We start from the raw sequence: 41,356 nt of genomic DNA, 5'->3' as shown, positions 1-41,356 counted from the left end.
CGACCTGTTCTATTTTATAAGCATTCCTATCCATTCAATATTCTTTGGCATGCAGGATTTGTATCCCCTTAATCCTGCTAAACTAAACTCCAGCCCCTTCTTCCCATACCTACCTTTTTTTAAACAGTAATTTATAAAGATACGCCATCTGCAATAAGCAAAGCATTGTATCATTCATTTTTCAACCTGATTATCGTCACTTTTTTGCTGTGGTTTTAGCAATAGTTTTACAGCAAACAAATACCATTAACGATATGAAGAAGTTACTTTTAATTGCACTAACCCTCACCTTGGGAGCATTAAGTTTACAGGCACAAACAATCTCTAATCAACGTTGGCAAATGAGACTCAGAGGAGTAGCAGTCATGCCAACAGAATCGGCTAATATCAATACAATAGGCGGTGACATAGACATCAACACAAAATTTATCCCTGAACTGGACTTTACTTATTTTTTCACAAAGAACATCGCAGCGGAGCTAATCTTAGGGACGACCAAACATAAAGTCCATACAACGGGCTCAGATTTGACAGCGATCGGAGGTAGTTCGTCCACCAATGTCGATCTAGGCAGTGTATGGCTTCTTCCTCCCACACTTACAGCGCAATATCATTTCTTCCCCGAGGGAGCTATAAAGCCGTATGTGGGTGCGGGAATAAACTACACCATATTCTATAGCGTTAACGCAGGACCAACGGTGAAGAATGTGAAATACGATAATGCTTTCGGTTTTGCGACTCAGCTCGGGGTTGACTTTAAGCTATCTGATAAGTATTTCGTGAATTTAGATGCCAAGTATATTCTTTTAAAGACCGATGTTAATGTAGATGGATCAAACTTGGCGCCCAACTTAACTATACCGGCAAAAGTTGACATCAATCCTTTTCTCCTTGGCGTCGGAGTAGGTATGAAATTCTAATAAATTGGCTCATTTCCCTATCCTATATGTATCGAGGCCCCTTCCAAAATGTGAAAGGGGCCTCATCTGGTTTCTTTATCGAAAACTCCTTAATCGGATTTCTTTTGTTAAATTCACCTAAACAACAGTCCTTTTACAGGAAATTTGCCTACTCTATTCCATACCAGTTCTGGTATTGCTTTCTCAGGCCCTCGACGCGCGCCAGCCGCTTAGCATCTTTCGCATCCAATAAAATCTCGCGATAGCGGTCGACAGAGTCTAATCCAATCTGAATATCATTCCATTCAAAGCTTAGGTTTTTCTTTTCCGCTGCGAGATGATGCAGATATTCCATATTTTCAGCCACATAATTTAGATTGCGATCCAACATGTTATTGGCAAGCTGAGGTTGCCCCGTCCGGTAGAGACTGTCGATAATATCGGCATAGTTGATTGCATCAGACATAGCATACACCCGGTCCGGTAATTGATCGTATGCCTTTTTAGCGATTTCCCCGGCTTGTTTAACCTGGCCATTGGCCAGCAACAGACGAGCTGCTTTTCCAAAAATATCTCTTGCATACATGCTTGCAAAGCGGAATGAATCTGTATCCACATATTGCGCATTTTTTATATTACCCCAGGTATAGGTATGCATAATATTGTTATACAACGCCTCGATATTGACCAATCCCGTTAGCTCACTCGATTTTCCCTGCGATTTCTCTGCTGCAGCAACAGGCATCAGCCTCGAAGTAAAACCTTCGTTGACCAGATATTTATCCAGCCCCAATTTGATATCGCCAGGCAACATATTCGAAAAATATATCGGTCGGTCCCAATGGTTATTTTCGAGCACCGACAACAGGGTCAGGTCCGCTCTGGTCAGATGGTCATTCGGTATCTCCCATTCCATAGTCGATACAATGGCGTTCTGCAAATAAGATGGGACCGCATTCTTCTTGACGACTTCCGCTCTGTCAACGCTTAATTGAACCTTTTTGGAGGGAAAATAATTCTCCATACTTCCCGAATTCAGCTGAACCTTATAATCTGGATCATCCGAAGTCACAAATTGCAATAACTGACCGATGTCAACAGCTTGGTCAAGTTGCCTATCCACGAAAGGAATATAATCACGAACTCCTTTTTTTGTTTTCTCCGGGGAGACCGTTACCGGAAGTCCCGCAGCCTGATACGTAGGTTGTTTTGCCTGCTGCATGTACCAATCACCGGTGAGATAACTTAACACAACAACCCGTACATCGCGGCGGATGCCTTCCACTTCTTGTAAATACCATACCGGAAACGTATCATGATCGCCATAGGTAAATAGGATCGCATTTGGAGCACAGGACTCAAGATAATTACGTGCCATGTCCCTTGCCAACGATTTCTCCGATCTATTGTGATCGTCCCAGTTCTGATGAATCAAAATAATGGGTCCTCCCAGCAACGCAAAAGATAAACCTGTTGCTAAGGCATAGCGCGTTTGTACAAATCGTTTGAAAAAGCGAACAAGTGCGATCAGCCCCAATCCGATCCAGATTGCAAAAGCATAAAAGGATCCGACATAAGCATAATCCCGTTCGCGGGGCTGCATAGGAGTTTGGTTGAGGTAAACGACAATCGCAATACCTGTGAATACAAACAGTAAAGTGATGACAAGTGTATAGGGTTTATTGTTTTTATACAACCAGATCGCACCGGCGATCCCCAAAAGCAGCGGAAGAAAGAAATAGGTATTGCGGCTCGGGTCATGCTCTTGAGCTTGGGATAGTTTATCCTGTCCCCCAAGACGCCAATTGTCCAATGTTTTGATTCCTGAAAGCCAGTTCCCGTCACTATACGTTCCATACCCTTGCTTATCATTCTGTCTACCAACAAAATTCCATAAGAAATACCGGGTATACATATCGCCCAACTGAAAATTGAAAAAGAACTTAAAATTATCGGAAAACGTTGGCTGTTGCCCTTCTTTCAAATTGAGGTAACTTCTATAATAGGCTTGATGGCTTCCATCTTGGCTATAGATACGCGGGAAAAAGGTTTCCTTATCAAATTGATATTTGTCTACCTGTGTGAAGGGAACATACTCCGACTTATCTTTCCGATAGCTCGTCTTACTATCGACGCCAACCACTTGCGAGTCATAATATGGTCCTTTGATTAACGGTTCCCGGATATATTGTTCCCGGCTCAAATATCCCAAAAACGAAAATACATTATCCGGCGCATTATTGTTCAAGGATGGATTTGCTTTCCCCCGGATCATGACCATAGTGTAGGAACTGTATCCAAATAAAACAAAACAAAGAACCAGCAAGGCTGTATTGAGTGTATATTTCTGCTTTTTATAGGAATAATATAGACCATAAATTATCAATCCTCCCAATAATAAGCACGAGAAGAAAATTCCGGTACCAAATCCCATTCCTAGTGAGTTTACAAATAAAAGATCTACTTTAGCTGCCAGACCGACCAGCCATTGAATAATGCCCCACAACACCGCACCCAATATCAATATGCCTACGACAAAAGCTTTTAAGGTACCCTTCGCACTTATCTGGCTTGCCCTTCTGAAATAGACAACCATCGCGATAGCTGGGATAGCCAAAAGGTTTAGTAGATGAACTCCGATGGAAAGTCCCATAACAAAAGCAATAAAGACCAACCAACGATCGCTGCCTTCTTCATCTGCACGGGCTTCCCACTTTAAGATTGCCCAAAACACGACTGCTGTACACAAAGAAGACATCGCATACACTTCAGATTCTACTGCCGAATACCAAAATGAATCGCTGAAACTAAATGCCATCGCCCCGACAATTCCTGCGCCGAAGATCTGTAAGTAGTTTGATAAAGAAGCCTGTCTGTCTTTGTTGAGTATCTTTTTGGCAATCGCGGTTATCGTCCAAAATAAAAAGGTCACGGTAAGTCCGCTACAAACCGCTGAACCTATATTCATCCAATAGGCAATCTGCCCTGTATTCCCTAAAGCAAGATTAGAAAAAATATTCTGAATAAGAAGAAACAACGGTGCTCCCGGCTGATGTGCCACCTCCAACTTATAGGCACAGGCGATAAATTCACCACAATCCCACCAGCTTACCGTCTTTTCTACCGTAGCTATATATACACATGTGGCTATCATTCCGCAAGCAAAGCCGAGTAGAGAATTTATTCTGTTGTACGTCATAAGGTCAATTGGTCTATTGTTAAAATCCTTTTTTAGCACTTTAAGTTAAAAAGTTATCTTGACTCCATTAGGTTAATTAACACTATTTAACACAAATGGCTGACGATAAACATGCTTCTCAGGTTATATAGGCCGGTTTATTAAAAATACCTAAAGTCAGATCAAATGGCAGTTTCCCATAGGGGGATACGAACAAGAAAGGGAGCTTATTTGCTCCCTTTCTCGTATTTTGTATATTAAGCTAGTTTTTCAACAATCTTCTTTGTAGGGCCAGGGTTACTCATCGTATAGAAATGTAATACCGGAGCACCAAATTTAATCAGCTCCTGACATTGCTGTACCAGCCACTCCTCGCCTACCTGTCTGACGTCGGCATTCGTTTTACATGCCGCAACAGCATCACTCAGTTCTTCCGGGATATCTAAATGGAAGATGCGAGGCAAGGTCACCAATTGTTTTTTTGTTGTCAACGGTTTTAGCCCCGGAATAATAGGTACATGAATTCCGTTATCTCTACATTTTGTCACAAATTCCTTGTATTTGTCGACATTAAAGAACATCTGGGTCACAATAAATTCCGCTCCCATATCGACTTTTTGTTTAAGGTATTTAAAGTCCGTATTGAAATTTGGCGATTCAAAATGTTTTTCGGGATACCCCGCTACGCCGATGCAAAAATCAGTCTTCTCCGATGTTACAATATCTTCATGCAGATACTTCCCTTTATTCATATCCGTTACCTGCTCCAATAGGTCTGTTGCAAAAGCATGTCCTCCATCAGTTGGTATAAAATCGGCATCTCCCTTGCGCGCATCTCCCCGCAATACAAGGACATTATCTATTCCCAGGAAGTTCAAATCGATCAATGCATTTTCAGTTTCCTCTTTCGTAAAACCCCCGCATATCAAATGAGGGACTGCATCCACTTTATATTTATTCATGATTGCAGCACATATTGCCACTGTCCCCGGACGTTTACGATAGGATACACGTTCCAGTAAGCCACTCGCATGCTCCTTGTAGATATAATCTTCCCGATGGTAGGTTACGTCGATAAAAGGGGGCTTAAACTCCATCAGTTCATCCATAGTTTTAAAAATACTTTGGATGCCCTGTCCTTTTGCCGGCGGCAATAGCTCAAAAGAAAACAATGTCTTTCCTTTGGCATTCTGGATATGATCGATAATCTTCATTAAAAAAATGTTTTTAGTTTGGTTGGCTTACATCGAAACGCACAAGTCGAGGAATGTTTATCTACATGTAACTTATCTTTCCCACTTGGAGCAGGGTAGAATTTAGCACCTTGAACAATACAGGTTGCTAAGGCTTCACTGGGTCTAGTCCCTCGGCCTTTCTCTATAAGCGTTGCTAATATCGTTTTAAAAAATCAAAAGACAAAAATATTTTTTCGAAAAGGCAAAAATAGCGACAAAAAGACTGCACCAAATACGGCTTCAGGTTTATTCCCAGACAACAACAGGAATTTACGTTCCACCAAAAGTAAAAGACTTAAAGAAGTGGATAAAACTGAAGATTGAAGTTCATTAACCAGGAAGATATGACTGCTCGATTACAAGTGACTATGCGCCATAACAAGTGACTAAAGATTAGCCGCCAAGGAATTCCGTAGATTTTTGAGATAAAATGTGATCAATAAGAGTCCTGTAACATGGTACTCTTCTTTGGACCCATATTTAAAACCATCAAATAAATATTGATAAGCGAGCAATGCATTCTGTTCGTTGTAAAATAATTCCTTCCAAGAATCGGGAACATCTGCCCATGCCTTGAGCACAATACCATTCTCAGCATAGATAATTGGCGATTCAACACCATCCATTCGATAATCGTGATGTGTACCAGAACTCGATATATGCTGGAAATAAGCGATAGAATAATCTACAAAATTCAATGCTCTGGCTTTTATCTCCTTTTCATTTTCTGATTTTACAGGCGCGTTCCGCCAGAGATTCACTTGGCTATCAAATTTACTGGGCGTCTCCCGAACAAGGGTTTTATCTAACGCAAAATTGATATAAAGTCTTTCGGTAGTGGGGACACGTGCTGAGTTAAACTGTGAAAAATCACCTCTCAGCTGAACAAAACCATCTTTTACCTTAATAATATCCAATGCGACGCTGCCTTTTTTCTCATCAGTCAATTCTAATCGATCTCCATTGAATCTATACTTGCCGAAAAGTAAGATATCATCGATCGCCATGACAAACTCGTCTTTATCATGAAGTGAGAGAAAGGATCGGTATATAGTAGGATCATTACCATAGGTATCTGCCTCCACATTTTGGGGAGATTCGCTTTTTAATTTACGATACTCTTCATTTGAATAACCCAATATCATTTGGTAATTGCCTTCAGGAAACTCCTTTTTCTTTCCAAAGAAAACACAAGAAGACAACGAAAATGTGAATAGCAGCAGTAATAACGCTTTCAAAATCAATTAATAATTATGGCCAATAATAATACACGAACCAAGATAAGAAATTACTGCAATAGTTATAGTATATCGTTATTCATTTGAATAAGCTCGGGGATAGCTTATTCTTTATAGAGATCCACCAAACCCTCTGGCAGTTCGACTTCAATGATCTGCTCTTCACCATCGATTCCTAAGATTAAATCGTCCGATAAAGGGAACATCAGTTCTTTGCCATCCATATCGACTGTAGCGACAAATTGTTGCGGAAATTCCTGAACATCTGTTATTTCACCCAGTTCACCATGGCTTTCATCGATCACTAAAAAACCGATTAAATCAGTATACCTAAAATCATCTGGATCGCGCTCAGGCATTTTATCTTTAGAAAGATATAATTTTTTACGAACGAGCACCTGAGCCTTATCGATATGATCGACATCCTCAAATGTCACATAAGCTGTACTATTTTTTTGAAATTTAATCGTATCAACAAAATAGGGAACAAGCTTTTTGTTCACTTCTACGAAGACAACATCCATATCCAGGCTCTCGTATTCCTCGAATTCAAAAAACAATTGTACCTCTCCTTTAAGACCTCTTGTTTTACTGACATAACCGATGTAAAAGCTTTGATCAATAGTCATATTTTTCGTATTTAGCAATTAGATGTGAGACATGATTTGGCAAACCATTTGCCTATTGGCTGTTTCAAAAAAAGCCGGCTCAAGATTGAGTCGGCTTTCTCGAATACTTTATGAAAGAATTAACCTTCAGTTTCTTCTGATGCAGGAGCTTCAGTCTCTTCAGCAGCAGTTTCTTCCGCTACAGGAGCATTTTTAGCAGCTACAGCAGCAGCTTTTTCTTCTTTTTTCTTAGCTTCAGCTACTAAAGCAGCTTTTTTAGCTTCAGCTTTAGTTTGTGCTAAACCATCTTTTTTACCAGAGATTCTTGCATCATTAGCTTCAGTCCAAGCTGTAAATTTAGCTTCAGCAGCAGCTTCATCAAAAGCACCTTTTTTCACACCACCTTGCAAGTGTTTCTTGTAAAGAACACCTTTGTAAGAAAGGATAGCACGAGCTGTGTCAGTTGGTTGAGCACCTTTATTCATCCAATCCAAAGCTTTTTCAAAATCCAAAACGATAGTTGCTGGATTTGTGTTTGGGTTGTATGAACCAATACGTTCGATGAATTTACCGTCACGTGGAGCGCGAGAATCCGCTACGACTACGTGGTAAAAAGGACGTCCTTTTTTACCGTGTCTTTGCAATCTGATTTTAGTTGCCATTTTTTAATTTTATTTTATGTATTCAACATATCCCCCGAGCTTCATGCTAGAGGGGACGCAAAGATAGTTATTTTTTTTTAATCATCATTATTATTTAATAAAACTTCACTGAAAACGACAGAGTTAGCTTCTTTCTTTAGCCGTTTTTAGGCTACACACCGCCCCTGTTCTCCAATGTTTTGTTCTTGCTATTCGGCAGTTAAAATAAGTCTTTAAAAATCAGTGTACAAAATAGGCCTTCTCCTCAAAACCTTCATGACTTCGCAGACACCAACAGCAATGAAAGCAAAAGAAGGTTCTTTCTGGCCAATAAGATCAGACACTTTCAGAAAAAAAAAGGCTATTTTACGAAATGTAAACAGGATGAACCGCTTGTGTATTTTGCCAGCCAAATTGTCTTCGACATTTTTGCCAATTCACTTTTTACTTTATACCTTCATTCTATGAAATCTGTTGCGCCATTAAAAATACTTAAAGCTTCGGCCGGTTCGGGAAAAACCTTTAGCTTGACTTTACACTATCTCACTCTCCTGCTTTCCAACGAGAATAGCTATAAAGAGATTTTGGCTGTAACATTCACCAACAAGGCAACTGCGGAGATGAAGGAACGTATACTTTCGGTACTCCATGGTTTGGCAACAGGCAATGCCAGCGCTAAAATTGAAGATTTCAGAAAGCTTTTACTCGAGCAGCAGCCCGATTGGAATCCGCATCTCGTACAAGAGAAAGCTTATCGGGTCTATCGTCGTATTCTACATGACTACAGTCATTTTACGATCAGTACAATCGATGGTTTTTCTCAAAAAGTCATTCGTGCATTTACTTATGAACTCAATCTTGATGCAGCTTATAAGATTGAAATGAATGTCAATAAAGTGAAAAATGACCTCACAGTCATGCTGAATCAATTGCTGGATGAACGCCCCGATCTCCTGGATTGGATTATTGCCTATGCGGAAAAGAAAATAGCAAAAAATGAAAATTGGAACTACCGCCAACAATTAATGGGTCTGGCAAGCCTTATTTTTTCTGAAAATTTCCAAGAATTTGATGGTTACATCAACTCCGCCAATCCAAAGGAAGTCTTTAATCTCCTTAATCAGGAGGTTGAACAGAAGATAAACTCCTTCACCGAAGCGCTCTCTATGACGATTGAAGCATTTAGTGAAACCTTTAAGAAGTTCAATATCTCCGAAAGTGAACTGAAGGGTAAATCACGCAATAAAATAATATCCGCTAGCAAAACCAACAAAAGAACGGAAAAACTGAGTGCTTCCGAAATTGCCAAGATATTAGAAAAATACCTCCAGTTAATCGACAATGAAGATGCATTTACGGATAGTGACAAAAATATACGCCATGATCTTATCGCAGCACTTAGCCCCATCCTGGCATCTTTCCAAAAGCTACACGATAACCTGTCGGCTTATATTGCCTATCAAGCAGTACAGAACAATCTCTATTACTTACGCTTGCTCAAGGAAATGAGCGACTTACTGACACAGTGGCGGCGGGACAATGGGGCTCAATTAATTTCCGACTCGCAGATTCTATTAAATAAACTCGGACTGGATGAAAATAGTGATCCCACATTTATCTGGGAGAAAATCGGCAATCGCTTCAACTACTTTTTGTTCGACGAATTTCAGGATACCTCGCGGATCCAATGGAAAAACTACAGCCCGCTATTGATCAATGCATTAGCAGATGCCAAAGGCACAGTCAGCGAACACCTGATTGTAGGTGATGTCAAACAAAGTATCTACCGCTGGCGGAACGGCGATTGGCGTATCCTCCTGCAACAGGTCGAGCAACAGGTTGGCCAGGCCTTTCACCTGGATGAGCATGGCAAAACGACTTTTATCGAAAACGGAAGTCTCGACACCAATTTTAGAAGTCTTCCGAATATCATTCAATTAAACAATTATCTGTTTAGCAGTATTCCCCAACACCTGCAACAGGTACTGAATGAAAAAGTGTTCGAAAGCCTTGATGAAGAAGGTAAACAGTGGTGGGTTTCTTCTGGCAATGATCAGATGCTTGTCAAAGCTTATGAAAACAGCCAACAGGAAGTCCCTAAACATAAAAAAGGAAACCTTGACCAATTAGGATCCATTGAGATCTCCTACATCCCCGTTACTGATGGGCGTTACAGAAGAAACCAGGTTATTGAGGAATCGCTTGTACAACTATGTCAAAAAATAGGCGACTGGCTCCGTAGCGGGCGTTATCAAGCACAGCAGATCGGGATTCTGGTGCGGAGCAATGCGCAAGCCAAATCGGTCATCCAGAAACTCATGGACTTCAAAAAAGAACAGCAGCTTGCATTTGAAGTCATATCCGGTGATGCGCTGTCACTGGCGAGTAATGATGCCGTATTATTGTTGATCGAAACTTTGAAAGCGCTAGTCTATAATTCGGATAAACATACCATCCATAAAGCAAAAATGGTCTATCTCTATCAGCATATACAAAATAACACAATCGATCAGGATGCGTGGTTAAAATTTGCTGTCAATGATATCCATGCTCTTAAAGCCTATCTCCCTGAGGCGCTGATTGACTCCTGGGAAATGGCACAGAAACAGCCTTTGGTTCATTTGATTGAAAAGCTCATTGAAATCTACGGTTTCACAACCATGGACAACATTCATCTCCCCTACCTCCTCGCATTCAAAGATATGATCTCAACCTTCTCCACCAACGGCGAACGTGGAATTATACAGTTTCTGGAATTCTGGGAAGAAGATGGTAATCGGGCCGTGCTCCCTTCCAACGGAGAAATTAATGCGATCGAAGTAACCACAATCCACAAATCAAAAGGTCTAGCTTATGATGTGGTGATGATTCCTTTTTGTTCCTGGGATCTCGACGGCATGATCAATGGCGATTTTTGGATCGAGACGTCAGATACGCCCTTTGCTCAATTGGGAAAAATTCCAATTAAATATACTTCCACCGTCGGAAAATCTGTTTTTTTCAAACAATATTTTGAAGAGATGCTGTTCAACTACATGGATGCGCTCAATACATTCTATGTGGCAACAACCCGCGCAATTGAACACCTTTATATTACAGCTCCGTCCTTTAAAGAAACTGTTGATAAAAAGACAGGCGAGATTACAGGCTATGATATGAAAGACGAATATATCAGCGATGTGCTCTACCAGGTCTTGGATACACCGATAGCTCCGTTTGCACTGGAAGAAAAAGGTGTATACATCGACCAAACGATCGAACAAAAAAAACATCAGGCTCAAAAAGACAATATTATTTCGCTGAGCCATTATCCTATTTCCAAAGAACTGGAAATGGCCCTAGAAAAATCGAGCTCGCGCAGCATCAATGATATCATGATGCTAGAAAAAGCCGCACAGTACGGTATATTGGCCCATGATATTATGGCTCAGATTTCAAAGGAAGAAGATATCCATAAACTTGTCCGCCAACTGATCCAAGAAGGTATTCTCTCCAAAGAGGAAGAACCCTTTCTCATGCAAGAGATCAATCAGATCTGGAAACACCCCATGATCAATAAATGGCTTACCGGAAACTATAAGATCTGGAACGAGGCGAGTATCATTACCGCCAAAGGTGAGACCATCCGTCCCGATAAAGTCTTCACCTCAGAAGAAGAAACAATCGTTCTGGATTTCAAGTTTACACAAACAGACTATATCGGACATAAGTATCAAGTCGACAACTATAAAAAGAATTTAGAGAACCTAGGCTACAACAATGTTAAAGCCTTTCTCTATTACGCGAAATCAAATCAATTAACTGAAGTAAAATAATAGCACGATGCAGACAGCCTTTCTAAAATTAGTAGCAGCAGACATTCAAAAACGTTTTGGGAACGATCTGAGTGAGATTGCCATCGTGTTTAATAATAAACGGCCGATTACCTACCTCAAAAAACATCTTTCTGAAGTGTACGGGCAGGCCATTTGGTCACCTCAGTTTTTTACAATTCAGGAATTTTTCAGACTTTCGACCGACGATACTGAAGCAAGTCCTCTAGCACAATTTTTCCATCTTTTTAATATTCATAATGAGCTATTGATCGCAGAAGGCAAACAGCCGGAAACATTGGAAGAATTTTATCCAATTGCAGAAATTATATTGAGCGACTTCGGCCAGCTGGATTATGATCTCGTCCCCATCGAGCAGATCTATTTAGAACTTTATGACAATACCAAAATTGATATTGCTTTTCAACATCTCACGCAAGAACAGCAAGGATTTATCCGTCAGTTTTGGCAGTCCTTTTCTATTGCTGGGCATAGTGGGGTCCAAGAACGCTTTCTGCAGCTCTGGAAAAGATTGCCCTTTCTATACGATCGTTTCAAAGAAAAACTTAAAGCAGAAGGGCAAACCAATTATCCAACAATTTACCGCGACCTGGTTGAAGGCAAGGCTACAAATCAGCAATTTGCATCTTCTTTTCAGCACATCCTGTTTGTCGGGTTTAATGCATTGAATAAGGCCGAAGCGAAGTTATTCAGACAATGGCAGGATCAAGGCCGCGCATTATTCTACTTCGATGCAGACGCTTATTACCTAGAAGACAACATGCAGGAAGCAGGCCTCTTTATTCGTCGCAACATCTTTCAGACAGGCTTGGTCAATGCACTGGGTGATACCCCTAATATTATTGGAAATAGAAAATCCACCGTCAATCTATATGCGAGTACGGGGAGAATAAGCCAGACAAAATTGCTGTATGATATCCTCGAACAGCACAACAACACGGAACAGACTTCCGCTATCCTGTTGGCCGATGAAAACCTGCTGGTACCTTTGCTGCAAAGCCTGCCGGACGTAAAACCCAATATCACGACGGGTTATCCACTGACGCAATCTCCAATTTATGGCATACTGGACTTATGGATGGAGGTGCATTTGGAAATATCACAGTTCAAACGGCGAAAGATCTCCTATCAGGTTATCGAGACTTTCATCAATCATCCGCTGACAATGGTTCCATTGGCAGATAAGCTGCAGATTCAACGGGAAATCGCCGACAAACAGTTATTTGAGATCGCTTTGGAAGAACTTCATTTCGAGAGCGCTTTGCCCCAATTTTTTGTTCCCATAGACAGTTCGGCCCATCTGATACCATCACTTATTCAGCTCGTCGAAAATCTGCTCTACAGCATCTCTTCCCAGGAGCGAATCCGCCAAATTGACAACAACCTCCTGATCGAGACCAAGAAAACGCTAAACCAGCTACTTTTAGGTTTTGAAACCGTAGCTCCTTTAAGCATCAGCTTTCAGATCGGCTTGATCAAAAAAGCCATTGCTCCAATAAATTCGGCCATAGAAGGTGATCCGCTCGAAGGCATCCAAATAATGGGTCTCTTGGAAAGTCGTTGTTTAAATTTTGACAATGTCTATATCCTAGGAGCAAACGAAGGCATTCTTCCCAAGACTTCCAACTCACCTACCTTCATACCCAATAGCCTAAGAAGTGCTTATGGACTCCCTATATTGGAGAATCAAGATGCCCTTTCAGCCTATTTATTTTATCGCCATTTTCAATACAGTGAAGGAATACATATTTTCTACAATGGCTTGGTTGACGAGAGCTCAACGGGTGAAGAAAGTCGCTTTATCAAACAGTTGGAATTTGAAAGCAATTTTAAATTTGACAGAAGAATTCAGCAGCAGACCATCCAATTTGCAGATAAAGCTCAAGAAATTGTTATCGAGAAACGTGGCGAAGTCTGGGAAAAGATGTATCAGGACTTTATCATTAACCAGAAAAAGATATCGGCAACAGCACTTACGACATACCTACAATCTCCTTTGCAGTTTTTCCTGAAACATATCGCCAACATCAAAGAACCACCTTCGATCTCCCAGGAATTTGAGATGAATAAACTGGGAACAGTCATTCATAATGTAATGGAGAAGATATTCCTACCTTTCAAGGGGCAACAGGACTTTACAACGACGAGTATCCTGCAAGGGCAGATCGACAAGATAGAGGCACATGTCATTCGTGAAATCGGCATTCAATATCAGGTCGAATTAAAGACAACACATGATTTAAACAGCCTGCAGCGGATCATGCTGAAGATTGCCTGCGAGTATGTCAAGATGTATCTCGAATATGACATCAACAACTACAAAGCCTTTCGGATTATCGAACTCGAGAATGATAACGACTATATATTGCCTTTCCGCCTTCAAATCAATGGAGAAGAACAACAGGTCACACTTTACGGTATCATTGACCGTGTAGACGAGGTCATAACACACGACGACCGCATTATCAGTAGAATTGTCGATTACAAAACAGGAGGGGATTCGATCATATTTAAAGAAATCGATCAGGTATTTGCGCCAAATACCGAAAATAAAGCCATGGTGCAGACGCTATTCTATGCCTATGTATTCGAACAAAAGACAGGAAGAAAACAACTCGAACCTCATCTCTATGTCGCCCGTAAAATGCGGGAAGAAGGGACATTATTCAGTGGTAAAGAGGGAATATTGACTGATGAATTCCTTGCTTTCCAGAAAGAAAATTTTGTCAGATTCCTGCGAGATATTCTTCAGGAAATCTTCAACCCAGATATTCCATTTCGACATAATCCGGACACAGTAGTTTACCCAAGCGACCCTTATACCCTATTCTATCGGGAAGCTAGCAAATGGGCTGATGCAGAAGAATGAGTACAGCAAAGGTTTAAGGAGAAATCAAACTAAATCCTTTATTAAAATATACTTAAAAACAAAAGGGACATTTCAGTCCCTTTTTTCTATATTAACGTTTGTTTCTTTTAATTGCATTATTGGCTCGACGTTTTGCTGTGTTAATTTTATAGTGGAACCAATGGTCTTTAAAGATTTTTCGCATCGTATTATCAAAATGCCTTGTGATAAACAGATTACGCGCGCCTTTCAATTTCTCACTGATCGAATTTGCTAAAGCCCTAACAGAAATCGAGTAGCCCTCCGTTTCATATTGAATATAATGCCACCATCCTGCTGGCATGTATAAGGTCTCTCCAGGATGGATTACCGCTTCGTAGCCGTCCAGGTACTTAATACCAGGATACTCTTCTTCGCTGCTATATTTTGGATTGGCAATACTATGAAAGTTGTACGGCAATTTATACATCAAATCAGATTGATCATTCGGAAAAAGCCAGATACGTTTTAATCCTTGAAATTGAGAAATAAATACGTGTGACATATCAATATCGAAATGATTACGGGTACTTGACCCCTCTCCACCAAAGAACATAAATGGTAGCCATTGCAAGACCTTGCCTCCTGTCACATCGTTATAAATAACATCGTGTTTCAGTTCAGGACGTATTTTGAGCAGATTGAACAAAAACAACCGCAATTCAGTAGGTTCTTTTGTAATCAGATCCAAGTATTCTGCAAATGTCATATGGCCAACAGGGGCGCTGGCAGCACGGTCCATTGACTCCTCCTCTTTTCCGTAGACATCTATTTTTATATCTCCTGCAATTTCCTTAAAGTAATCATAACTCCATTTCTTCCACGCTGGACTTTCTGCACTGATAAAATCTGATATAATGACAGGAAAACCTGGTTTCAGATAATTTTTTAAGAAGTCCTCTGATCGAATGCCCGAAATTTTATCAACTTGCTTTAACTTCACGACTGACTAATTTTGCTTAATTACAAACATAAAAAATATTTCTATCAAATTTTAAAAATAAGGCCTAGACCTTATTTTTAATTGGAATAAATTACCCCAAGCAATTTAATAGAAATATACTTAAAATCTCAATGACCTACGTCACTTTTATTACTTTTTAACACGATTGATCCCATCCGAAGTCATTTTTATACCCTGACGAACACAAATAGGCCGTCTCTTTCCTAATCCTTTGTAGCCTATAAATAGAAGCATATCAGCGGGGTAAACCCTCAAATCTACCCAGAAAGCAACAATCTTGTCGATCCAATACGGAAAAGTAAAGCCTGCAACACAGCAACGGAAAACTGCTTAGCAACTTGTGGACTTCCCTATTGATTAAATAACAAAAAAAGGGTTTTAAAAAACCCTTTTTTTGTTATTTACCTTCTGCGAGGTTATTACTTATTTACTTTTTTGATATATTCTTCGACAGCCATTGTCATACTAGGCGCTTTTGGTGTCGGAGCCGGAATATCTAAAATCAATCCATGATCTAAAAGTGCCTGCTGGGTTGATGCACCAAATGCAGCAATCCTGGTATTGTTCTGTTTAAAGTCCGGGAAGTTATCATATAAAGACTGTACACTGGAAGGACTAAAGAACACGATAACATCGTAGAAAACATCCTTCAGATCAGTCAAATCACTTACAACGGTTCTAAAAAGAACAGCAGGAGTAAACTTATAGCCATTTTGCTGTAACCAATTGCTTGTTTCCTCATTGGCAACATCCGAGCATGGGAATAAAAAATTCTCTCCTTTGTGTTTTTTCAACACCTCCTCAAGATCTTTTGCAGTCTGTTTGCCAAAGAAAATTTTCCGTTTCCTATATTGAATATACTTTTGAAGATAGAGGGCAATCGTTTCTGAAATACAAAAATATTTCATTTCTGCAGAAACTTCAAATCGCATCTCTTCACAAATTCTAAAATAATGATCTACAGCATTTCTGCTCGTAAATATTACCGCAGAATAATCTGCTAAATTAACCTTATCCCTACGCACATCTTTGGCAGGAACTCCTTCTACGTGTATAAAACCTCGAAAGTCTAATTTTAACCCGTATTTCTTTGCTAAATCATAATAAGGGGACTTATCGTTTTCAGGCTTTGGTAAAGTCACCAGTACACTTTTTACCTTCTTTGCTCTTTCTACGTCTGAAGTTTGCATATTAACCAGTTTTAGCTCAATAATCTTAACAGTATTAATATTGGTGCTATTTCTAGGCAACAAAGGTACAAAATTAAATAGGAAATTGAAAATTTATACATAGACATAATATGAGCCGCTGTCTTAAGAAACCGATAGAAAAACAGCAAACCGGCTCCAACAATAGCCAAATGCAACACAACACCAACCGATGTCAAGGGAACAAGACTCAAAATTAATAACACAGGAAGCATTAAAAAAAGTGTGTTGAAATAGATCAGATACAACACCGTCACATATTCTTTTACTAACTTTCTAATTTCAAAAACAAAGGATAAGAATCTGATAAATCCGATTTTTAACGCGAACAAACCACCAACCATTCCTACAGTCTTCATATAATTAGGGAAAGTAATAAAATCGAATCTATTCAATTCATACGCATAAAATAGACTTACAAATAAGCCTATCGCTCCCGAAAATAATATAAATAGAAATATAAATGGCCAAGATGTCAGGATCGTATCCTCCTTGCTCACAGACAATAAAACCCGATCATCCCAATAGCCCTGAAAAACCAATTTGATATCTGAAGGAAAAAACACCCGAATCATTCCAACACCAAAAATTAATGCAAGAACCGTAAATAGGATCCAGTTTTCTCGATGAACTTTGAGCGTCCCATCTTGCCTATCCAAATTGCTACGCCTCATTTCCCCCTGAAAATACTGCTGTACATCAAAATTATTGATGTTATGAACCGCTAGTCCTTTCTCTTCCACGGTTACAATTCGATATTGATTTTGTAGTGCTGGGTTCAGGGATTCCAAAACTTTACGATTGGGTGAAATAACAGCATCTTTTACAGCATTTAGACTATCAGCCGCAACTATGCTGCGCTGAATAACAGCCCGCTGCGCCCGCCGCTGTGCTTTCAATCCCGATATTGAAAACAGCAGAAATAGTACAAATAGAATATGATATTTGAAGATTGTAACGCTCATTAAAATGAATTGTCTCTTAACGGCAATGAGATGCTCAATAACCATCTATATTCGAAACTCTTTAATTGTGGTCGTAAAGTTAGGATAAAAAGTTATATTGCATCCAAAAAATCTTTAGAGAACATGCACAAAGAAATTACACGTTGCCAATGGTGTGGATCTGACGAGCAATACGTTGACTATCACGATAAAGAATGGGGCCGGCAAGTCAAAGACGACAGAACCTTATTCGAATTTTTAGTACTGGAATCTGCTCAGGCGGGCTTAAGCTGGATCACGATTCTCCGTCGCAGAAGCGCTTACCAAGAAGCTTTCGCCAATTTTGATGCCGATCAGGTAGCGGCGTACAACAACGAAGCTGTCGAACAGTTGCTCAAGGAGTCCGGTATTATCAAACATCGCAATAAAATTGAATCCACCATTACCAATGCACAGCTTTTCAAAAAAGTCCAGGTTGAATATGGCAGTTTTTATAACTACCTTTATAGCTTCCTGCCTGAACAACAGCCCATTGTGAACCATTGGCCAAGTTTGCAGCATGTACCTGCTACAACGGAGATTTCAGACAAAATAGCAAAGGACATGAAGAAAAAAGGGTTCAAGTTTTTTGGATCTACCATTTGCTATGCCTATATGCAAGCCGTTGGAATGGTCAATGATCATATCGAAACCTGTTCATTTAAATACGACTAGCCACTTTAGACCACAAAGACCTTTCGCAAAGACCAATTTATACTCGTCAAAACTAACTATTCTGAAAAAATACGACATATGAATCAAATCGAGTTAAAACAAAACCAGCTGATATTAAAAGAAAAAAGGGGCGCTCTAATTGCTAGACTATTCATCTATTTACTGACCATATTTACAATAACGCTACCTTTAGGTGGCCTCATTGCCAATGTGCTCCATGGCGAGATGACAATTATAAGTATTGCTATCTATGCTATATTCGGATTAATAGCATTCTATATGCTTCGTGTTTCACTATGGAATACCTATGGCGCTGAGATTATTCATTTTCAAACAAAAAAAATAAATTATACTGCAGACTACCGATGGTTTAAGGACAATTTAAAAGAATTTGATTTCGATAAGATAGGTTTTATGATCGAAAAGATAGGCTATGAGGAAGATAACAAAGGAATCTTGGTCATTAAATTTGATGAGAAAGAGGTCCTTGAAACTGTCTCTAAGTTTCCATTAGCTGACTTGGAAACTTTGGTCATCACACTGAAAGAATTATACAGCCACCAAACACTTGAATAGATCAAAATTCTACAGTTAAAATCTATTTATCAATTGATGGCACATTAAATTGCTACGTTTTTATAGATATCAGGGAGATTGCGACAAAGACCGTTATAATCCATGCCATACCCAACCACAAATTCTTTACTTATTTCAAAACCGACATAGGTCAATTCCTCGAAATGGTACTGCAGCGCCTCGGGTTTCACCAAAAGTGCACAGGCTATAACACTAGCTGGATTTAATTTTTTTATAGCATCTAAGGTATGCTTAAGTGAATGCCCTGAGTCGACAATATCTTCTACAATAATCACATCGCGCCCCTCCAGATCGATACCGAGCCCTAAAAGCTCGTTTAGTTCAGATTGGCCCGTTCCGATATAAGAAGCCAGCTTAATAAATGACATTTCACAAGGGACCTCAATTTGCTTCAGCAAATCTGCCATAAACATAAAACATCCATTCAAAACACCTATAAAAACAGGCTGTTTGTGCTCATAACGCAGGCTTATATCAATCCCCATCAGGCGAACACGTTTCTGAATTTGTTCCCCTTCAAATAAAGGCTCGAAAAGCAATCCGTCAATTTCTATCTTTTTCATCCTAATAATATTCTTTCGTTACAGACACTATTTGTGTGCGTCGTTATCTTTTTCCTCTTTTTTACGTCCCAAGATCTTGTCAAACAGCGATCGCTTTGGTTTCTCCTGTTCAACAGCTTCCTCTTCTTTCTTTTCGGTAAGATCTATCTTTTTTAGTTTCTTCGGCACCGACACGCTTTCAAGATTATCGGCGGGAGAAGTACTCTCCAAATTATCGAACAACAATGGATCGTCTCCCATGTCGAACATATCCACAGAATCCACAACCGCTGGTCTCGCGGCACGCAGATGCGGCTGCAGAACAACTTCATAGAAACCATAATTTGAAGTTGTTGAATCTACGCTAATCTGTCCCGTTTTGGTCATAATATGACCATAGGTATTAAAATAGCGCAACATATTCCCTTTCAGGTGCCCTGTCCAGTCAAAAAAGTTCAGTCCTTTTTTAGGTCGCGGAACAATGCTGGACAAAAATATACTTTCACCAAGCCCTAGCTGTGCCGGAGTTTTTCCAAAATAATAGCGGGCCGCTTCGGTAATACCATAGACATTATTTCCCCATTCGATGACATTCAGATAGACTTCATACATGCGTTTTTTACTAACTTGCTGCGAACGTTCCATGAGCCATACCAGCAAAATTTCTTCCAGCTTCCGCACAACGGTTTTATTCCGGTTTAGAAATACATTTTTTACCAGTTGCATCGATATCGTACTCGCCCCGCGCTTAAATCCTTTCTCCTTGATATTTGTAGCAATGGAGAGCTTAAAAGCTTTTTCCTCAAAACCCTTGTGCTTAAAGAAAAATGGATCTTCTGTATTGATCAAACTAATCTGCATATAACGGGATATTTGATCGATCGGTGTAAAATTAGGATTCTGAGGACCTACCACAATCTCCCGCATCGGCTTACCATCCTCATAGGCCGTATACGTGAAAGGTGTATTTAGCATCGCAATGTCGGCCTCCCCCCATTTAACGACTCTTAAATCCTTATCATCCATTTTGGAGGAGAAAAGAAGCTTTTCGGGCCTTTTTAATTCAAGAGCAAAATTCAGATCGTACTGAATATGCCCCTCCACCTGAATACCATCTAAGCCCGGAAATAATCCAACTGGCATGGCATCAAAAAAGTGCTGCGCCTCGATCTTATCGGTATGAACAGCGAGGAAAAGCTCTTTCTCAGGTTTATGTACATATTTGAGATAAGGAGAAAACACAAAATCTTTGACCTGTACGGTACTTTCTTTGCTGACTTCAATTGACGAAGCTCCAATATTCAATGCCCCCTGCATGATGGCCTCCGGAAAGATAACATCTTTACTAGAAACGCGCCAGTGATTTACTTTCAGATTTTTAAAGCCCCATTGCCCGTGCAACTCCAATAATTCCTTATTCCTCCTGTGAGCCTTATCCAAACGGAATGATATTTCATCAAAACTTACTGCAAGACCAAATTTACGTTGCAACAAGGGAAGATTTACCTCCTTTTTATCAGAAAAAAGGCGAAGGTCACATTCTTGATTATCCGAATCTATAGTTCCAGTCAGATTCCAGGCCGCCTCATGATCATTTAACAGGAACTTGGTTTCCATATCTCCACCGTCGATCACAGCAGAAGGAATGACAATGCGCTGTGAGGTACTGTCATCGCGATAAGAAAGCTCAAGATTCTTGAGATCAAGATCATTCGGGACCTTAAAAAACACATTCTTCAACAATCGATCTGCCAGTGCGGCGAGATTCTGTTTTGGATTATCATTTTCCACAGTATCTTTTTTCTGTTTCTTGAACAAGAAATCATAGTTACTGATCGAATCTTTTTTAACAAGAGAAACTGTTCCATTATCCAAAATAACCTGACCCAATTTCACATCTCCAAATAGCAGAGGCCACAATTTTACAGATACCGTCAGATCGTTGATCTGTGCCAGTTGATCTCGATGTTTGGGCAACAATTGTATATTCTTAAACTGTACTGCATTAATTCCCTGGAAGGCATAATATTGGATCTTCAACTCCATATCATACTTTTCAAGCAACTTTGCTTTCGCTTTGTTGATTGCTCCCATGAGCATGGCATCTCTTTTCTGATAAGCATAGGTACCAACTGCAATAGCCAAAACCAGAATAGCAGCTAGAGCAATATAAAGCCATCGCCACTTGCGGGACTTAAAAGATGTTATAAATCGATTGGACATAATTATTACGTAATGCAAATTCGTGCATATCAACAGTCAAATATACATGAAGTTTTTCTAAGCACACATAGACGGATAAAAATGATAAGAACCACGCTGACCAATGGCTCCACAGTTTCGAATATGTTTAACTTCTAATAGGTATTTACAACTTATTTTATAGGAACTTAATAGGTACTTCGCAGAGGTTTATCCGAATGAGGACCTATCAAACCCCTGTGAAGTCGGTTTAAATGACAGGGATATCGACTTAAGGTTTTAAACTTGAACTATGTAAATTAACATACCCTCTCTTTTGAAGTAATACAGCTTTCTTAATCCCATTAAAAACAAAGAAATGACATGAAATTGATCTGCAATGAGTAGTTTTGTAATCCGTGATTACAAATGAATAATAGATGGTTACCAAAGAACAAATATTAAATGCATTATCCTATGTTGAAGAGCCTGATTTGAAAAAGGATCTTGTAACATTGAATATGATTCAAAATATCGAGATCGAAGAACAAAAAATTTCTTTCGATGTCATTTTAACGACTCCAGCTTGTCCGCTTAAGGATCATATTGAGCATGCTTGTCGGAATGCCATAGCGCATTTCATCGACAAAAATCTCGAAGTCGAGATCAAAATGACTTCCAATGTGATCGGAAAACAAGGGGCACAAGTATCGGGCATTAAAAACATCATTTTGGTTTCTTCAGGCAAAGGTGGAGTTGGTAAATCTACGGTTGCAGCCAATTTGGCTCTTGCTCTCCATGCTAAAGGTGCTAAAACAGGACTTTTAGATGCCGACATCTATGGACCATCTCTTCCGATTATGTTTGGATTGGAGGGTGCTAAACCAGGTTCGGTAGAAATGCCAGACGGACAGGTTAAAATCGAACCACTTGAAAAATTTGGACTGAAATTACTTTCTATAGGATTTTTTACCGATCCAAACCAACCTATTCCATGGCGTGGTCCAATGACGACCTCAGCAATCAAGCAGCTCTTTAACGATGCACATTGGGGTGAACTGGATTACTTGGTCGTTGATATGCCGCCAGGCACCGGAGATATCCATATCACCGTATCACAAACATTCCCTATTGCGGGAGCTGTGATTGTCACAACACCGCAGCACGTTGCCCTAGCTGATGCTGTTAAAGGAATTGGTATGTTCTTAATGGATAGTATCAATATTCCATTATTGGGCGTCGTGGAAAATATGGCCTATTTTACACCTGCAGAATTACCAGACAATAAATATTATATTTTTGGCAAGGATGGTGGAAAACGCCTGGCAGAAGAATATAAAGTTCCTTTCCTGGGTGAAATCCCTTTATTAAAAGGCATTTCTGATGCTGGAGATAATGGGTTCCCGGTCGCCATAGATACTGAAGATCCTGTAACAAGATCATTTTTAACGATTGCGGAGAAAGTTGCACAACAGCTTTCCATTATCCATAGCCAGGGGAAATAGTTCGTGAATAATGTGCTTTTGCGCTTCATCATAAAAAAGGCTTTCATTTGCATGAAAGCCTTTTTTTGGAATGCAATCTCGTTAGACAGCAAGTTCCAGCAATACTGGACAATGATCGGAATGGACAGCATCCGGCATTATACTGGAAGATTTGATTTGTTCTGTCAAAGGTTTTGAAACCATATTATAATCGATACGCCAACCCAGGTTTTTCGCACGTGCCCCAGCACGGTAACTCCACCAACTGTAATGATGCGGATCCGGATTTAAATGACGAAAAGAGTCGATATAACCCGAATTAATAAAATTCTCCATCCATTCACGCTCCTCCGGAAGAAATCCCGAAGAGTTTGCATTTGATTTTGGATTATGAATATCGATGGCGCGATGACAGATATTATAGTCACCACAAACAACCAAATTCGGTTTTTCGACCAAAAGCTTATCGCTATACAACTGAAAATCTGCCAGAAAACGGTATTTAAAATCCTGTCTTACATCTCCGGTTGTGCCCGAAGGAAAATAGGTACTCATGACTGAAACCTGATCAAAATCAGCACGTATAATACGTCCTTCAAAATCATAATCCTCATGACCACAGCCGTACTCAACATGTTTTGGTGTCATCCTGGTAAACAAAGCAACTCCACTATATCCTTTCTTTTGAGCTGGATACCAGTAATGCTCATAGCCCATCTGTTCCAACAAAGCAATTTCGGGTATCTGATCAGGTGTAGCTTTAATCTCCTGAAGACAGATGACATCTGCATTTACAGTTTTCAACCAGCCCAACCAATCCTTCTTTAAGGCTGCGCGTAAACCATTCACGTTATAGGTTACTATTTTCATTTTTTGAATATTGTGATGCTAGATAATAGAAAAGAAAACCTCTTCAATCTCGATTTTGCGAATTGTAACAACATTAATAATCCTTAGAAGAGAACAGATCACCGATTTTAGAAAAGAAACCCGTCTGAGGTTTTAGTCCTTTTAGTTCGCGCTCCAAGTTTAATGCTTCTCGTCTTGTCAGCACATGCATGGTCATCTTTTGGTCGACCTCCGGCCGATCATGTTTATCTGTTTTTACAGCGGCAATCTGATCGATGACATCTATTCCTTTTACTAACTCGCCAAATACGGTATAATTCCAATCCAGATGAGGCGCACCGCCGATAGTCGTGTAAGCCTGACGCTGTGCTTCAGAAAATTTCTTGCCATTCATTCGTGTTTCCTCCAAACGATTGAGGTCTTCAGGGGTGAATACTTTTCCCTGAACCAGATAAAATTGAGACCCCGAAGAAGCCTTTGCCGGATTATTATCTCTGGCCGCTCCGATAGTACCTTTTTTATGGAATAATCCATCCTGAATCTCTGCCGGAATCGTATACCCCGGTCCTCCATTACCTAATTGAGCCCCGCCAACAGCATTTCTTGAATCAGGATCACCACCCTGAATCATAAAATTCTGGATAACGCGATGGAACAAGGTTCCATCGTAGTATTTACTTTTTGCCAATTTCACAAAGTTATCTCGATGTTTTGGTGTCTCATTGGACAACCGCAGCACGCAGGTGCCCTTGTCAGTAACGATCTGTACATATTTGAACTCGGGTTTAGCGGCAAATGCCAAAACCTGCAGAAAACAAAATACTGCTATTAAACTAGTCTTTAAAAATTTCATCTGTTAATAATTATATATTGCATTGAATGCGCATGGTTCCCTAATTGTTTGATCCCCTAAATAACGTTTAATTCCTCAAAATAATCTATGATCAACGACTTCATGATTAATTCTTGTTCTAAGAGTGTATAGTTGGGAATAGGTTTCACCAATTCCCAATGTGGCCAGCCTTCCTCATCAAGGCCTTTAAGATTATAAAAACCCATCGCACTGAAAAGACGACATGTTGCAATGTGCATCAATTCTTCCTTCTCCCGTTTTGAGAATTTCTGGGCACCTTTGCCCAATTCCTGAACACCAATAAGGAATAAACAGACCTTGATGTCAGGCTTTTCCATATCGAATAGAGAAGCAATTTCTCCCTGTAGGATACTCCACTTCTTGTTTACTTCTGCTGCCTTCATTTTTTATTTTTAAACAAACTAAGATAAATAAATACACCTATGCTGTTTGATTCCCTCCTGTGGCTATAACCTCTGCACAACGTCGATCAATCATCTGAAAAACTGGATCAAACAAATTATCATCAAAATATGGATCAGGAACAACATCATCCCCTAAAAACAATTTCACTTTGTTCAGGTCTTCCTTATCAATCACCTGAGCGCATACATCCGCATAGTTTTGTCTATCCATCACAAAGATAAGATCGTATTCGGAAAAAAATTGCGGTTTGAAATGCCGGGCCCGCTGACCGGAAATATCGACACCGTATTTCTTTGCAATTGCTATAGCTCTACGATCAGGTGCTTCACCAATATGCCAGTCACCTGTACCAGCCGATTCAACAACCCAGTTTAATTGATTATCTGCTGCTTTTTGTTTCAATATACCATGTGCAAGGGGAGAACGACAGATATTTCCCAAACAAACCATTAAAATCTTCATCTCTATAATTTTTAAAAGCTATCAAAAGTAGCAATACCACACTGCAATCCAACTAACGGTGCAAAGCACGCGATTAGTCCACATAATCAGGCTTCCATGCTTGTCAATAGCAAAATATGTAATAAATCACAAGGCCAGAAAGGCCCAGCATCAAAAGTGCTGAAGTGATTTCGGCACTTCACTCCGCAAAATAACTAAACTAAAATGATTAAGGAAACAACCGGTTAAAATTGACTTACTTCTTACCAAGCGCCGAGCTTTTCCATTAAAAAAGGTGGCCTAGCCTTACGGCTAGAACCACCTAAACTATATTAATCAACCAATTCTTAATTCAATGCTTAATATTCTACCGGGAAGCTCAATTGAACAGCACCGCCTTGAGGAGACACCCCTTTCAATCGTACAATATTACGTTGCGTCGCACCAAGTGCTGTTTCAACGTCATCTACTGTATTCACAGCTTTTCCGTTGACCTCAGTAATAACCAGTCCACGCTCAACACCAAAATAATCAAAGATACCGCCGCGGTTCACCTGGGTCACAACAACTCCAGAGTTGACACCCAGCTCTTTTTTCTTCTGAGCAGAAGCAGGAATAAAGCTTGCCCCTAATTTATTATAGATCTCCGTTGCACTTTTCGAAGCTTTTCCACCAGCACTTGCAGATTTTAAAGATTCTTCGCCTTTCAGTGTCATGGTTACTTGTTTTTCCTTACCATCACGTTTGTAAGTAACATTTACCTTATCTCCAGGACGAGCACGGCCTATCGTTTCGCTTAAAACAGGTGAACCCGTAATCACTTTTCCATTAATTTTGGTCAAGATATCTCCTTTTTTGACACCTGCTGCTTCTGCAGCACCACCAGCGACTACATCTTGAACATACAGACCATCAACATCTGTAAAACCTTTTTCCTTGGCCAGTTCAGGTGTGATTTCAGTATAAGTAACACCTATATAACCGCGTTTTACATTACCGTATTCAACAAAGTCATCAACAATCTTTTTCACCAAATTGACCGGAATCGCAAAACCATAACCGGCATATGTTCCTGTTGGAGAAGCGATAGCAGAGTTAATACCAATCAATTCTCCGGAAGCATTTGTCAATGCACCACCACTATTTCCTTTATTGATAACAGCATCTGTTTGGATAAAGGACTCTATCGCTGAACTTACAGGGATTTGATCCTGTCCACCACCAAATGGATTACCACGTTGTTGTTGACCTTCATTCAAAATACCGATCTGACGGCCTTTTGCACTAATGATACCCGCGGTCACTGTAGATTGAAGTCCAAGTGGATAGCCAAAAGCCAATACCCATTCACCGACATTGACATTATCGGAGTTCCCCATTTTGACAACAGGAAGTCCTTTACCCGATACTTTCAACAGGGCTAAATCTGTATTTGGATCACGTCCAATCAGTTTAGCTTCAAACGTACGCTTATCAGTAAGCACCACCTCTATTTTATCTGCATCTTCCACAACGTGATTGTTGGTTACAATGTATCCATCGTCAGAGATAATTACACCTGATCCAGATGCCTGTACAGGTTGCGACTGCATTTGACGACGTCCTCCACCCTGGGGCATGCCAAAAAACTCTTCAAACATATCGAACGGAGAACCTTGCGATTGCTGCGATCCTTTACGGCTATATGTTGTCTTAATATGTACAACACCCGGTGACACCGCTGCCGCGGCCTGAGTAAAATCAGGGTTACCTGTCGATGACATTACCCCTGTTGGATTGTTTGCAAAATAAACCTTTTGTTTGTCTTCGAAAGACATACCATCAAACTTCTTATTCTCAATAAGCTTGTAACCTCCTAATGCTACCGCTCCTCCGAAAACAGCTGTTAATAGCGTTAAACCGACCTTATTCATAAACTTATTTCTATTTTAAAATGTCTTAATATATGTTGATAACTTTTGCTCTTAAAATTACCGATTTTATTCGGATATGTTCAAATGTAATACCATTTCAAGGCCTTCGGAAAATCCGACACGTTAAAAAATGTTAATTACTAGACAAATGCAATCATTTTAACAAATCTTAACTTTTCCCCGTTTTTTTGTAACAAAAAAACGTACTTTTGTTACTACAAATCAACGTAATGGCACCAAAAGTAAGATTTTCAAAATATCAGGGAGCAGGCAATGACTTCATTTTAGTAGACAACCGCGACAACTCATTTAACCGCGCAGATGAAGCATTGGTAGAAAAACTATGTGACCGCCGGTTTGGCGTTGGTGCCGATGGTTTAATGCTCTTGCAAACCAGAGAAAATTACGATTTTGAGATGATTTATTACAATGCCGACGGCAGAGAAGGCAGCATGTGCGGCAATGGTGGCCGTTGCATCGTCGCTTTTGCACGCGATTTAGGCATCATCACTGACAAAACTGTCTTTTTGGCAGTAGACGGCATACACCACGCATCTTTATCGACAGATCTTGTCAATCTTCAAATGATCGACGTGCAAGATTTTGCCCGTGATGGAGAAGCCTATCTGTTACAAACAGGTTCTCCACATTATGTTGAATTTGTAAAAGATCTTCAACATAAAAATGTCTTTCAAGATGGCTATACTATTCGCAATAACACTACTTATAGAAAAGAAGGCATCAATGTGAATTTCATTGAAGCCGAAGGAGAAGGTTATTTCCTCCGTACATTTGAGCGCGGTGTTGAAGATGAAACCTATGCCTGCGGCACCGGAGCAACTGCAGCAGCCATGGCTGTTGCCCTGCAGCACAATTTACAAGGTGATATCAGTATTCCTATCCGCGTACTAGGTGGTCAGCTTTATATCTCCTTCCATAAGAATGGTCATCATTTCACAGAGGTTTTCTTAAAAGGTCCGGCACAGTTTGTCTTCGAAGGAAACTATTAAGTTTTCACCTAATAGCCAACAAAACTAATCGCGGCCAAGATCTTCCATCCAAGCAAATCAATTTTTAAAATTTCATCCTGCAAATTGCGATTAATGGTATATTTTATTGTATATTAGATACCTTTATTTATAAGGTCCGCTATTTTTAATGCAACAGTCAAAGTCATTTCCAGTCTATAAAATCGTTTATTCTATATGTGAGCACCCCTATCTTGGCTATCTCATTGAGCCACACATGGTCAAACTCAATCCCAATGGGACCTACTCACTCCGATATCAACGCATATTTAGTAATACTGTGGATGCCTACGCCGCTGAATTGGATGAAGTAGATTACAGACTCATTCGACTGCTTGATGAAATCGAACAAACACATCTCATCAAAAAATACTATAAAAAAGCGATTAGACCTGTAGATTTCTTTTCCAAAGTTTTCGATAAAAAACTTCAGGAGCTTCTTCGTCCCAAGATTGATGAAAAAATGATTCAATTTTTTGAGGCTGTTGGTGATAAACCGCTTTTTATGATGAGCAAAGATGGCTATCCGGCAGATCAGGAAATTAAATTAGCAACATCTGCAGCGTCAATCTTATTTCACTTCCGGCGGAACGAAGAAGAAACACGTTATTTCCCGACCATCAAATACGAAAACCAACGCCTGGAGTTTATGTTCAAAAATGCTGTTGTCCTGACCAATGTACAGGCATGGTTACTTTTAAACAATACCCTCTATTATTTCGATCAGGCACTTGAAGGGAAAAAGCTTAGCCCTTTCTTGAATAAACGCTATATTTCTGTAGGCAGAAGCACTGAAAAAAAATATTTCGAGACCTTTGTATGCGGACTGATTGAGCGCTATCACGTCTATGCAGAGGGGTTTGAGATTCAGACCCACCAGCATCAGGCAATTCCACTCCTTCATCTGATCTATGTGGAAGATGGAGCTTCGCAATTGCAGTTACAATTCAAGTATGGACCACATACTTTTACAGCAGGAGCTGAAAACAAAGTTACCGTACGCATGGAATATAATAAGGAAGATGATCATTATATCTTCCACCGCGTCAAACGATCCCTGCAATGGGAAGAGCAGCAACATGACAGCTTAAAAAAACTGGGATTACAGGATGTTGACCCCCATTTAGGCTTACTAACACCCGCTAGCTATACTGGAAAACGGCTTTCCGTATTTGACTGGATGAACAACCATCAGAAAGAGCTTGATACAATGGGATTCCAAATTGTTCAAAACAGTGAAGAAAAGCGCTTTTTCATAGGGCACACTTCCCTGGATATTTCCATTGATGAAGATAATGATTGGTTTGATATCAGTGCAATCGCAAAATTTGGCCCTTATGAAATTCCATTTATTCAGCTTCGCAACCATATTCTTAATAACATTAAAGAGTTTACCTTACCGAATGGCGAAATTGCCATGATTCCGGAAGAATGGTTTGCACAATACAATCATCTTTTCCAATTTTCTGCAGAGCGGCATGAGCTTAAACTCAATAAAGTACATATCGGCCTACTCTTTGAAATCAGTGAACATACACAATTGGTATTCACACGTAAATTGCAGAACCTCGCTAACTTTGAAGAGATTGCTGATATTCCCGAACCAAAACATTTCAAGGGAAATCTTCGCCCATACCAAAAGGCAGGATACAATTGGTTTAATTTTTTGAAGCAGTATAAATTTGGTGGCTGTCTTGCGGATGACATGGGATTGGGTAAAACCATACAGACATTAGCACTATTACAACAGCAAAAAGAACAGCTCCAAGACGAACAGGATATACGCACATCACTTTTGGTCCTGCCGACATCTCTCGTATACAACTGGCAAAAAGAAGCACAACAATTTGCACCACAGCTCAATATTCACCTCCATACGGGGAATAATCGGATTAAAGATGCTTCACTTTTCGCCAAATATGATTTGGTCATTACCACCTACGGTATTGCCCGTATTGACGAAGAAACCTTAAGTGGCTTTTATTTCAATTACATCATTCTGGATGAAAGTCAGAATATCAAAAATCCGACATCCAAATCGTTTAAAGCAATCAAAAGCTTAAAAAGTAAAAACAAGCTGGCCTTAAGCGGAACCCCCGTTGAAAACTCCGTTTCGGATCTTTGGGCACAGATGCACTTCACCAACCCAGGACTACTGGGCAGCTACACCTATTTCCAGAAAGAGTTTGTGCAGCCCATCGAAAAGAAAAAAGACGAAGAAAAAGCACAGCGCCTTCAAGCGATTGTCAAACCATTTATATTAAGACGTACAAAAGATCAGGTGGCAACTGAATTACCGCCAAAAACCGAACAAGTACTCTACTGTGAAATGACGGAAAAACAATCCGAGTTGTACGAAAAAGTCAAATCTGAATATCGCAATGCAATCCTTGATGGGCAGTTGGATAACAAGCCAAAATCTACCCAAATTGCGCTATTACAGGGATTGACTAAACTCCGACAATTAGCCAACCACCCTAAAATGGTCGATGAGAAATTCTTGGGCGATTCAGGTAAGTTCGAAGCCGTCATTGAGACACTTGAAATGGTTATGCGAAGAGGCAACAAAGTACTGATTTTCTCCCAGTTCGTCAAACAGCTTAATATCTTCCGTCAGTATTTTGATAACAAAGGGACTAATTATGCCTACCTGGATGGCGGCACAAAGAACCGGGATGAAGCCGTCAGTCAATTCCGTAAAAATAATGACACCAAGCTGTTCCTCATATCAATAAAAGCAGGTGGGGTGGGACTCAATCTGATTGAAGCTGACTATGTCTTTATTCTCGATCCGTGGTGGAATCCTGCTGTGGAACAACAGGCTGTCGACCGCTCGCATCGCATCGGTCAAACGCGCAATGTGTTTATCTATAAATTTATCAGTAAAGATACCGTCGAAGAAAAGATATTAGCTTTACAGAACAAAAAGAAATCGATTGCACAAAGCCTGATCACGACAGAAGAAAGCTTTATCAAGTCGCTATCTCAGGAAGATCTGCAGGAACTTTTGGCCTAAATCAAAACGTTACTGTTTATATTCATTAATCTTCGCCATATATATCGATGGACGGATACCCGTTACACGCGTAAATATATTGCTAAAAGAAGAGAGCTCATTGTACCCTACACGCATAGCGATTTCGAGGATGGAATACTTATTCTCGGACATCAGCTCCAGGGATTTCGCAATTCGTATGGCTCTTAGAAAACGAATATAACTGATGCCCATATCTTCTTTGAAAAGTCTGGACAGCGAGCGGCTGCTCATTCCAAAGCGGGCCGCAATCTGTTCAATGGTAAAGGCTTGATCGAGGTTGCTGTTCAGATATCTAGCCACACTTCGGAGTTTTTCACTCTTAGGATAGGGATGTTGCATCGGGAAAGCATCTACTGGTGGGCTCGTATCCGGAATAATCGCCATCATCGCACGCAAGACACAGTATTTTGAATATTCAGTCTTTTTGCTAACACCTCCGCTCCAGTCCTGAGCAAATAAAAACATTTCACGCATCAAATCATTACTTAGAAATATATTCGGCGCTGAAAGCACGGACGGCATATCCTGCCTTTCCTTAAAATAAAAACTGTACAATGGGATACGAGAGCTGGTGCTTTCCAGATGATAAGTTGTATTTGCCGGAATCCACATATAAAATCTTGCCGGCAAATACCAGTGCTTTGTAGCGGTAAATACATGAATAATACCACCGTCGGCATAAAGCAGGCGCGCCTTTTTATGTTTATACTCACGAGAATCAATACGATCGACATACATGTGATCTACGTAAAAATCATAATGTTCAGCATCAATAGCTGCAAGTTTATCCTCTCCCATAATCTAAAATTACACTTTTTACACCATATGGCGCAAATGAACAAATATCCGTCCGACTATACAAAACAAAACATTTCTATCCTGCAGTATCTTTGTGCAGCCTTACTCCCAAGCGCCCAGACGAAGTTTGTTGGTAATCCGAACAATCCTGTTTACGTAAAATGAAAAAATGCTATTTCAAGATGATGATAAGTCCAACTGGGATATGGGACCTGAGACTTTTTGAGTGAAAAACGCGCAATTAAATAATAATGAATAAAGAAGATAAAAGAGAAAAAACAAGAGGATTTAATAAAGTGCTTGTCATATTTGCCAGCCTATTATTATTAACCGGTATCGGAGTCTTAGTCAAACACCTCATTTTTACCAATCAATATGTAACGACAAATGACGCGCAAATTGATCAATATCTGACACCTGTTGCCAGTAGGATTTCCGGTTTTATTAAGGAAGTACGATTTGAAGAAAACCAATATGTCCATCGGGGTGACACCCTATTAATTATAGACGCCAGTGAGTATCAAACTAAGGTGGATATGGCAAATGCCGAACTCCAAAGCAGCCAGAGAAATGCCGAAGTAATCAGCAAAACAGCCCATGCGACAGCTAATAGCATTTCGGTTCAAAAGGCAAGATTAGAAGCTGCAAAAGTAAGTGTATGGCAAACTCAACAGGATTACAATCGATTTAAAAGTTTATTTGAAGCAGAGGCTTCGACCAAACAACAGTACGATAATGCCAAAGCAGCATACGATATAGCATTGGCACAATTGCATACCATTACGGAAGAATATAATTCAGCTCAACTGAATACCAGCAAAGAAAAGGCAAACGAATTACCTGCAAGAGCGAACATCAATATTAAAAAGGCAGCAAAAACAAATGCACAGCTTTTTCTCTCCTATACCGTAGTAACCGCTCCCTACGATGGCTTTGTTGGCAAACGATCTATCCAACCGGGACAATTTGTAAAGGAAGGGCAGACCCTAGCCAATGTCATAAGCGAAGAGAAATGGATCAACGCAAATTTTAGAGAAACTCAGCTTGAAGATCTTGCAGAGGGCACTATAGTCACTATACAGGTCGATGCCTTTCCCAAACTTAGTTTTAAAGGAAAGATCCATTCTTTTTCCCCAGCATCAGGTTCCAAATTTGCCGTTATACCTCAAGACAATGCAACCGGAAATTTCGTGAAGATTGAACAACGAATTCCCATTAAAATTGTATTTGACCCACAACAGGATCTCAAGAAATTACGTGCCGGGATGAATGTGGTCATCCATGCCGCCCATCAATCTTAATCACCCATGAGTACGGACAAATCTTTATACTATAGCTGGGTGCCCGAATGGATAAAACTTCCGCTAATGATATTGGCGATGTTCCCACACCTTATGTTAATGTCGCTGTTCCATTCCAATACAGCATTTACCGCGTCGGCACTAGATATCGAGGCCGAAGATATTCAGTATTTTCTATCCTTGATGTACGGTGCCATTGTCGTTGCTTTACTTATATTTCAGCGACTGTTTTCCTTTTTCAGGGTAAGGACATATATCCTCCTGACCTGCAGCCTTTCCATCCTGATCCTACTAGGCATTTCGCTGACAAGAGATCCATTTCTTATTGGCATTCTGCGCGTGGTCGAAGGCATTTTCTGTGTACTGGAAGGAGCTTGCTTTCTTCCATTGCTCATGATGCAGATTAAGCATGCCAAGAGCCGGACAATCGCCTATTTCTTTCTATATACCTTTATGCTTACGGGTTCAACCTTAACAACCTCTTTGCTCAAAGAAAGCATTATGGATTATGGATGGCAAGATATGATACACGTAGTGCTCTATTGGCACTTGATTGTGATTGCAATAGCTTTGCTGTTACTTAACAATAATCGCTTGGGTAAAAAATTCCCCCTCTATCAATTAGATCTGGCAAGTTGTCTATTTTTACTGCTCTCATTAAGCTGCGGTGCTTACGTTTTAATTTATGGCCGTAAATACTATTGGTTTGCACACAGCAATATTACCATCAATTTTGCCCTTACCCTTGTTTTTGGGGCACTCTTTATGATTAAACAAAGCATGGTCAAAAGACCCCTTTTTCATTTTGAGATCTTGAGATACAAAAATGTTATCATCGGAGTTACCCTGTTCTTTCTCTTTTACATTATTCGTAGCTGTCTAAACAATGTGTATACCGTGATGGCCACCGTATGGAAATGGCCCTGGCATTATATTATAGATGTACAGTATATCAACGTCATCGGCACGATGCTTGGTGTTGGTAGTTCAGGCTTCTTACTTCTACGCGATGTATCGCCTAAATATATCTTTGGTTGTGGCTTTTTGATATTAGCAGCTTCCTGCTTTCTATTTGTACCCACCTTTTATCCCGATACCACAATCGGCACTATCGGTCTTCCTTTGTTTATTCAGGGAATCGGACAAGGCTGGCTTTTCACACCATTGGTCATTTATATCTTAACAGGTGTCGAGTCCCATCACGTGGGCAACGCAGGCCTTATGGGTACAACAGTTCGTTTTTGGAGTACCAATATCGGATTTGCGCTTATCCAAAATGCCAGTTATGCCCTCAATCAAAAGCATTATATTCAACTCGAACAAACCCTCAATACAAGCAACCCGCAGACAATAAACTATTGGAATACATTAACAGAGAAATATATCGGGCTATATGGCGATCAGCTGGCAAGTCTTATTGCCGGCAAAAGTATTTCGGGAACCCTAAGTCAGCAAGCAACGTTAATCAGTAACATGGAGATATTTACTTATCTAGGGATGCTAGGAATACTTATAACAGGGCTAATATTTTTATTCGGTCCGGCCAAAACACTTTTCATGCGCCTTCGGATACCATACCTGTAAATGAGGTCGCTAAACGGCCTATAGACAAACTTCATAATTCCGCGAGCAGCAACAGCCATGAAAATGAATTGAAGATTCTTTTTGGCTAATAAACCGCGTATCGCGTGCCCATTGATGAAATAATAAAAACAACACGAATAATAAAACAGCATCTTTCAGAAAAAAGGGGCTGTTTGCAAATCAATGCAGACAGCCCCTTTTCGGCATCTCGTACTTTATCTATTTAAGCATCAAATTCTTTAAGTGCTTTTTTCACACGCACTATGACCTCGTTTTTACCAAGTAATTCAACAATCTGAAATACATCTGGTCCAAATTTCCCACCGACTAACATAATGCGGAAAGGCATCATCAGCTCGCCCATCTTCATTCCTGACGCCTGAATGGCATCTTTAAAGAAAGGTTCCAAATCAGCAGCGTTCCATGTATCAAATCCTTCGAATGATTGATTTATATCCTCAAAAAACGCAGTTTTTTCAGCAGACCATTTAGGCTTCACTGCGTTTAGATCATATTCTGCAGGCTGTAAGAAGAAGAACGACGCCTGGCTCCAAAAGTCTTCGACAAAAGTTAAACGCTCTTTCACCGCATCCAATACCCTGCTCACATAAGCGGCATCAGCATCTACTTGATGATGCTCCAAAACTGTTTTGATCTGCGGTAACAATGATTCTGTTGAAGATCGTTTGATCCATTCATGGTTGAACCATTTTGCTTTTTCAAAATCAAATTTTGCACCAGCTTTACTGATACGGTCAACACCAAATTTTTGGATTAATTCATCTAAAGAGAAAAGTTCCTGTTCAGTTCCATCATTCCAGCCCAACACCCCAAGCATATTGACAAAAGCTTCAGGCAAGAAGCCCATCTCACGGAACCCTTTTGTTGTATCGCCAGATTTCGCATCGGTCCAGTTCATTGCATAAACAGGGAAGCCCAAGCGATCGCCATCACGCTTACTTAATTTACCATTTCCATCTGGTTTAAGAATTAACGGAAGGTGTGCCCAGCCTGGCATGCTATCACCCCAGCCTAGGTATTCCCACAATAAAATATGGATAGGCGCTGAAGGCAACCATTCTTCACCACGGAACACATGTGATATTTCCATCGCTTTATCATCAACAACCACGGCAAGGTGATAAGTCGGCATACCATCTGCCTTCAGAAGCACCTTATCATCGACAAGATTTGTATCAAATGCAACTTTTCCACGGATCATATCCGTGAATGTGACCGTTTCATCGGTAGGGATCTTTATACGAATGGTGTGCGGAGTCCCCGCATCCAATAATTGTTGAGTTTCAGTCTCAGATAGACTCAATGAATTGCGCAATTGAAGTCTATTTTCGTGGCTGTAGCGAAAATTAGGCTGCAACTTACGTTGCTCATCCAATTCCTCCGCAGTATCAAATGCATAATAAGCATAACCACTTGCGATCAGCTGTTCAGCATATTTCCGGTAAGATGGTTTTCGCTCGCTTTGACGGTAAGGTCCGTACTCGCCCCCTTTTAATGGGCTTTCATCTGGGGAAAGACCACACCATGCTAAACATTCGTTGATATATTCCTCAGCACCAGGGACAAAACGAGTTTGATCCGTATCCTCGACACGTAAAATAAAATCTCCCTGATGCTGACGCGCATAGAGAAAATTAAACAAAGCTGTACGTACCCCACCAAGGTGAAGACCACCTGTCGGGCTTGGTGCAAAACGCACTCTTACTTTTCTTTCTGAACTCATGCCGCAAAATTACCACAAAATTTTTGATTTGGGCGGCACGATAACTTCTTCATTGAAATAAAAGTGCAGAAAACAGACATTTATTCAGTAATTTGCAAATGAAGGACACGAATACGGAATCATGAAACCCTATCAGATTAGCCAGCAACGCTGGAAATTTATCTTACTTATCTTTGCAGCGATCATTGCTGTCGCCTCTCTGGTTTACACCAATTACCTCGTTCGAAATCTCGCTCACGCCGAACGTTCAAAAGCTGAGGTATGGGCCATGAGCACTAAAAATATCATGACCATGCCCGACGTTGATGATGAGTTCATTACATTTATTTACGCCGTAAGAGACAGTCTAAATTTACCCGCAATTATTACCGACGACAAAGAAGACATTATTTTCTGGCGTAACCTTGATTCCACAAAGACAAATATCAAACCTGGACATAATGATTCTGTTACAAAACATCTGGATTATGACCCAGCTTATTTTCAAAAACAACTTGCGTTTATGAAGAAAAGCCATCCGCCCATTACGTTGGAATTGGAAAATGGGCAAAAATGGCATGTTTACTATAAAGATTCTTGGTTTTTACAACAGTTAAGGGTGTTTCCTTATGTACAGTTATCGCTGATTGCACTCTTTCTCATTATTGCTTATACAGTTTTCAACTCCATCCGAAAATCTGAACAAAATCTCGTTTGGGTGGGGCTAACCAAAGAAGCGGCCCATCAATTAGGCACGCCCATTTCGTCGTTGATGGGTTGGCTCGAATTGATTCGTATAAAATTTGATGCCGAAGAAGATGATACCCTAAATGAGATGGAAAACGACATTAAGCGCCTTGAAATCGTCGCTGACCGTTTTTCAAAAATAGGATCTACTCCCGTACTGACCAATCATAACCTCTACGATGTCATCAAAAATTACATGGATTATTTTCGAATACGAACCAGTAATAAAATTACTTTCGAATTAAAAGGCGACACACATCTTGAGGCACAGCTCAACATCCCATTATTCGATTGGATCATCGAAAATTTATTGAAAAACGGCGTAAATGCCATTGGCACAGAAGGAAAGATAACTGTTAATATTTCAGAAAATATTGCGAAAGAAGAAATTTTTATAGACATTAGTGATACGGGTAAAGGAATTCCGAGATCTAATTTTGAATCTGTTTTCCAACCTGGTTTTACAACGAGAAAAAGAGGCTGGGGGCTTGGCCTTAGTCTGACAAAAAGAATGGTACGGTATCACCAAGGACAAATCTTTGTAAAGGAATCTGAAGTAGGTAAAGGAACAACATTTCGAATAATATTAAAAAGCAATTTAAAATATGAAGCCACTCAAATCTGACGAATATCCAGCAGTTTACGCACCTTATATTGAGACTGTCGTCGATAACGTGTTTGATGCACTAGAAGAACAAGCGCTCTCCTTTCCAGCATTTCTGGACACGATTCCTGAAGAACGAGGTAGTTTTAAATACGCCGAGGATAAGTGGACCATCAAAGAAGTCGTTGGCCACGTCATCGATAATGAACGTATTATGGCTTACCGTGCATTGCGTTTTTCACGTAACGACCTTAAAGAACTCGCTGGATATGACCAAGACTACCTCATTCAGTATTCCCGTTACAACGACCGAACCTTGGAAAGTCTAAGCAAAGAATTCACCTTTCTTCGCAAAGCCAATATGATGCTTTTCAATAGTTTTAATGACGCAGAATTGGAACGTAAGGGCATGGCATCTGAACGACTGATAAGTGTAAAGGCATTATTGTATGTCATTGCGGGCCATCTTAATCATCACCGTATTATTATCCAGGAACGTTATTTAAACTCAGACGATGTCAAAAATTTGGTTTCAGCATTACAGCATTGAGGAAATAAACGTATTTTTCAATAAATACCTATCAGGACTCCTCGAGATTCAAGCGACAGAAATAGATGACAACTCCATCACAGCGACTATGCCTGTAACAGATAAAGTAAAACAACCACATGGCATTTTACATGGTGGAGCTTCTGTAGTTCTGGCAGAGTCATTGGGAAGTATCGCATCCAATCTCGTTGTTGATCCAGACAAATACAGGGGGGTTGGCCTTGAAGTGAATGCCAATCATATACGCCCAGTCAGTAGTGGAATCATCACGGCAAAATGTAGTCCGATACATATCGGTCGATCCACACACATTTGGGAAATAAAAATGTATGATCGTTTCAATAAATTAAATTGTATCTCAAGACTTACAGTAGCTATCGTTCCAAAATAATATGAATTGTATGATTCATGCTAACTCGATTTATCAACAACATCGAATTAAAATTCAACAACATTTATAAGCAAATAAGGATAAATTTCACAATTTATCCTTATTTTTTTTGCCAATTAATTATCCAAATCCTCCAAAAATATGCCTTTATTTATTTCCAATATTCAAGAAATTTAAGTAGTCTTGTAGGATGGATACGCTAAAAATCAGTAAATATAGAGCGCAATCGTTTGTTCTCTCCTTATATCTACTGATTTATCAATCCTCGAACGATAACTTAACTAAATATAATAAAACAAAACATGACCACTAATCCTAACGTTGGTAAAACAGCCTTTCGCCCTATGGCCATCTGCTGTGGTTTATTTTTTATCCTCGGTTTTATTACCTGGGCAAACGGAACCTTAATTCCGTTCTTAAAAATTGCTTGTAACCTCGAAACTGATTTACAGGCTTTCTTCGTAACCTTTGCTTCTTACATTGCCTATTTCTTTTTGGCACTACCAAGCTCGGTCATCATTAAAAAAATAGGCTTCCAAAATGGTTTGGTTGTCAGTCTTATTATATTAGGTTTGGGATCTTTAATCTTTATTCCTGCAGCAGATAATAGAAGTTACGGCCTATTTTTAACAGGAATCTTTATCCAAGGTTCAGGGATGGCATTATTACAAACAGCCGTTAACCCCTATTTAAGTATTATCGGCCCTATCGATAGCGCTGCACAACGTATTTCTATCGCTGGATTTTTTAATAAATCTGCTGGTATTATTGTGCCTATCCTATTCGGAACACTCTTTTTAAAAGACGCCCAAAAGGTAACCGCAAAATTAGAAGCAACGACTGATCTTGTACAAAAGAATGCGATCTTGGACGACCTTCTTCAACGCGTACACACACCGTATATCTCACTTGCAATTATCTTTGTTGCTTTCGCAATTTTCTTAAAGTTCACACACTTGCCTGAAGTTGATGTTGACGCTGAAGAAGAAACTAGTGAAGAAAACGGAATCGTTGCAGTAAAGAAAACATCCATCTTTCAATATCCACATTTATTCTTAGGTGCCTTAGCAATTTTCTTCTGCGTAGCCGTTGAAGTTATGGCAGGAGATATCATTGGTGTTTATGCGCGCGAACTCAAAGTTGATCCATTTTTCACAACCTATGCGACGGCATTTACTCTATCATGTATGTTGATCGGTTATATTATCGGTATCATCTCTATTCCGCGATTTGTATCACAACAAATGGCTCTGCGCATTTGCACAATTATTGGTATCACATTCACCGTTATTTCTGTTTTCACGACCGGTACAACATCCTTTATATTTGTTGCCCTATTAGGAATTGCCAATTCCCTCATGTGGCCAGCGATATTCCCACTAGGAATCAAAGGCCTTGGCAAATTCACAAAAACAGGATCAGCAATCATGATTATGGGTATTGCCGGCGGAGCTGTTTGGCCTTTGATTTATGGGTTGTTAAAAGATCATTTACATATCGATTTTCAACATGCATTCCTATATGCAATGGTTCCGGGATATCTATACATTATGTATTTCTCTATAGCAGGACATAAAGTTGGTAAAACGAACTAATAGAAATAACTTTTACAGCTTAAGAAAAAAGGGCATCTAAAAAAATAGATGCCCTTTTTTCTTAAAATTCTTCCTATTTTTAGAAGATAGATGCTATAGCACAAACATATTACGCATCAGCTAGTAGATATAGCACTATTTTAATCAGGCTTTATATTTTTCTTGCACAACATATCCCGGATCAAGGGCTTATAATTGGCATATTAAGCTGGTCAAACTGAATATAAAACAAACAATGATAGAGATGAAAAAGAATCTTTTTGCAATTGCCATTGCCGCAACAATGATGTTTACGGCCAACGAATCCTTTGCTCAGCTTAAGCTTCCTGCAGCAAGCAGTGCCCAAACCGTTACGCAGGGATT

At 39.9% G+C, this 41,356-nt stretch carries 32 protein-coding genes and 1 riboswitch (1 of these 33 cut by a window edge); of the genes, 15 read left to right on the top strand and 17 right to left on the bottom strand.

Translation table 11 applies throughout. The features are described 5' to 3' along the window. The first annotated feature begins 254 nt into the window (after window positions 1-254). Window positions 255-920, top strand: a complete 666-nt coding sequence (locus B3C94_RS06855) for an OmpW/AlkL family protein (RefSeq protein WP_293900987.1) — start codon at window positions 255-257, stop codon at window positions 918-920. Window positions 921-1,068: 148 nt separating this feature from the next. Here the strand turns inward: B3C94_RS06855 and B3C94_RS06850 are convergent, their stop codons facing one another. The 5 genes from B3C94_RS06850 to B3C94_RS06830 all read right to left on the bottom strand — a co-directional run bounded on the left by B3C94_RS06850 (window position 1,069) and on the right by B3C94_RS06830 (window position 7,820). After that, window positions 1,069-4,098 carry a protein O-mannosyl-transferase family gene (locus B3C94_RS06850; RefSeq protein WP_293900984.1) on the bottom strand — a complete coding sequence of 1,010 codons (3,030 nt, stop codon included), beginning with the start codon at window positions 4,096-4,098 and terminating at the stop codon, window positions 1,069-1,071. Between the two features lie 236 nt (window positions 4,099-4,334). After that, window positions 4,335-5,291, bottom strand: coding sequence for a methylenetetrahydrofolate reductase [NAD(P)H] (metF, locus tag B3C94_RS06845; protein WP_293900981.1), 957 nt, complete (start codon window positions 5,289-5,291; stop codon window positions 4,335-4,337). Between the two features lie 69 nt (window positions 5,292-5,360). After that, a riboswitch (SAM riboswitch) is annotated at window positions 5,361-5,463 on the bottom strand. Window positions 5,464-5,698: 235 nt separating this feature from the next. Beyond that, window positions 5,699-6,550: a hypothetical protein gene (locus B3C94_RS06840; RefSeq protein WP_293900978.1), complete on the bottom strand. Its 852-nt coding sequence runs from the start codon at window positions 6,548-6,550 to the stop codon at window positions 5,699-5,701. Between the two features lie 104 nt (window positions 6,551-6,654). Further along, window positions 6,655-7,179 carry a ribosome maturation factor RimM gene (rimM, locus tag B3C94_RS06835; protein WP_293900975.1) on the bottom strand — a complete coding sequence of 175 codons (525 nt, stop codon included), beginning with the start codon at window positions 7,177-7,179 and terminating at the stop codon, window positions 6,655-6,657. Window positions 7,180-7,298: 119 nt separating this feature from the next. Beyond that, a complete protein-coding gene (locus B3C94_RS06830) occupies window positions 7,299-7,820 on the bottom strand; it encodes a 30S ribosomal protein S16 (RefSeq protein WP_075994449.1) in 522 nt (173 codons plus the stop codon). 443 nt (window positions 7,821-8,263) lie between these two features. Here B3C94_RS06830 and B3C94_RS06825 point away from each other — a divergent pair, with 443 nt between their 5' ends. Beyond that, on the top strand, window positions 8,264-11,614 hold the full coding sequence (locus B3C94_RS06825) for a UvrD-helicase domain-containing protein (protein WP_293900970.1): 3,351 nt from the start codon (window positions 8,264-8,266) through the stop codon (window positions 11,612-11,614). Between the two features lie 7 nt (window positions 11,615-11,621). Next, window positions 11,622-14,501, top strand: coding sequence for a PD-(D/E)XK nuclease family protein (locus B3C94_RS06820; RefSeq protein ID WP_293900967.1), 2,880 nt, complete (start codon window positions 11,622-11,624; stop codon window positions 14,499-14,501). Between the two features lie 91 nt (window positions 14,502-14,592). Here B3C94_RS06820 and B3C94_RS06815 read toward each other — a convergent pair whose 3' ends face one another. The 3 genes from B3C94_RS06815 to B3C94_RS06805 all read right to left on the bottom strand — a co-directional run bounded on the left by B3C94_RS06815 (window position 14,593) and on the right by B3C94_RS06805 (window position 17,656). Next, window positions 14,593-15,462: a cupin-like domain-containing protein gene (locus B3C94_RS06815; protein WP_293900965.1), complete on the bottom strand. Its 870-nt coding sequence runs from the start codon at window positions 15,460-15,462 to the stop codon at window positions 14,593-14,595. 440 nt (window positions 15,463-15,902) lie between these two features. Then, window positions 15,903-16,673, bottom strand: coding sequence for a uroporphyrinogen-III synthase (locus B3C94_RS06810; protein WP_075994453.1), 771 nt, complete (start codon window positions 16,671-16,673; stop codon window positions 15,903-15,905). Between the two features lie 11 nt (window positions 16,674-16,684). Next, window positions 16,685-17,656 carry a DUF4271 domain-containing protein gene (locus B3C94_RS06805; protein WP_293900958.1) on the bottom strand — a complete coding sequence of 324 codons (972 nt, stop codon included), beginning with the start codon at window positions 17,654-17,656 and terminating at the stop codon, window positions 16,685-16,687. 123 nt (window positions 17,657-17,779) lie between these two features. On the opposite strand from B3C94_RS06805, the gene B3C94_RS06800 reads away from it, so the two are divergent. Both B3C94_RS06800 and B3C94_RS06795 read left to right on the top strand, forming a co-directional pair. Beyond that, window positions 17,780-18,349: a DNA-3-methyladenine glycosylase I gene (locus B3C94_RS06800; protein WP_293900955.1), complete on the top strand. Its 570-nt coding sequence runs from the start codon at window positions 17,780-17,782 to the stop codon at window positions 18,347-18,349. Window positions 18,350-18,427: 78 nt separating this feature from the next. Beyond that, window positions 18,428-18,925: a hypothetical protein gene (locus tag B3C94_RS06795; RefSeq protein ID WP_293900952.1), complete on the top strand. Its 498-nt coding sequence runs from the start codon at window positions 18,428-18,430 to the stop codon at window positions 18,923-18,925. A gap of 44 nt (window positions 18,926-18,969) precedes the next feature. On the opposite strand, the gene hpt is transcribed toward B3C94_RS06795, so the two are convergent. Together hpt and B3C94_RS06785 are read right to left on the bottom strand one after the other, a co-directional pair. Then, complete coding sequence (gene hpt / locus B3C94_RS06790) at window positions 18,970-19,509, bottom strand: hypoxanthine phosphoribosyltransferase (RefSeq protein WP_293900949.1); 540 nt, start codon at window positions 19,507-19,509, stop codon at window positions 18,970-18,972. 27 nt (window positions 19,510-19,536) lie between these two features. After that, entirely contained in the window at window positions 19,537-21,711 is a 2,175-nt protein-coding gene (locus tag B3C94_RS06785; RefSeq protein WP_293900946.1) for a transglycosylase domain-containing protein, read from the bottom strand. A gap of 398 nt (window positions 21,712-22,109) precedes the next feature. Between B3C94_RS06785 and B3C94_RS06780 the strand changes: the two genes are divergently transcribed. Next, on the top strand, window positions 22,110-23,174 hold the full coding sequence (locus B3C94_RS06780; protein ID WP_293900943.1) for an Mrp/NBP35 family ATP-binding protein: 1,065 nt from the start codon (window positions 22,110-22,112) through the stop codon (window positions 23,172-23,174). A gap of 81 nt (window positions 23,175-23,255) precedes the next feature. On the opposite strand, the gene B3C94_RS06775 is transcribed toward B3C94_RS06780, so the two are convergent. The 5 genes from B3C94_RS06775 to B3C94_RS06755 form a co-directional block, all read right to left on the bottom strand. Then, window positions 23,256-24,023, bottom strand: coding sequence for an exodeoxyribonuclease III (locus B3C94_RS06775; RefSeq protein WP_293900940.1), 768 nt, complete (start codon window positions 24,021-24,023; stop codon window positions 23,256-23,258). Window positions 24,024-24,096: 73 nt separating this feature from the next. After that, a complete protein-coding gene (locus tag B3C94_RS06770) occupies window positions 24,097-24,855 on the bottom strand; it encodes a peptidylprolyl isomerase (protein WP_293900937.1) in 759 nt (252 codons plus the stop codon). A gap of 56 nt (window positions 24,856-24,911) precedes the next feature. Beyond that, entirely contained in the window at window positions 24,912-25,259 is a 348-nt protein-coding gene (locus B3C94_RS06765) for a hypothetical protein (protein WP_293900934.1), read from the bottom strand. 37 nt (window positions 25,260-25,296) lie between these two features. Then, window positions 25,297-25,743 carry a low molecular weight protein-tyrosine-phosphatase gene (locus B3C94_RS06760; RefSeq protein WP_293900931.1) on the bottom strand — a complete coding sequence of 149 codons (447 nt, stop codon included), beginning with the start codon at window positions 25,741-25,743 and terminating at the stop codon, window positions 25,297-25,299. Between the two features lie 338 nt (window positions 25,744-26,081). Beyond that, entirely contained in the window at window positions 26,082-27,635 is a 1,554-nt protein-coding gene (locus B3C94_RS06755; protein WP_293900928.1) for a Do family serine endopeptidase, read from the bottom strand. Window positions 27,636-27,865: 230 nt separating this feature from the next. On the opposite strand from B3C94_RS06755, the gene dapF reads away from it, so the two are divergent. Beyond that, window positions 27,866-28,645 carry a diaminopimelate epimerase gene (dapF, locus tag B3C94_RS06750; RefSeq protein ID WP_293900925.1) on the top strand — a complete coding sequence of 260 codons (780 nt, stop codon included), beginning with the start codon at window positions 27,866-27,868 and terminating at the stop codon, window positions 28,643-28,645. 148 nt (window positions 28,646-28,793) lie between these two features. Then, window positions 28,794-31,679 (top strand): DEAD/DEAH box helicase, encoded by a 2,886-nt coding sequence (locus B3C94_RS06745; RefSeq protein WP_293900922.1) that lies wholly within the window; start codon window positions 28,794-28,796, stop codon window positions 31,677-31,679. Between the two features lie 9 nt (window positions 31,680-31,688). On the opposite strand, the gene B3C94_RS06740 is transcribed toward B3C94_RS06745, so the two are convergent. Continuing rightward, window positions 31,689-32,498 carry a helix-turn-helix domain-containing protein gene (locus B3C94_RS06740; RefSeq protein ID WP_293900919.1) on the bottom strand — a complete coding sequence of 270 codons (810 nt, stop codon included), beginning with the start codon at window positions 32,496-32,498 and terminating at the stop codon, window positions 31,689-31,691. A gap of 251 nt (window positions 32,499-32,749) precedes the next feature. Between B3C94_RS06740 and B3C94_RS06735 the strand changes: the two genes are divergently transcribed. Together B3C94_RS06735 and B3C94_RS06730 are read left to right on the top strand one after the other, a co-directional pair. Continuing rightward, the gene (locus tag B3C94_RS06735; protein ID WP_293900916.1) at window positions 32,750-33,799 is read left to right on the top strand and encodes an HlyD family secretion protein; all 1,050 of its coding nucleotides are present in this window, start codon (window positions 32,750-32,752) and stop codon (window positions 33,797-33,799) included. A gap of 6 nt (window positions 33,800-33,805) precedes the next feature. Then, a complete protein-coding gene (locus B3C94_RS06730) occupies window positions 33,806-35,383 on the top strand; it encodes an MFS transporter (protein WP_293900913.1) in 1,578 nt (525 codons plus the stop codon). A 223-nt stretch (window positions 35,384-35,606) separates the two neighbouring features. Here B3C94_RS06730 and gltX read toward each other — a convergent pair whose 3' ends face one another. After that, complete coding sequence (gene gltX, locus B3C94_RS06725) at window positions 35,607-37,127, bottom strand: glutamate--tRNA ligase (protein WP_293900910.1); 1,521 nt, start codon at window positions 37,125-37,127, stop codon at window positions 35,607-35,609. A gap of 121 nt (window positions 37,128-37,248) precedes the next feature. Between gltX and B3C94_RS06720 the strand changes: the two genes are divergently transcribed. The 5 genes from B3C94_RS06720 to B3C94_RS06700 form a co-directional block, all read left to right on the top strand. Beyond that, on the top strand, window positions 37,249-38,478 hold the full coding sequence (locus tag B3C94_RS06720; RefSeq protein WP_293900907.1) for a sensor histidine kinase: 1,230 nt from the start codon (window positions 37,249-37,251) through the stop codon (window positions 38,476-38,478). Beyond that, entirely contained in the window at window positions 38,459-39,007 is a 549-nt protein-coding gene (locus B3C94_RS06715; protein WP_293900904.1) for a DinB family protein, read from the top strand. Before B3C94_RS06720 ends, B3C94_RS06715 begins: the two co-directional genes overlap by 20 nt. Further along, window positions 38,973-39,398 (top strand): hotdog fold thioesterase, encoded by a 426-nt coding sequence (locus B3C94_RS06710; protein ID WP_293900901.1) that lies wholly within the window; start codon window positions 38,973-38,975, stop codon window positions 39,396-39,398. The genes B3C94_RS06715 and B3C94_RS06710 overlap by 35 nt, the downstream gene beginning before the upstream one ends. Window positions 39,399-39,700: 302 nt before the next feature. Continuing rightward, on the top strand, window positions 39,701-40,993 hold the full coding sequence (locus tag B3C94_RS06705) for a sugar MFS transporter (protein ID WP_293900899.1): 1,293 nt from the start codon (window positions 39,701-39,703) through the stop codon (window positions 40,991-40,993). Window positions 40,994-41,237: 244 nt separating this feature from the next. Then, window positions 41,238-41,356, top strand: partial view of a DUF2911 domain-containing protein gene (locus B3C94_RS06700; protein WP_293900896.1) — the 5' end (the start) only. Its footprint extends 727 nt past the window's final position; only the first 119 of its 846 coding nucleotides appear in the window; its start codon is at window positions 41,238-41,240; its stop codon lies off the right edge, out of view.

It is taken from the genome of Sphingobacterium sp. UBA5670 (assembly GCF_002420705.1).
Lineage (GTDB): Bacteria > Bacteroidota > Bacteroidia > Sphingobacteriales > Sphingobacteriaceae > Sphingobacterium.
The sequence above is the reverse complement of the archived record's forward strand: the minus strand, read 5'-3'. Positions and strand labels throughout refer to the sequence as shown.

Bases quoted from the DNA above. Each gene is read 5' to 3' on its own strand.
- B3C94_RS06855 (WP_293900987.1), top strand. From the start codon at position 255: ATGAAGAAGTTACTTTTAATTGCACTAACCCTCACCTTGGGAGCATTA.
- B3C94_RS06850 (WP_293900984.1), bottom strand. From the start codon at position 4,098: ATGACGTACAACAGAATAAATTCTCTACTCGGCTTTGCTTGCGGAATG.
- metF (WP_293900981.1), bottom strand. From the start codon at position 5,291: ATGAAGATTATCGATCATATCCAGAATGCCAAAGGAAAGACATTGTTT.
- rimM (WP_293900975.1), bottom strand. From the start codon at position 7,179: ATGACTATTGATCAAAGCTTTTACATCGGTTATGTCAGTAAAACAAGA.
- B3C94_RS06830 (WP_075994449.1), bottom strand. From the start codon at position 7,820: ATGGCAACTAAAATCAGATTGCAAAGACACGGTAAAAAAGGACGTCCT.
- B3C94_RS06825 (WP_293900970.1), top strand. From the start codon at position 8,264: ATGAAATCTGTTGCGCCATTAAAAATACTTAAAGCTTCGGCCGGTTCG.
- B3C94_RS06820 (WP_293900967.1), top strand. From the start codon at position 11,622: ATGCAGACAGCCTTTCTAAAATTAGTAGCAGCAGACATTCAAAAACGT.
- B3C94_RS06810 (WP_075994453.1), bottom strand. From the start codon at position 16,673: ATGCAAACTTCAGACGTAGAAAGAGCAAAGAAGGTAAAAAGTGTACTG.
- B3C94_RS06805 (WP_293900958.1), bottom strand. From the start codon at position 17,656: ATGAGCGTTACAATCTTCAAATATCATATTCTATTTGTACTATTTCTG.
- B3C94_RS06800 (WP_293900955.1), top strand. From the start codon at position 17,780: ATGCACAAAGAAATTACACGTTGCCAATGGTGTGGATCTGACGAGCAA.
- B3C94_RS06795 (WP_293900952.1), top strand. From the start codon at position 18,428: ATGAATCAAATCGAGTTAAAACAAAACCAGCTGATATTAAAAGAAAAA.
- hpt (WP_293900949.1), bottom strand. From the start codon at position 19,509: ATGAAAAAGATAGAAATTGACGGATTGCTTTTCGAGCCTTTATTTGAA.
- B3C94_RS06785 (WP_293900946.1), bottom strand. From the start codon at position 21,711: ATGTCCAATCGATTTATAACATCTTTTAAGTCCCGCAAGTGGCGATGG.
- B3C94_RS06780 (WP_293900943.1), top strand. From the start codon at position 22,110: ATGGTTACCAAAGAACAAATATTAAATGCATTATCCTATGTTGAAGAG.
- B3C94_RS06775 (WP_293900940.1), bottom strand. From the start codon at position 24,023: ATGAAAATAGTAACCTATAACGTGAATGGTTTACGCGCAGCCTTAAAG.
- B3C94_RS06770 (WP_293900937.1), bottom strand. From the start codon at position 24,855: ATGAAATTTTTAAAGACTAGTTTAATAGCAGTATTTTGTTTTCTGCAG.
- B3C94_RS06765 (WP_293900934.1), bottom strand. From the start codon at position 25,259: ATGAAGGCAGCAGAAGTAAACAAGAAGTGGAGTATCCTACAGGGAGAA.
- B3C94_RS06760 (WP_293900931.1), bottom strand. From the start codon at position 25,743: ATGAAGATTTTAATGGTTTGTTTGGGAAATATCTGTCGTTCTCCCCTT.
- B3C94_RS06755 (WP_293900928.1), bottom strand. From the start codon at position 27,635: ATGAATAAGGTCGGTTTAACGCTATTAACAGCTGTTTTCGGAGGAGCG.
- dapF (WP_293900925.1), top strand. From the start codon at position 27,866: ATGGCACCAAAAGTAAGATTTTCAAAATATCAGGGAGCAGGCAATGAC.
- B3C94_RS06745 (WP_293900922.1), top strand. From the start codon at position 28,794: ATGCAACAGTCAAAGTCATTTCCAGTCTATAAAATCGTTTATTCTATA.
- B3C94_RS06740 (WP_293900919.1), bottom strand. From the start codon at position 32,498: ATGGGAGAGGATAAACTTGCAGCTATTGATGCTGAACATTATGATTTT.
- B3C94_RS06735 (WP_293900916.1), top strand. From the start codon at position 32,750: ATGAATAAAGAAGATAAAAGAGAAAAAACAAGAGGATTTAATAAAGTG.
- B3C94_RS06730 (WP_293900913.1), top strand. From the start codon at position 33,806: ATGAGTACGGACAAATCTTTATACTATAGCTGGGTGCCCGAATGGATA.
- gltX (WP_293900910.1), bottom strand. From the start codon at position 37,127: ATGAGTTCAGAAAGAAAAGTAAGAGTGCGTTTTGCACCAAGCCCGACA.
- B3C94_RS06720 (WP_293900907.1), top strand. From the start codon at position 37,249: ATGAAACCCTATCAGATTAGCCAGCAACGCTGGAAATTTATCTTACTT.
- B3C94_RS06715 (WP_293900904.1), top strand. From the start codon at position 38,459: ATGAAGCCACTCAAATCTGACGAATATCCAGCAGTTTACGCACCTTAT.
- B3C94_RS06710 (WP_293900901.1), top strand. From the start codon at position 38,973: ATGTCAAAAATTTGGTTTCAGCATTACAGCATTGAGGAAATAAACGTA.
- B3C94_RS06705 (WP_293900899.1), top strand. From the start codon at position 39,701: ATGACCACTAATCCTAACGTTGGTAAAACAGCCTTTCGCCCTATGGCC.